Genomic DNA, 57,671 nt, shown 5'->3' on the forward strand with positions numbered 1-57,671 from the left:
CCCCAATAATTGCCGTGGAGATCCCTTGTTCTGAAAGGCGGTTATCATTTTCTACTTCAGCGGTCGTACTCAAAGATACTGCAAAACAGAGTGCGCTTAGCCATATTTGATACTGCTTCATAAACCATCCTTGGATGAAAAGTGCTCTTCTAACTTTATACTAGTTTTTCAGTGAATGTGCTTAACAAAAGTTTCTAATAGTTGAATGATTGTTGTAGCCAAGATCGCAACAGATGAAACGATTCAAGCTTTAGCTTGTGTGGCGGGCATACAAAGTAAAGCTGTTGATGAGGATTAATGACGGGTTCACCCAGCTCGATTAGCTGACCATATTTGATGTCATCCTTCACAAACAAGCGATGAGTGACCAATAACCCCAAACGACGAGTTGTGGCCTGGACGGCTTGTATCGACATGTTAAAAGTGATTGGTTTTTTATTTTTAGGTCGCTGGATACCCGTCGCGTCCAGCCACACGTTCCAGTCATTTTTTCTTCGTTCGTTAGTAACTTCAATGATGGGATACTGCTTTAAGAGTTGAGTGATGTTTGAGTCCTTGGTCTTCGCTATCAATTCAGGACTGCACACCAAAACCAGTTCATCTTCACTGAGCTTTTCGCAGTAGTAATCCTGCCATTCTTCGGGATTTCCATGCACCAAAGCCGCGTCGATACCTTCTTGTTCTAAATTGAATCTGCCAGACAGGTTTGATAAACGAACGTCTAATTGAGGAGCAAACCCTTGTAAATCTGACATTCGAGGAATCCACCAGTGAAGAGCCAATGAATTCACCATATTGAGCGTAACACGTTGCAAATTCTGATCTTGGATGAGTGCTTCCGTTGCATCGACAATTTGCTCTAAAGCGGGTGCCACCTTTCTGTAATACTTTTTACCGTCCGCATTGAGTTGAACTTGTCTGCCTATGCGATCAAACAGAGGCTTGTTGACTTGACTCTCCAGCGATTTAATTGCCTGACTTACGGCTGAGTGGCTCACACTTAATATCTGTGCTGCTTCTGTCATGCTGCCAGACTCAGCTACTGCAACAAATGCGTAGATGGACTTTAAGGGGACTAGTTTCCGCATAATTTAAAAACCGTAGCTGGTGATAGATAAGTTAAACTGTAAGTTTTTCTTACATCAATGGTTAATATTACTCGCTATTTACGATAAGTGATGTCTTTTAAAATGCTCCATATATTAAGGAGTATTGAATGAATGCTGTAAATAAATCTATCCTTTTCATGTTGATGTCTACGTTAAGCTTATCTGTTACTGGACTGTTAGCAAAGCAGTTGTCAGGCGAACTTTCCGTCACACTATTTAGCTTCTTACGTTTTTTGGTGCCTGCGCTTATCTTACTTATCTTACTTCGTGTGAAAAACCTTACCTTTCCTAAAGCGGGCACGCTAAAGCCTATTTTATTGCGTGCTCTTTGTATCGGTTTGTCACAACTTTGCTTTATCGCGTCATTACAAACGTTAACGCTCGTTGAAGGGGTTGTGTTGTTTGCTACTGGCCCATTATTTATTCCCTTGGTTGAAAAGCTGTTCATGAGGGGGCGCATTCGTGTTTCAACTTTGGCGGCTTTAGCAATGGCGTTCACTGGTGTGGTTATGTTGGCGGGCGGTGGAAGTGAGATTACATGGCGAGCGGATTTATTGCTCGGCTTGGCTGGTGGACTCTTCAATTCTGGTTCTCAGCTTACGTTATATAAAGTGAGTAAAACAAATATGTCGCCGCTAGAAATCAACTTTTGGGCGTTTGGTTTTGCTGCCGTATTTCTGTTGCCGCTAACTTTGTTTAATGACTTCGACGCGTTACTTAATATGAGTGTTATGGCGCCTGAGATTTCTTCAAATACGCTGTGGATCGGTATGATGTCTCTGATGATCATTAACACCCAAGTTTTTCGCTCCAAAGCATATAAACTGGCAAGCAGTGGCTCTCAACTTGCGCCACTCATTTTTACTAACTTATTGTTCACTGCGGTTTGGCAGAGCCTGTTTTTTGAAGACCGAATGAGTCAAAGTCAAATTGTTGGGATGAGTTTAATAGTGCTCGCAATCATACTGAACACATGTTGGGTTCGTTTTACGGCGCATCGCAGTGGCGGTTTACAAGCGAGAACTTCTTAGTCTGTCGGAAAATGAAGGGGGCAGGTAGATAAATTGGTCGTGTGGTTTGATTTTTCCTGAGTATGGGCTAGCGTCAAGAAAGGTTCAGGGAGAGAAATCATGCTTACGCTAAATTATTACGTCGAAATTTCGGCGACACCGCAACGAGTGTGGGAAGTGCTAACCGATGTTGAGTTGTATAAACGTTGGGCGCAAGCCTTTTCACCGCAGTCTCAATTTGAAGGAGCTTGGGAAGAAGGAGGTGGCATCACTTTTTTTGATCCAGATATGGGCGGGACAAGGGCGATCATAGATACGGTGCTACCCCTTCAAAAACTTGAATTTCATCATGTTGCCATTTTTAATCCGGATAATCGTCAACAACTCGATGCTGACCTAGCATCTAGGTGGATCGGATCGCGAGAGATCTACCAGATCGATACCAACAACGATCGTTTACTACTCAATGTTACCATTCATACTCACAATGACTTTGTTTCCATGTTTAATCACGGATGGGAAAAAGCCTTACCCTTGATAAAAGCCATTTGTGAAGAGCAAGCTTAGGGTTCTTGCTTATCTTGGGCTGACGATGCGTTGCCTGAAGGTATACAATAGCACGCAAGATAGCGCACCTAAGAGAGTGGATGATGGAATTTAAAGTTGATACCCATACACATACGTACGCCAGTGGTCACGCGTACAGTACCTTGATTGAAAATGCAAAGTTGGCAAAAGAGAACGGGCTGGATATGTTCTGCACGACCGATCACGCAGAATCAATGCCGGGTGCGCCTCATTACTGGTTCTTCTCGAACCAGAAAATTCTGCCTCGCTTTCTTGAAGGCGTTGCGATTATTCGTGGCGTTGAATCTAACATTATGAATACCGAAGGCGACATTGATATTCCACTGAGTGTGGACCGCAACTTAGATTGGGTGATCGCGAGTTTTCATGAACCCGTTTTTCGTCCTGCAAACAAGCAAACTCACACGGAAGCACTTGTTAATGTCATTCAGAGTGGTCGTATTGATGCGCTCGGTCATCTTGGTAATCCAAATTTCGACTTTGATTTTCAGACCGTTTTAGCGTGCGCGAAAGAGCACAATGTCGCGATTGAAATTAATAACACCACGCTGAAAGGCAACAGCCGAGTAGGCAGCGTAGACCGTTGCCACGAGATTGCACAAATCGGGAAAGATCTCGGTGTTTTCTTCACCACGGGCAGTGACGCGCATTTCTGTCACGATGTTGGTAATCTGGATTTGGTTGGAGAGTTAATGGACAAAGTGGGTATTGATAGCAAGAAAGTGATTACTCACACCGCTCAGCAGTTTTTGTCTTTCTTAGCTTTGAGAGGCCGTAAACCAATTGCAGAATATGACAGCATTCTCAACGCATAAACTTGATTACATTTAAGGTATGCACCCGACGCCAGATTGCTTTACACTGCGACCCGGAAATACTCAACTAAGCTAGTTTTTCGCCTCTTATGGCGTAGGTTATTTGGGTGAATAAAGCCGACACAGAATTCGGCACTATAAATGGAGAAGTGAAAAATGTTACGTCCTTTAGTCCTAGGGTGTGCGATTGCGTTTGGCTCAACATACGCAATGGCAGAAGCGGTTGATTTAAAACAAAACATGAAACAGATGAAGATGGAATTCAAACAGGCGGCAGAAGCATCTGATGTCGAAACCATGAAATCTGCGATTGATAGCTTGCAAGCGATTGTTGAACAATCTAAGCGTGGTAATTACCCACCAGAGAAGTTTGATACTTACTTAGAAGGCTTTAACAAGCTGACGGTAACGCTAGATAAGATTGAAGCGGATCTTGATGCGGGCAAGCTACAAGAAGCGAAAGACCAACTGCGTGAAATCGATAGCCTTCGTGAAGAGTACCACGACAAACGCAACCCAAGTATCTGGAGCAAACTGTTTAGCTAACCGTTTATCCAACTTGAAGAAATGACCATCAGCCTGCCACTTCGGCGGGCTTTTTTGTGCCTGTCAATCGAGGTATTCAAGAAAACCTGTGAGGTAGCAGCCACTTATTGATACTGTTTTTTGAGCTATCACTCAAAATTGGTTACGCTGTGTGAAATTTGTTAAGTCACCGTTATGCGTAGATTAATTCCTTTTTACCGCTCGATGTTATTTGCTAGTGCTCTCAGTTGGGTGCTAGTGACGCTGATGCCTGTTATCAATGCTCATGGTAACAGCATGGGCGTGTGGGCGACGCTATGTACGCTTAACGGATTTGAGTTGGTCCAAATAGAAGAGGGCGACAATTCGGTCAGCCACAAAGGCAAGCCTTGTCCGTTTAGCCACTTCTCGACTTTTCATCACGATACACTTCCAACGACACCGATACTTTCAAGACTGAGCTTGGTGATTTCTGACAGCTACGCTTATTTGGCTCTAAGTGTGCGATTTGAAACACCAGTTCCTCGAGCGCCGCCAGTTTCCCTTTTCTCATAACAAAAACAATTACACGATACCCAAGTAACCTCGAGATGCTTGGTTCAGCGAGAATGACTTGGTTTGTAGACGCGGCGGCGATTTAAAGGTCTAGTGGGTCTAAATCAAGATATCGACAACAAAGTATACAAGCCAAGGCAACTCGCCCTTCGGGAGCGTGTCATTGCTCCGATTGTTGCTTCAAACAACTTGGAAAGAGTTGTCTATTACACAGCGTTGTTTTCTTTGCACTCGAATCAATGACAACGCTCTGAATCCAGCATCTTGAAGTCACTTGGGTATATAGTCAGCAACACCGCCACTTCGAGCAGTGGTACTCCCAAATCTAAGTCAATTAGCGCCGCATACGAATACGTATGTACAGGATGCGTTTGGCTGAATTTGGGTGTTCAACAATGAAAAAAGGAAAATACACATGTTGAGAAACTCGGCAAAGCCTCAACTCAAGGAAGCCTCACGCGCAAAATCCATCTACTTTATGACGTGGCGATGGCACTTCTACGCAGGTTTGTTCGTCATTCCATTTATGCTCATGCTTTCCCTCACGGGATTGGTGATGTTGTTTGATGACGAAATCGAACTGGCTCGATACGAAGCGACATTACAAGTTTCACCACAAGAGCAAATGGTTCCTGTCTCTGCACAATTAGAAACCGTAAAGCAGGCGTATCCCGATTTTAATGTCACTCAATTTGTACCTGCTAAAACGGCCGATATTGCCAACCGATTCTCGATTCAAAACCAAGAAGGCAGCTTACTGATTGTTGCAGTAAATCCTTATACAGGAGACGTACAAGGCACCATTGACCGTGGTGATAGCATCTATGAACTGATGAACAGCATTCACGGCACCTTGCTCATCGGCGATCTAGGCGATCGTTTAATTGAAATCGCCGCAAGTTTGGGGATTTTGCTGTTGGTGTCTGGTTTGTACCTTTGGTTACCGAGAGACAACGCCAGCCGCGCCGGTTTTTTGAAAATCCGCTTTAACAATGGCCCTCGAATTTTGATGCGTGACCTGCATGCGAATTTAGGTGGCGTGCTGTCGATTGTTCTGTTGTTCTTTTTGATTTCAGGTTTGTCGTGGGCAGGGATCTGGGGGGCGAAAATGGTGCAAGCTTGGAATACCTTCCCAACCTATTACACATGGGGTGAGAAACCGGAATCCACACTGACACATAAAGATCTTAACCATGGTGCATCAGAAGAGATGCCATGGAACTTAGAGCTTGCTGCTGTGCCAGAGTCGAAAGATAAGCCCGCTCATGATCATGCCAATATGAAGGAAGAGACGGCATACGCAGGCAGTCATGATGCGCTCTCCATTGATGATATCATCCTCAAGGCTGAAATGATGGGCTTCACTGGCTATAAGCTGTTTTTGCCACGCTCTGAGACGGGCGTTTACACCGTTGCAGCTAACTCTATGGGCGGCGACATTTCCGACCCAAGACAAGATCGCACCAGCCACTTTGACCAATATTCCGGTCGCTTGTTGGTGGATGTAACGTGGCAAGATTACAGCGTATTTGCCAAGTTCATGGCGGCAGGTGTGTCATTGCATCAAGGTGATGTGAGTATATTGAACAAAGTGCTCAACGTAGTGTTCTGTTTGGCGTTCATCTTAATCTCAATCACAGGTGTGGTGATGTGGTGGATTCGTAGACCAAGTCGCAGTGCCACATTGGGCGCGCCACCTAAGTTTCAGCAAGACGGTATTTGGAAGCTTGGCTTAGTAACGTTGGTGATATTGTGTCTGGCGTTTCCGATGGGCGGTTTGGCAATTGTTACGGTTCTCGCACTGGATTGGCTGTTGTTCAACCGCGTTGAGAAACTGAAAACGGCGTTGAATTAGTAACAGACAAAGAATGGAATAATAAAAGAGCCTGCGAAGTCGAAGTGCTGGCTCTTTTTATTTCTGGTAAATCTCCAGTGGCAAGCCATCTGGGTCTTGGAAGAAGGTAAAGGCTTTGCCTGTAAATTCGTCAATACGAATTGGCTCAACTTCAACGTCATTCGATTCTAGGTAGGCTTTGACTTGCTCAACATCATCAACCAAAAAAGCGAGATGTCGCAGGCCTTGCGCTTCGGGAAAGCTCGGTCTCTCAGGGGCGCCCGGAAAGCTAAACAGTTCAACTTGACTGCCGTCAGGTAAAGCGAGGTCAAGCTTGTAGGAGTCTCTGGCTTCACGATAGTTTTCGGCAATGACTTTCAGTCCTAACACTTCAGTGTAAAAGCGTTTTGACTTTGGGTAATCGCTGCAAATGATCGCGACGTGATGAATGGCATTAAACATGGTTAGCCTCTTCAAGCATGGTTAGTATCCTCGGAGACTAAATGCTCCTTAACGAAGTCGATAAACACACGCAGACGAGCGGGCATGTATTTGGTTTGCGCATACTGCATCGCGATAGCGCCATGGTAGTTACTCTTGATCATCCAATCCGGCAGAACCTCTACCACTTCTCCTTGCTCTAACGCGTCTTTGATCACGAAGTCATGGAAGATCCCAATTCCCAAGCCAGACTTAACCCCGTTCAAGCGCATTTGAGAATGGTTGACGGCGTAGCGTCCACTCACGGCAATGGAGTGGAACGCTTCTTCTTTAAAGAATGACCAGATGTTGTCTTTGTCGTTCTCGGCAAGATAAATGCAGTCGTGTTGCTCAAGCTCGGTTGGGTGCTCAGGCATACCGTGTTTGGTGAGGTAATCTGGAGAAGCACACAAAACAAGATTGGTCTTGCTGATCTCTTTGAGGACCAGATTCTCATCGGGTTTGTCGGTGAGCTTAAAGGCGACATCAATACCTTGGCGGAAAAGATCGATCTCACCATCTGCTGCACGCAGCTTAAGCTGTATGTTTGGATAACGTTCTAGGAATGGCAACACAAACGGTTGAAGCACCGAATTAAGAAATGCTTCAGGGGCTGCTACTGTGAGTGCGCCTGTTGGCTCAGCATGATCTTCCGCAGATAGCTCAACGGCTTGCTGCGCGGCATTCACCATTGCGATGCTTTGGTCGTAAACCTTTTGCCCAGCTTGAGTGATGATCAACTTACGAGTCGTGCGCTCAAACAGTTTGACCGAGAGGGCTTGTTCCAACCGTGTGATCAACTTACTTAAAGCCGATGGCGTTACGCCGAGTTGTTTAGCAGCAGCGGTAAAACTGCCTTCGTTTACCACCAAGATAAACGAAGCAAGATCAGGAAGTAGGGCAATGAGTTTTGGATTAACCATAATTGTTCAGTTCTGCGCAGCGGAATAACGATATTGTCTGGTACGGTTTCACGAGGTTCAAGTGTCACCGTCTCGCTTTAACGATATTTTGCCAAAAATGCATTGAGTGCAGGCAAGCCAGATTCACCAGTATGGTATTGCTGCCAACAGTGATAAATGGCCGTTTCGTGGTCTGCAATTAACTCGATAGCTTCTCGCTCAGCGATTGAATACTGCTGTGAAGCGTTCACTTCTTCATGCCACTCTCGATACTTGACCTCATAAGGTTCTACCCATTTCAGAAGAGTCGCCACCAACTCTTGCCATGGTAAACCAATCCACTTAGTTGCATCTGCCAAGCCTTTATCCAGCATCTCTTGGTGTCGACTTTCGATATCCATGCCATTTGTTAGCAGTACAGGTTTGAGCTTTTCTGCGGTTAGCTCTTCCACTTCAATCAAGGTTTGCCACAGTGTTTGTTGTTCACTTTGGGTGTAATGGCTCAAGTAGTGGTTGAAAAAAGCGATGCCGTAGATTTCGCCATAGTAGGCAGACAGAACGTTATGAATCATGGTGAGAATCGTGATTTAAACAGAGAATACCGCATTGTAGGAGGGGAAAGCGCGAAGTGTAAATATCTGAATATACTCAAGTGACTTCAAGATACATGGTTCAGAGCGTTGTCACTGATTCAAGTTCAAGGAAAACAACGAAGCGGAATAGCGAGCTCTTTCCAAGTTGTTTGACGAAGAAATTGCTTCAGTGGCACGCTCCCGAAGGGCGAGTTGCCTTGGTTCGCATGCTTCGTTAACAATTTTCGATTTAGAACCACTAGATTTTCAAATTGTTGCCTCGCCTTCAAACCAAGTCATCCTCGCTGAACCAAGCATCTCGAGGTTACTTGAGTATAAATAAAAAAGTGCTGCTGACAGAATTCGAACAGAACTTGTGAGAATTTTATGAGAATTCGATGAAGTTGCTGATAGATTTGCTCGTCATTCTTAGAGGCAAGAACGCAAAACGTTCGAAACGTAATGCTTAACCTACTCAAGTCACGAACAAAGAAGTAAAGCCGTACAGATGGGCTTGGGTAGTTCAACCCTCATTTAAGGATGGAATCACAATGAAAAAACGTACCCAACTCGGACTCGTCATGACTTCAGTCGCTATGGCACTAGGCTCTGCATCAGTGAATGCGGCGGAATTGGAAATCACCGTGACAAACGCAACCAAAGGCATCTACTTTACGCCTCTTATTGTTGCCGCACATGGTTCTGATCTTCAAATGTTCAGAACGGGTCAAGCAGCAACGCCAGAACTAGAAGCAATGGCAGAAGGCGGTGATATCTCTGGTCTTGCTAGTGTGATTGGTAACGCTGGTGGTGCGGTGGTTGAGAACCCTGCTGGTGGCATTTTGAATCCAGGTGTTGCAACCACCTTCACCTTGGATAGTGGCGACCACGGTTATCTTTCTCTGAGCGCGATGTTGCTGCCAACCAATGATGGTTTCGTCGGTCTAGATAGCTGGAAGATTCCAACGGAAGCGGGTACATACCGAGCAACGCTAAGAAGTTACGATGCCGGTACAGAAGCGAACGATGAACTTGCGTCTAGCATGCCAAACCCACCTTTCATTACCTTTGGTACTGGCGGCACAGGCGTTGAAGCAACGGTAACTAACGACAAAGTTCACGTGCATCCGGGTAACCTTGGTGATAGCGATCCAGCCGGCGGCATCAGTGACCTAGACAGCAGCAGCCATCGTTGGTTAAACCCAGTTGCAACCATCACAATCGTTGTGAAGTAAGGGGGATGTATGAAATACAGAATCTTACTAGTTGCAGCTTCAGTCGGCTTGCTCGCCGGTTGTCCAAGCGATGATGATAACGATGTAGTGAAATCGTACCGCTACACCGTCAACGTGGCGAACTTGACTGCGAATCAACCTATGTCTCCGCTCGCGGTACTCACTCACAATGGTGACTACCAACTGTTTGAAATTGGACAAGCCGCATCTGTTGAACTTGAGCATCTTGCCGAAGGCGGGAGTAACGCTGAGCTGATTGAGTTGATGAACAGCAATGACAGTGTTTACCAAGGCATTTCGGGCAATGGATTGGTGTTGCCGGGTGCATCGGACGAAGTCACCATCACGGTTGACCCTAGTCGTTACGGTTACTTGTCTGTGGCGTCTATGTTTGTGAATACCAATGATGCCTTTGTTGGTGAAACGGGGCTATCGCTCAAATCGCTCGCAGTGGGTGAAAGCTATGAAATGAGCATGAACGTTTGGGATTCCGGCACGGAACTGAATGATGAGCTTGCCGCAACCATTCCGGGCCCAGCAGGTGGCGGTGAGGGTTTCAATGCCGCTCGTAATGACAGCAGTGACGTTGTTGCATTCCATGCGGGTGTTGTTAGCCAAGATGATGGATTAGCAAACTCAGCACTCTCTGCGAACCATCGTTTCTTGAACCCAGGTGCGAAAGTCACCATCACTCGAGTCGAGTAACACAGGCTCCGATGACGTCTCCTTTCCAAAGCGCTTGTAGCCGAGCGCTTTATCCCTCATGGCGTCATCGGAACCTTTTTTGAAAGAATTTCTAATTTGTTCCGGTCATGTGCAAAGTGAGGATACTCGAAGGCAAGGAAAGGACCATGGAACAACAGGCAATCAATTTAGTCGCGAACATCTTGTTGGTGGAAGATGACGATGATTTGGCAGAGCTGGTTCAGATGCATCTCAAGTTTCAAGGACACCAAGTGTCGCGAGCCACAAATGTCGCCGATGCTAAAACGCAATACCAGCAACAACCCTTTGATTTATTGATCCTTGACCGAGGTTTACCAGATGGTGATGGTCTAGACATTTGCCATTATTTGCGTCAGCAACAAGATTGGAGCCCAGTGCTCATGCTGACAGCCAGAGACGGTGAAATGGACAAGGTTGACGGTTTAGAAGCGGGCGTTGATGACTACATCACTAAGCCATTTAGCGTATTAGAATTCCAAGCACGAGTGCGAAACGTGTTACGCAGAGTCAGCCAAACCGCAGAAGCAAAGGTGGCAAATGAAGTCCTCGACGATGCGATGGATTTTGGTCCGCTAAGAATCATTCCGGAGTTGCACCAAGTATCCCTAAACGACAAAGACGTCACTCTTACCGCGACAGAGTTTACTTTGCTGCAGTTTCTCGCGACTCGTCCGGGCAGAGTTTACAGTAAAGATGAATTGCTCGATCACGTTTGGAACACTAGTCATTCTGGTTATCACCACACGGTGTGTAGCACCATTAACCGTTTACGCAGCAAATTGTCGTTGTCTGATTCTGATCATCACTTCATTCAAACTGTTTGGGGTGTTGGGTATAAGTTTCAACCAAGACACTAATGCAAGAAAGTAAGTCAAAACATCAAGCCAAGACAGTAAGTCTGCAGTTGTTTTCACCGTCATTTTTCAATCATCACGGGTGTTTCGGAAACACCGCTGTTTAAGGAGGCGATAGGATGAGCTTCAAATCTCGCTTGGTAGTATTTACTAGCTTGTGGTTCTGCCTCGCGGCGGTGGTGATTGCACTGACTTACAATTGGCAAAAAGAAACCATCGAGTTACGCACTAAACAAAGCCTGCATAAAGAGCTAGCTAGCCACATGCGTGATGATAACCCGCTGATGATCGGGACGGATTACAATCCGAAAGCGCTCAAGTCGATTTTTCACACGCTCATGCTGATCGGCCCTGATTTTGAAATCTACTTCCTCGATAGCCAAGGTAACATCACCACCCATGCAGCACCGGAAGGGGCGGAGATCATGGGGAAGGTGGATCTCAATCCCATTAAGCAATTCTTAAATGACCAACCTTTTCCTATTTTGGGTGAAGACCCACGTAATCGTGGTGAGCACAAAGTCTTTTCTGTCGCCGCGATAGAAGAATTAGGCTCTACGATCGGTTATCTCTACGTGGTGATTGGCAGTACCCGACATGACGCCATTGCCAATGCTCAAGTCGATACTCCTTACATCGCGCTGGCAGGATTGGTCTTAGTGTCCATTTTAGGCTTTGCTCTTGGGGCTTATGTGCTGGTCAAACGTAGCCTATTGAATCCGATTGAACGTGTGACCAAGCAACTTCAACAACAAGCTGAACATGATTTCCGCCTGCAACCTGATTTTACTCACCAAGTGCCGGAGCTCGTGCCGATTGCGCACTCTTATCAGATGATGGCGAAGCACATTCAGCAGCAGTTTTTACAGTTGGAGTATCAATCGTCTCATCGTCGTCAAAGCTTGTTGCAGCTTAGCCATGATTTAAAAACGCCGTTATCGAGCGTGCTTGGCTATTTGGAAACGTGGCGTTTGCAACATCCGGAATCCGATCCTTTGATTGACGTCGCTTTCCGAAATTGTGAGAAGCTCTCAACTCAATTGCATTCTTTGTTAGACGCCGCGCGCAAAGAAGCTCCAATGCCAAACTACGAGTACCGCCCCGTAGATCTTGGCGCGTTGATGGCAGAATGTGCCGAAACGATGCAGAGCCAGTTTTCTCGTAAAGAAGTGGTGTTGAAAGTGGATATCGATAGCGAAATCCAAACCGTGGGTGACAAGGGGCTATTGGAGCGGTTGGTATTGAACCTGCTTGAAAATGCATTGCGCCACAGCCCAATCGGCTCGGAAGTGCATTGCCAAGCACATTTGAGTGAGGATAAGTCGCGTATCCACTTTACCTTCGTCAATCACATCGAGGAAGAAGCGGAGGGCGGTTCTTTGGGGATCGGGACGAAGATTGTTCAATCGATCTTAATGCTTCACCACAGCTACCTTGAGACCAATGCAACATCCTCTCAATATCAACAGAAGTTCACACTTCTCGCAATCTAAAGAGAAGTGTGAGACATAAGTTAATGTTTATTCAATAACACCACATACGACGCGAGCGCCGCCACCACCTAGCTTACTTGGGTGATCGGAGTGATTGTCACCACCTGCATGGATCATTAACGCTCGACCTTTTAAATCTGATAATTTTAGGCGAGGCGCGACAACGGGCTGATTGGCATTGCCGTCCATGTCCACATAGAGTGGAGGCAAGTCGCCTAAATGATTGTCATCGGTCCAAGGATAGCCATGCTTCCCTGTGTTGTTAGGATCATAATGGCCACCTGCTGCGCCGCCTAATACGGTTTTGTCATCCTTTTCTATGCTATCGCAAGATGGATTAGTGTGAACATGGAAACCGTGCACACCTGCTGACAAACCTGATAATTGAGGCGTAAAAACAACGCCATAATCACTTTGTGAAATCTCAATGGTACCCGCACTCTCATTGGTGTTGAGAGCAGTCATTTCTACCGTTTTCGCTAGCACGTTAGGGGCGGCGACAAGAGCGGATGCAACTGAAATGCATAGCAATCCTTTTAACATGGGACCTCCTTCTTTTAGGGTGTACGCTCAAGCACATATTAGTGAAAACCTGTTGTACTTATGTCTGTTGAGCGGTGAGTTTATGTCATAGAGTGATGTGTATCACTTTATGGTCTTAAACTGATATCTCGATCCGAAATCAGCTTTCTTTTATTTAGTCTTAACATGTTGAGATCGTTAAGATATAAAAAGAATAGACGCCAATCTTAAAATAGCCTGAATATTTTTAAATTAACGCAAAGTTAAATTTTTAATGACTTTATAACAAAGCTCATAATTGTTTTATAAAGAATTTGGTGGAATTGTCCGCAATAAAGAATAATCAAATTAACGAATATATTAATGTGAACATTGTTGTTTATAGATTTGTGGTCAAACTGTTGCTTATATCATCAAATAAGATAAAAAATTGGAACTAAAGTCACTTAATGGCAGAGGAAAAAATTAAACTCTGATTGTAATGGGTAATAATGTTTTAGTAACAGATAGTTACGCACTTAAAATTAATAATATGGCTAATTTCCGACAAGGATTGAAAAAGATGAAAGACAAGGAATCTATTCAGACTAATAGCAGCCGCCGTAATTTTCTGAAAGGCGCAACAGGAGCTGTTGTTGCTGGTGTGAGTGCTTCCGCTTTCTCAGGCGTAGCTCAAGCACGAGAACAGAAAATTGATTGGAGCAGCCGCGGGCTAGGTAGAAAACACGATAAGCGCTTCTGGCGTAAAGTGCGAAGACAGTTCGTTTTGGATAAACGAACCACTTACATGAACATTGGTACAACAGGTTCAATGCCAAAACATGTTCTTGAAGATTACGAGCATAACAACAAGCTGGTGGCTAAATACCCTTGGGATATGAAAGGCAAATTTGGCTCTTGGCCGTATGTTTCTGAGATGGTTAAAGACGTCGCACCAGGTTTTGGTGCTAACCCAGAAGAGATCATTCTCAGCCGCAACACTACTGATGGCTTATGCTCGATCATTAATGGCTTACACTTTGAACCAGGTGATGTGATTCTAACGACACACCATGAACATATTGCTGCAACATCACCTATGAACGTAGCGAAACATCGTTTTGGTGTGGATGTGGTAGAAATTCAACTACCAGTATTTACTGGTACCGAAAACGTTTCTGAGCAAGATTACATTCAAGCGTTCCGAGACGCGCTTGATGCGAATCAAAACGTTCGCCTAATTGTTTTCTCTCATATCACATACAAAACAGGAACCGCGCTACCAGCAAAAGCCATTTGTGCTTTAGCAAAAGAGTATGGTGTACCTACTCTTGTTGATGGCGCGCATACGGTCGGTATGTTTGACCTTGATTTCCACGATATGGATTGTGATTTCTATGCAGGATCTGGTCATAAGTGGCAGTGTGGTCCGGGCGCGACAGGTATTCTGTATGTTCGTGATAACGGTAACCGTTTGAATGAGTATTGGAGTGACCGAGAGAACCCGTTATGGTTGATCAACTCCTCACTTTCTCATGCTGATTACCTAGGTAAACAGCTGCAAATGCAATACATTGGTAACGATAACTATCCTGCGAAACAAGCACTAGTTGATAGTTGCAAAATGTGGGATGAGATTGGTCGAGACCGTATCGAAGAGCGAGTTGTAAGCCTTGGTAGTTTATGTAAAACCTTGCTTCAAGAGTACTTACCACAAGCCAAAATGTATTCACCAAACGTGGAAGGCTTAACCAGTGGCTTAACGACGGTTAACCCGTTCCCCGATGTAACTAATGAAGAGATACTGACGGAATTCCGAGATCGTTTACGTGAAGAGTATGGTTACATCATCCGTACGACTAGCTTTAAGCTGCATAAGGATGATGACTTTGATACTTACGCGCTGCGTATCTCTACGCATTTGTTCCATGACGAACAAGATGTGGAAGGGCTCGTAGTGGCGATGACGAATTTGTATTACTCGTCGTTCTAACATCGTTGTTTATCACTCAAGCGCCCATTATTGGGCGCTTTGTGAAAGGTAAGGATATTATTATGTCAGTCATAACATTCAAAAGAACTTTAGCGACGGTGGCGCTCATGGTTACCTCTGTTGCGTCGTCTGCCGCTTGGTCAGACGATTTACAACAAATCCGTGAACGCGGTGTACTGCGTCACATTGGTGTCCCGTACGCTAACTTTGTCTCCTATATTGAACAAGGTGAAGTGGAAACTTTGACTGGCTTGGATGTAGAGATAATAAAAGGTTTTGCCAAGTCGTTAGGTGTTCAGTACCAGTATGTTCCAGCACAGTGGAGCGACGTGGTTGGTAAGTTGACAGGGCAAAATGTGCAATATCACAACAAGCAGGCTGTTGTCGGAGAAAGTGTTCCAATTGAAGGCGATTTGATCGCAAATGGCGTTACTATTCTTGATTGGCGCTCTGAGGTTGTCGATTTTTCACAAGATTATTTTCCTTCAGGTGTATGGTTGGTTTCCAGATCCGACTCTAGTCTGAGCCCGATTAAACCAAGTGGGTCGGTCGATGAAGATGTTAAAAACGTCAAGCAGCTGATCGATGGTCGCGAAGTGTTAGCTTTAGAACATTCTTGCTTGGATCCTAACCTTTATGACTTATATGACACAGGTGCAAAAGTTATATTACCTGATGGGGCGCGTCTCCTTAATGAGATGGTTCCAGCGATAATGAAAAATGATGCGGAAAGCACATTATTAGATGTTGCGGATACGCTAATTGCCCTCGAAAAATGGCCGGGTGAAATAAAAGTCATTGGCCCTATATCTGAAAATCAAAAAATGGCTGTTGCATTCCGTAAAAATTCCCCTGAATTACGCAAAGCATTTGATCGTTATTTAGACTCGATAAAAAAAGACGGTTCATACGAAAAACTAGTAAAAAAATACTATCCATCTATTTACTACTTTTATAACGATTACTTTATAGAAGATAAAAAGAAAGTCCGATGAATAAGGCCGTTAAAAAATTTTCCAGTAAAAGATTTATTACAATAAGCGCAATATTAGTTTCAATTTACTTAGCTATGCTTATTACTGTGACTAGCGTAGGTCAAAATAAGTTAAAAGAATCTCAATACAGAGAACTAGATTTAAAAGTAAAAAGTTATGCAAGCACACTCGATAATTTATTTACCATAGCGAGTGAAGATGTTGATAATCTAGCTACAGATAAAACAATACAAACATTCTTTGGTAATTTAGCTTCTGGCATGTCAATGGAGTATGGGTTAGGTGCAAGTTTAATTAATTTAAAGCGTCGCTTCGATGAGAAGATAGACAGTAAGCTAATTAATAGCAGCCAAATCTATAAGAAGCTCACGCTGGTAGGCAGTGATGGAGTCACCATTGTCACCACTGGATCTGAAAACCTTGCCGAGCACAAAATGGACATACAGACCTTAATGACTCAACACGGGCATCCCGAAGAGGTTTGTGCGACGCGATACAATGATGACGTTCGCATTCAAGTCATTAAGCAAGTTAAGTTCTCCGGAAAGCCTGTTGCCTTTTTAATTGCCGATCTTAATAAGAATATTGTTATTGACCAACTTACTAACCAAGAACACGAAGATAGTTATAGCCGAATGGTGCTAAAAATAAAAGACGTGGAAATGGTTGTATGGGATACCATAAATAAAACACCTTCTCACAATAAGGATGAGAATTATTTCGTTTCTGAGGCTGTAGACGGAAAAATTTACTTTGAAGTTCCTGTGGATAAACATCACTTCAAATTGATGGCGTGGTTCGAGCCTTTGAGTGAAAGAGATATATTTACATCACGGCTCTTTATTATTGGTTTGAGTATTCTGGCCGTTATGATCGTCATTGCTTTATGTTATGCATTCATCACGAACAATAATAGGATTGAATTGAAAATTAAGCTTGAGGAAGAAAAAAAGCGTAAAGATATTCTTTCTCAACAGAATAAAAAATTAACGAACGAAATTGAACGTCGAAAAGCGTCTGAAAAAGAACTCGCCTTCCAAGCTAAATATGACACATTAACCAATTTACCTAATCGTAGTTATGGTTCCGAGCGATTGGCTTTGGAGTTAATTAGGGCATCGCGTAGTGGGTCTAAAGTTTTGGTGATGTTCATCGACTTAGACCACTTTAAGCAGATTAACGATTCAATGGGACACTTTGTTGGGGATGAAATCCTTAAACTCAGTGCTCAGCGACTGTATCAAGTCGCGAGAAAAACAGACTTATTGGCGAGAATTGGTGGGGATGAGTTTTTACTCGTCATCCCTGATTTGCCTGATAATGATACTGCAAAGCGAGTTGCTTCAAGTGTACTTTCGGCGTTTAACGATCCGTTTGTTTGGAACAACCATGAATTCTTCTTGAGTAGCAGCGTCGGAATGTCTGTGTTCCCGGATGATGGAGACAACGCTGAGCAGCTTCTTGCATGTGCAGATATGGCAATGTATCGGGCGAAACAAGATGGGCGTGATGGCTTTTGTTTTTATAACCATAATATGAACCAAGACTTGCAACGCTACTTAGATCTGGAAAATCGTCTGAGAAGTGCGATCTCCAATCAGTTGTTAGAGCTGTATTATCAGCCAATTATTGAGCTGAGTAGTGGTAAAATCGTAGGGGCAGAAGCGCTAATGCGTTGGAATGATGACAAGTACGGATTCGTAAACCCTGAAGAGTTTATCTCTATTGCAGAGAAAAATGGTTTAATTCATCAAATTGGTGAGTTTGCTATTCAACAAGCGTGTCGACAAGCGGCACAATGGCAGAGTCTGACTCCGTTGTTTGTTTCTGTAAACTTTTCTAGTGTTCAATTTAGGTACTGCGAGCGCTTACTTACGTTTATTAAACACAGCCTTGAGGAGTCTGGTCTTCCGTCAGATAAGTTCGATATTGAAGTGACAGAAAGTCTCCTCTTCAATCACGATTCTGAGCTATTAGACATGCTTAATAACTTACGAGCGTTAGGCACCAAACTTACTATTGATGATTTTGGTACTGGTTATTCTGCGCTGAGTTACTTGCAGAAGTTTCCGTTCGACCGCTTAAAAATTGATCGTAGCTTTATGCAAAATATGTTCGAGAACGACTCAGACCGCGAGCTTGTGAACGTAATCATAGCAATGGCAAAAGCGCTGGATCTTAAGATCGTCGCAGAAGGCATCGAAGAACAGCGTCATGTGGATTACCTGAAAAACCTAAACTGTGAGTTCGGACAAGGTTTCCACTATAGCCGACCATTACCTGCTAAGGACTTTGAAGCACTTTTGGCTAAGCCTACCTGGCTATAATTCCTTTTATAACAAACTCATAGAAAAGCATTAATCGAATTTGTGCCTAGGATTCATTAATGCTTTTCCACCTTAAGGTATAATCCTTCCTCCTTCCTTGAATTACACTACAATTAATTGATGAGTGATAGCCCGTGACGCCCGTCACATAAAGGCTAAGCCTAATTCTAAACGAGTAAATACTCGCCAAAATAACTAGGAAGGAATTTCAAATGTCTTCTGCATTCTACCAACAGATTCAGCAGCAAATCGAAGAAGTAAAGGCGGAAGGCCTTTACAAATCAGAGCGTGTCATCACGTCTCAACAGCAAGCGGCTGTTAAAATCTCTACTGGTGAAGAAGTACTAAACTTCTGTGCGAACAACTACCTTGGTCTTGCTAACCACCCGGCACTTATCGAAGCGGGTAAAGCAGGCATGGACGAGCACGGCTTTGGTATGGCTTCAGTACGTTTTATCTGTGGTACGCAAGACATCCACAAAGAGCTTGAGCAGAAGCTTTCTAAGTTCCTAGGTAAAGAAGATACGATTCTTTACACATCATGTTTCGACGCAAACGCGGGCCTATTTGAAACTATTCTAGGCAAAGAAGACGCAATCATCTCTGACGCTTTAAACCACGCGTCAATCATCGACGGTGTTCGTCTATGTAAAGCAATGCGTTTCCGCTACTCAAACAACAACATGGAAGAGCTAGAGCAACAACTGATCGCTGCGAAAGAAGCAGGTGCTCGCCACATTCTTATCGTAACGGACGGTGTGTTCTCAATGGACGGCGTAGTAGCAAACCTTCCGGCTATCTGTGACCTGGCAGAGAAGTACGGCGCGTTGACTATGGTTGATGACTCTCACGCTGTTGGCTTCATGGGCAAAACAGGTGCAGGTACGCACGAGCACCACAACGTGGTTGACCGTATAGACATCATCACTGGTACGCTAGGCAAAGCAATGGGCGGCGCTTCAGGCGGTTACACATCTGGTAAAGCGGAAGTGATTGACTGGCTACGTCAGCGTTCTCGTCCATACCTATTCTCTAACTCTGTTGCACCAGCAATCGTAAGCGCTTCTATCCGCGTTCTAGATCTACTAGAAGAGAGCGGTGACCTACGTGATCGTCTATGGGAAAACGCAGCACACTTCCGTACTCGTATGGAAGACGCTGGTTTCACAATGGGTGGTGCTGACCACGCAATCATCCCAATCATGCTTGGCGACGCAAAAGTAGCAGCAGAATTTGCAGAGCGTGCGCTGGAGAAAGGCATCTACGTAATCGGCTTCTCATTCCCTGTAGTACCAAAAGGTCAAGCACGTATCCGTACTCAAATGTCTGCGGCGCACTCTCGCGAGCAACTAGACCGTGCAATCGACGCGTTCATCCAAGTTGGTAAGGACATGGGTCTTATTTAAGATTCTAGGCCTTAGACAATAGGGCCTTTAATTAAGGTTACATTATGAAAATTAAAGCATTATCAAAGCTAAAGCCTGAAGAAGGCATCTGGATGACTGAGGTTGATAAACCTGAAGTTGGCCATAACGACATTCTGATCAAAATTAAGAAAACCGCTATCTGTGGTACAGACGTACACATCTACAATTGGGACGAATGGTCACAAAAGACAATTCCAGTGCCTATGGTTGTCGGTCACGAATACGTGGGTGAAGTGGTTGCGATTGGTCAGGAAGTTCGTGGCTTTGAAATCGGTGACCGCGTATCTGGCGAAGGTCACATCACGTGTGGTCATTGTCGTAACTGTCGTGGCGGCCGTACTCACCTATGTCGTAACACGATTGGTGTGGGCGTTAACCGCGAAGGCGCATTTGCAGAATACCTGGTTATCCCAGCGTTCAACGCGTTCAAGATCCCAGACGAGATCTCTGACGACCTAGCGTCTATCTTTGACCCGTTTGGTAACGCAGTACACACAGCACTTTCTTTCGACCTAGTAGGCGAAGACGTGCTTATCACAGGTGCTGGCCCAATCGGTATCATGGCAGCGGCAGTAGCAAAGCACGTTGGTGCTCGCCACGTAGTGATCACAGACGTGAACGAATACCGTCTAGAACTTGCTCGTAAGATGGGTGTAACACGCGCAGTAAACGTGGCTGAAGAGAAGCTAGAAGACGTAATGGCTGAGCTAGGCATGACAGAAGGCTTCGACGTTGGTCTAGAAATGTCTGGTAACCCAGCAGCATTCAACTCAATGCTAACCACAATGAACCACGGTGGTCGCATTGCACTACTCGGTATTCCACCATCAGACATGGGTATCGACTGGAACCAAGTTATCTTCAAAGGCTTGGTGATCAAAGGTATCTACGGTCGCGAAATGTTCGAAACTTGGTACAAGATGGCTTCACTGATCCAATCTGGTCTGGATCTATCGCCAATCATCACGCACCACTACAAGATTGATGATTTCCAAGAAGGCTTTGACGTCATGCGCAGCGGCATGTCAGGCAAGGTTATTCTTGATTGGGAATAACTTATTCAAGTAAGAAATGCGCTCCTTTTTGGGGCGCATTTTTGTTTCATGAAGATTTTTGTTTCGGGAAGAAATGGTCGCCAATCTTTTCTAAACATCTCGTATCGTTCTGCTACTTTTTTTAGATTTTTTCCACTCAACTTCGCCCTACCTTCTAACTCATTGTCGATTCTGTATTTGGAATAAGATAATAACCATTTGTTTTTAGTGGTTATTATTTAGAGTTACATGCTTAAAAATCGTCATTTTTAAGTTTAATGTTTTTATTTGCTGTTCGTCTTTATCCTTATCCTGCTTCTTTTTATTGTTTTACATTTTATATGCATTTGGTTTGTCATAATTGAGCTATAACTAATAAAAAGGTTACCGATATACAGTGGAATGTAAAAATGGAGCTTTATATGAAAAGATTTTATCTGATGATGCCTCTGCTCTTAACCTCATTTAGTTGGCAAGCGAGTGGAGCGTCAGTGAGCGGTACGATTGATGTTTCAATTAACCTTGTACAAGGTTGTGTGATTAATGGAAATAATGCGGTAGATGCAGCTTCTGGCGTTGGCTTTGGCTCACTCGCCTTTGGAGACGTGCCTGCAATCTTCAGTGAACAAGATGGTGTGGTAAATGGTGGTAGTGCGACGGGTATTGAAGTGCTTTGTAGTAATGGTGTGACACCGACGTTTACATTGGGCACCGGATTGTATGATGCAAGTGCGACCGTTGGTACCTACGCGATGTCAAATGGCGCGCAATTTATTGATTATACGTTGTTTACCGACTCAGACCGAAGCACACAAATTATACAAGGTGGGACGGTAGCTCTGTCTGAATTTACTAGTGCAACATCGCAAACTATTGAGCTTTTTGCGAAAGCTTACGGTACGAGCAGCATTGCCGGCACATACTCCGATACCATCAGTGTGACGCTAAGCTGGTAAAACGTGACGCTGGTTGTTAGGGGCTTTTCATTTGTCGCGATGAGTTTGTGCTCTTTAACTGTGCTGGCTGATGCGACACAAACTTTTCAGGTGTCTGCCACCGTAGATACAGGTTGTTTGATTAACGGCGCAGTACAAGAAGAAAGCGCAACCCAAGCCGGGCAAATAGGCACGTTAGATTTTGGTGAGCATTCTTCAGTTTACGCTACGGAAGTACAAGGCAGCATCACTTACAGTTCATCACTCACATTAAGTTGTACTCCGGGTATTACGATGAATGTTTCCGTAAATGGCGGGATGAATGAATCGGATGGTGTACGTAAGCTAAAGCACAGTGAAGAAGCGACAACGGTAGATTACTTTTTGTTTCAGGATCTAAATTATACGCAGGTGCTTGATATTGACACGCAATATTCCGTCGATACCGACCAAGACCCAGATAATATTCAGTTTCCTATCTGGGCAAAGGCGACAATAAATGGGAATGAAATGGCTGGAATTTATATGGATACGCTTACGCTGACATTAGAGTGGTAAGTGAACTTTGGAGGGGTGAAATGGAATTCATACTCAAAAAACTATTATTAATAACCTTCCTTTTTGTTTTTTTCTCAAATGCCAACGCTAACTCATTATTAATTTGGCCGATTTACCCCAAAATATCAGAGGAGAGTAATGCAACATCACTTTGGATGGTAAATAAAGGCAGTGTTGAGTCTTATTTACAGGTGAGAATTTTTAAGTGGGAACAAAACGAAGGAGAAGATAGCTATTCAAGTCAAAGCCAGTTAATTGCAACCCCTCCGTTTGTCAAAATTGAACCAGGTGAAAAGCAGTTAATCCGCATCATCAACCAAGATGAGGCCTCTGCGGGTAAGGAGTATGCATACCGAGTGATCATAGATGAATTACCGCCAACTCAAAACCCTCAAACAGAATTGACGGAAAATGAACTCGCTGTCAAAGTCCGAATGCGTTACTCGATACCTTTGTTTATTTACGGGAAAGGGCTGACTGATACTCAAAAACCAAACCGTGACAGTGAATTATGGGGTGATTTACAGGCACAGTTTATTAAGAAAAATAATCAGCGTTTTGTTCACATTAAAAATTCAGGAAAACACCATGTTCGCTTAGTGAATTTACAGTTGAATCTACCAAATAAAGATCCTGTCGTTATTTCCGATGGACTAGCTGGCTATATTCTTCCTGAACAGTATAAGGTTTGGTCTATTCCCCATAGTAATGTCAGACCCTTGAGTTTGAGCGCGAATATTGGAGGTAAACGTTACCAAATACCATTGAAGCAATAATGAATAGATTTAATACAATGAATGCTTTCTTGTGGTTGGTATTACTTAGCGTAACGTGGAGCAGTATTGGTCTTTGTGCAAATTCAGCAAACCACTTCTCTGAGCTACCGAGTCCTGAAAATTTCTCATTAGAAAAGTTTGAGAATATTAGCCTCAATCTGGAGTTGGTGATCAATCAAAGAGCAACAGGGCTTGTTGCGAAAGTTGAGCGAGTTGGCGATCAGTTCTTTTTGCTCCGGGAGGACCTCATTTCAGTTGGGGTTACCGCCAAGTCGTTGCCTGGAACTGAAGAGAGACTTGAGGTTACGTCTATCCCAGGAGTTAACGTGCGTTACTTGCAATCGTCATTGCAACTTACAATTGACGTACCGCCTAATTGGTTACCGATGCAGAGCTTATCAGCGCAGGATATGGGGCGATTTTCCCCGGCTCAGTTTGGGCGTGGTGGCCTGCTTAACTACAACGTATTTGGTGTGTACGAGAACGAAAGCCGACAAAAGGAGGTTTCTATAAATCATGAAGTCAGAGCCTTTTCTGAGTTTGGCGTTTTTTCTACTACCGGGATATTTAAATCTAACTTTCATCGCGATGTTCAGTCCCAGCAAAGCAGCCAGTACACTCGTTTTGATACGAGTTACGAGTACGTCAATCAAGAGAAGCGAATTCGTATGGAGGTAGGGGACTATATTGTTCGCCCTTTATCTTGGAGCCAACCAGTAAGACTGGCGGGTATTCAGTTATCACATGATTTCTCTATGCGTCCGGATGTCGTGACGACGCCGTTACCTGCATTTTACGGTGAAGTCACAGCGCCCACTACGTTAGATTTGTTTATCAATGGCTTTAAAACTGACTCAATGAATGTTGGGCCCGGTCCTTTCATTATTAACGATATTCCAATGCTCTCTGGTGCTGGGGAAGCAACGGTAATTGCAACGGATGCTCAGGGTAAGCAAACGGTCATGACCAGCCCATTTTTTCTCTCTTCCGATCTACTCAAGACCGGATTTACATCTTACAGTGCGAGTATTGGTGCGATCAGAGAAAATTTCGGTAATGCATCTAACGACTATGGAGACGGTGGCGTGGTTACCGCTCTGCGTCATGGCATGACTGATTGGTTAACATTAGAAGCTCAAGCTCAAGCTGAAGCAAAAGATGACCTGATCGTTGCGGGGCTGGGCTTTGTCACCAATGCTTTCAACTTGGGTACGGTGGATGCCTCGTTTCGTGTGAGTAATTTTCAGGATCAATCTACCTCATATGCGCTAGGTTATAGTTATCAGTCTCGGCTGTTTAGCTTCGCTGCTCGAACTCAAGTAGAACAAGCCGACTTTTATACCTTATCTCATTTACCAAATTATGAAATGCTCGATGAAGGCAAGGACGCTTCACTCGCGTCGCGTCATCTATCACAAATCAATATGGGAGTCCGTTTGGGAGATTGGGGCTCACTTTCTGGTGGGTACTTTGATATTCAACAATCCGACTCAGATTCACGTACCCTAAATCTTACTTATAGCTACGCTCTGCCTTTTAATATCAATATGTCCCTTTCTTACAACCATAGTATTGGTGGTCAGAGTGTTACGCTGGCGCAATTCTCTCTACCTTTCAGTTCTTTGGGGGGAAGTTCGGGGCTAACGCTGAAAAGAGAGGACGATGGCGATGTGCGAGGGCGAGTGGGTTATAGCCGCCTTGCGCCAATACGAGGTGGGTGGGGCGTCAATTTAGCGCATGATATTAACGAACACCCAGAAAACCGTAAACAGGCTGATTTGACCTACCGTGCGTCATGGGCGCAGTTCAGAGCGGGGTTAAATGGCACCAGTGGCGACTATGATTATTTTGCGGAAATGGCAGGTTCGGTCTCTACGTTGGATGGAGAAATATTCCCGGCGAATGAAGTGTATGACAGCTTCGCTGTGGTGAGCACCAGTGGTTTTGAAGGTATTCCGGTTAAATATGAAAATCAAATTGTCGGAGTGACAGACGATGAAGGTTACTTACTTGTTCCTTGGGCTACGGCGTATTACACCGCCAAATATGAAATCGATCCACTTAATTTACCTGCCAATGCTGCGTTTTCTGCAACAGAGCAGTTTGCTTCGATACATTCGGGCTACGGCTACCTGTTAGAGTTCCCAATAGAGCTACAAATTGCACTGAGCATGACGGTGGTAGACGAAAATCATTTGTTCCTTCCGATTGGTACATATGGCCGCTCAGAAACGGGCTTAACAAGCCAAATTGGTTGGGATGGTTTTACGTACTTTGAAGGCGTTGACCCAGGCCGCTATATTCAGTTTTATCCTCAAGGACAGTCGCCATGTAAAGTGTTTATTGAGGGGTTGTATCAGCGTGAGAGTCAAAAAATACAAACATTGCCTGAGCAGGTTTGTATCAAAGCCGAAGAAGAGACCGCACTATGATTTTGCGCAGCTGGTTTGCTAGCCTACTTCTCTTTTTCTCGTTCTCGACAATGGCTTGTCAGCTCACGGCGGCAACACCTTTAATCTTGTTTGGCAATGTTTCTTCGTTTACTGTTTCAAGCTCTCAGCAGCAAAGCTCAGCTCAGCCTCATGCGGGGATTACGTGTGACTTTTCTACACTTGTGTCTTTGTTAAGTGGCGACTACGTATCAGCAACGTTTAACAGTATAAATAATGGTTTGCTATTAAATGAGGATGATCCGAGTTCGGAGCTCAGCTATCAGATTTTTGGCGATCCAGGTCTTTCACAAGAGTATGTATTCGGCCAAACTTACAATTTTTTTGAAATCGGGTTACTCGATTTACTCGGGTTGTTTGGCACTCAAGCTGAGTTTCCGCTTTATGCTCGGACGGGAGCGGGTAGTAATCTTTCCGCTGGGACTTATAAAGACCAAATCACCGTATCCTGGATTTGGGATTACTGTAAGGGTATCGGGGTTCTAGGGGTATGCATTGGCCGCGCCAATGGCAGCGCTCAAAGCGTGATTACGGTTGAGTTGGAAGTGACCCCTGATTGTATGATCACAGCGCCAGATATTGATTTTGGTTCATCCCCATTAGTGGCCGGTTTTGAACCAGTCAGTCAGGTTATATCGTTAACTTGTACCAAGAATAGTTCCTTCTCCATTGGCTTGAATGACGGCCTAAATGCGTCCGGCGGTCAGCGACGAATGATTTCTAGTGGTCACTATTTGGAGTATGAAATCTATAAGTCATCATCGATGGATCGCTGGGGAGGAACCAGTTCTGAACGTCGTGAACACAGTGACGTCGATACTGGCGGCTCTATTCCTGATGGTATCACTCCACAGAATTATAATTATCGCGCGCAGATACTAACCAGCCAAACGACCCCTCCTGCAGGTACTTACACCGACTCAATAATCGTTGACGTTCAATTTTGAGCATCATGTCAATTACATCATTAGAGGCTTCTATTCCAAAAATCTTTTGTAATCATAGTTTTCACTCTGTCACTGCTTAATTTTGTGAGATTAGTATGGCTTTATTCTCACGGAATTTAACTTTCAGAAATAAGGAAAATGATGAAGAAGTCACTAACAACATTAGGTTTGGCACTGGTATTTACAGGAACAGCTTATGCAGCAAGCTGGGGCTACGAGGGAAACCATGGACCTGCTCATTGGGGTGAGTTTGCATCTGAGTGCGCAAAAGGTCAAAACCAGAGCCCAATCAACATTGAATCGGCGACCGAAGCGAAGCTAGAAAAATTGAATTTCGACTACGAAGGTAAGGCAATTTCACTGCTGAACAACGGTCACACTTTACAGACTGGTTTAGAAGGTAAAAACACACTCACCATTGATGGTAAAGAGTTTACGTTGAAACAGTTCCACTTCCATACGCCATCTGAAAACCATGTGGACGGTAAAGAATACCCTCTAGAAGCACACTTTGTGCATGCCGACAAAGTAGGTCATCTAGCTGTTGTCGCGGTGTTCTTTAAACTGGGTGACGCGAACCCAGATCTAGCTAAGATGCTAGCTAACATTCCAACTAAAGATCAAGATGTTACCATCAAGGTTCCATTTGATGCTGATGCCCTTATCCCAAGTGATAAAGACTACTACCGCTTTAACGGCTCACTAACGACACCGCCATGCTCTGAAGGTGTGCGTTGGTTGGTGATGAAAGAAGCACAAACTATTTCTCCTGAGCAGATAAAATCTTTTTCGGAAGTAATGGGGAAAAACAATCGCCCAATCCAACCGCTGAATGCACGTATGGTGTTAACGCAACAATAACCACTTCATGCGAAGAAAAATAAAAAGCCCGCTTAAACACAGCGGGCTTGATTATTTGGGTATTGGTGAGAACTAGAAGCCGTGATCTTCTTGCTCTTCCGCTTTTACCATTTGTATAGGATCAAGCTTAAGCGTCTGAGTAGGGAACGCGATATCTGCATCGTGTTCTTTAATGATGTTGATTACCTTAAGCAGTATGTCCTGCTTAACCTCATGGTATCTCACCCAATTCACGGTTTTAGTAAAGGTATAGATAAAGAAGTGCAATGATGATGGACCGAATGTATCGAAGTTGACGATAAGTGTTTGGCGTGCATCAATGTCTTTGTGATTTTTCAGCATTTCTTTTACCGCGGTGATAATTTGCGGCATTTTTTCAGCATCGTCGTAACGAAGTCCAATTTTTTCGTAGATACGTCGGTTCAGCATGCGAGATGGGTTTTCTACGACAATGCTGCTAAACACTGAGTTTGGCACATACAGTGGACGCTTATCGAAAGTTCGGATAATGGTCATACGCCAGCCAATGCGTTCTACCGTCCCCTCTATTTGTCGGTCTGGAGAACGGATCCAATCGCCAACTTTAAATGGACGATCGAAGTAGATCATAAGACCTCCAAAAAAGTTAGACAGCAAATCCTTCGCCGCTAAACCGACGATCAAACCACCAACACCACCGAAGGTAAGTAGGCCCGATAGTGACAGACCAAATGCCTGCATTACGGTTAGAATTCCGACGGTAATAAAGAACAGGCGCGCGACCTTAGCTATCGCTTGTACTGTTGTTTCATCTCGGTTCTTTTGTTCGAGTACATGCTCTTCAACATTGGTAATGAGCCGCATAACGGTCCATACGAAGATGCTGATGATTAAAATCAGTTTCAGCGTACTTAACCAGTTTATTTTATCGTTGAGCTCGCTCTCTAATATGATGCCGATAGAGACGGTTGCAGGCCAACACCAAATGAGTGTACTGACTGGCGCTTTTAGCGCATCAAGCAACATGTCATCCCAGTGGAAGGGCGTTTTCTCTACGAGCGCAGCGAGGCGAGAGCGAATCAGCCGCCAAGCTATCCAAGCTATAAAGCTAGCGAGCGTAATGAAAAGGACGCTTCCACTCCAATTTTGATGAGACGTTTCAATGTAGCTTTGTAATTCGGTAAACCACTGTGGCATATGTAACTTATTTCTAGTGAACCATGGAAGGAAAGGTAGCAGATATTACTCCTTCACCCCAGTGATTTCCTTTAAATCATTTACTTATGTCTAAACCGCCGAGATGGACTTTTCCTTCCAATGACAAGAGAGTTACCTTTACGTTTTGCTGAGCGACCGCCTCATGCATGTTCAGAGGTACGCTACCAATGATTGAGGGTTGATATTTGGACGATCAATTATAACTTCTCTGACTTATCGCTAACATTTATCTTAAGTAAGTGTGAGAGTGTATTGGCTCTTGAATTAGCGGAGGCAGATATGGAATTTACAGAGCTGGATCGAAACGCGCTCTACGACATCTGGATGTCACAAAAAGCCAAAATGCACATCACTCAAATGGAAATGGCGAAGCGCCTTGGTTTGAGTCTACACGAGTTTTCTGGCTTGTTACGTGGTAATTCTCCACTGACGCTAGGTTTTGTAAAACAGCTATGCGAGCAGCTACATGTACGTCCTGGTCAGGTGATTCCGTCTTTGACGGAGCGTGATCTATCTGCATCTGGTACCGTTTATTTACAAAATCGTGTGACGGTGGATGGCGATATCAGTAACGTGTTTATCGACGGAAACCAAGTCGTGATCGAGTACGTTCACCAAGTTAGCTAGCTTGCTCGTCAAATTATCGGGTTGAAGAGCAATAAAAAACGAGCCACTGTTGGCTCGTTTTTTCGTTTCTGTTTTGCTCGATTGCAAAGATTATGGGATTTTCACTAGCGAATCGCGTGAAAGATCCGCGATAGACTTAGCACCAGTCAGCGTCATTGCTACACGCATTTCTTTATCGTACAGATCCAGTAGGTTTTCAACGCCTGCTCCGCCTTGTGCTGCCAATGCGTACACAAATGAACGGCCAAGAAGCGTACAGTCTGCACCAAGTGCGAGCATACGAACGACATCAAGACCAGTACGAATACCAGAGTCTACGAAGATCTTAAGATCACCTTTTACCGCATCCGCAATGCTTGGTAGTGCTTTAGCACTTGAAAGTACGCCATCTAACTGACGGCCACCATGGTTAGATACCACAATGCCATCTGCGCCGAAACGTACCGCATCTTTCGCGTCTTCTTCATCCAGAATGCCTTTGATAACCATTGGACCATCCCAAAAATCACGAATCCACTCAAGATCTTTCCAGGAGATAGAAGGGTCGAAGTTTGCGCCTAACCAGCCGATGTAATCTTCTAGCTTTGTTGGTTCGCCACGATAAGTTGAGATGTTACCTAAGTCGTGCGGTTTACCAAGTAGACCCACATCCAGCGCCCAGCTTGGGTGGCGCATCGCCTGGAATACACGACGCATGGCTGCGTTAGGACCACTCATACCTGAGTGCATGTCACGGTAACGTGCGCCAGGAACTGGCATATCAACGGTAAACACCAGCGTTGTTACACCTGCTGCTTTTGCACGCTCAAGTACGTTTTTCATAAAGCCACGGTCTTTAAGCACGTAAAGCTGGAACCACATTGGTCGTTCAATTGCAGGTGCGACTTCTTCAATCGGACAAACCGAAACAGTCGACATAGTAAATGGGATGCCTTTTTTCTCGGCTGCTTTTGCTGCTTGCACCTCGCCTCGGCGCGCGTACATACCAGTTAGACCAACAGGAGCTAGCGCGATTGGCATTGCCAGTTTCTCACCGAAGATCTCGGTTTCGAGGCTCAAATCTGTCATATCGCGTAGGACGCGTTGGCGAAGAGCGACATCACCTAAATCGTCAGTATTACGCTTCAGCGTGCGTTCGTCGTAAGAGCCGCCATCAATATAATGGAATAGAAACGGGGGAAGCTTGGCTTTCGCGGCAGCGCGGTAGTCAGTAGAAGCTGAGATAATCATAATGGTGTCCTAGCGGTTATTCTAAGCAAAGTTGTGGAGCAATTTGCTCTTTCGTTGAGCCTTCATCGCAAAGCAGTGAAGACATCAAAATGAGTATAGTTACCTATGGTTCACTTACGTTTGAACCGGTGATGTTGGTAACCCATTTACATAATTGGTTGAAAAATTTTTTAAATCACTCAATCAGTTATGCAAACTGGAAAGAGTGACACAGCTGTCGGGGGAATTGATGTAGCAAGCTAAATCAACATGTCGGGGTAGTAGTGCAGACAGCTGTGTCAAATTAGGCAGGGCTGCAAACCCTGCGTTTCGCGTTACTTCATTAAGACATCTGTCATTTGGAAGCCATAAATCAGCACCAATCCAATAATGCCTGTCATTACAATGTAGTAGAACGTAGGGATAATCGTCTTACGCAATGTTGCGCCTTCTCGACCAAGCAAACCTACCGTGGCTGATGCGGCAACAACGTTGTGAATCGCAATCATGTTACCTGCGGCAGCACCGACGGCCTGGAGTGATACAACAATCACACTCGAAATAGACAACGTTTGTGCCACTTCGAATTGGAACTGGCTGAACATCATATTTGATACCGTGTTTGAGCCAGCGATGAACGCACCCAGTGCACCAACGGTGGCACTCAGCGCTGGGAACGCAGAACCAACAAGGTCAGAGGCGAAGTTTGCGGTTGTGACGGGCATACTTGCTAGGTCAGCACCGTTGATGCCTGAGTTGATAAAGATACGAACCATCGGAATGGTAAATACCAAGACAAAACCCGCCCCAATCAGTGTTTTGCTTGACTCGCCAAACGCTTCACGCAATGGCTTTACACTACCGCTTTGTAACATTGCAGCAAGTAGTGCGACAAACACCAGAATGCCTCCAGGAAGGTATAACGGCTGAATCGCAGCGCTAACGCCAGTCTCACCAAGAATGTTGCTGAACGACAAACTTACGCTTTGTACAAAGCCTTTCAGCTCAGGGCTTACGCGGCTTGCGACGAGAATAACTGCCAGCATTACATATGGAACCCAAGCTTTTACGATGCTCATTGGCTTGCCCGGATTGTCGTTTAGATCGACTTTTAGCGAGCCTAACCACTCTGCAGGCCACTTGTCTTCGCTTTCGAAATCCCACTTAGTCTTTGGTACTAAGAAGCCTTTTTTCGCTGCGGTAACAACGATAGACAGACCAACCAAACCACCGATAAGTGAAGGGAACTCTGCACCTAAGAAAACACCGGTTAACGCGTATGGAACGGTGAAAGAGACACCAGCGAATAGTGCAAATGGTAGAATATCCAGACCTTCACTCCAGCTTCTGTTCTTGCCGAAGAAACGTGTTAACATCATCGCCATTAATACCGGGATCATCGTACCTACGACTGCGTGAATGACAGCAACGTGCGCTGTGATATCTTGCAGGTACATTTCCCACGTTGCACCTTGTGCGGCCAACGACTCACTGATGTTATGGGTGTCTAAACCTTTGTTTACACCTACGATGATAGGCGTGCCTACCGCGCCGAATGAAACAGGCGTTGACTGAATCATCATGCCCATAAGGACAGCGGCTAGCGCAGGGAAGCCGATTGCAACCAGTAGTGGTGCAGCGATTGCTGCAGGGGTACCGAACCCAGATGCGCCCTCAATGAACGAGCCAAAGCACCAAGCAATGATGATGGCTTGTACACGGCGGTCAGCCGAAATATCGGTAAATCCATTACGGATTGTGGTGATCGCTCCAGTGTGTTTTAAAGTGTTGAGCAAGAAGATGGCACCAAACACGATCCATAGAACAGAGACAGTAATGCCCAGTCCTTGGAATACGGAAGCCAGTACGCGATTGGCTGACATATCCCAAAACATAAGTGCGATAGCGACGGTTAGACCGAACGCAACAGGCATGGCTTTTTTAGCAGGCCAGTTGAGACCAACCAATAAGATGGCGGCAACAACAATTGGCGAAAATGCCACTAGGGCAAGTAGGGTTTCACTCATTTGTACATCCTTCGTACGCTGACTTCTCGAACGGTGTCAATCCGCTGTAGAGGTGACTTTTTGTTGTAATGGTTTTGTTAATTTGGCGTGAATTTACTCCTTTATTTTTTGTTGATATAGGGAAATAATGAAAATAATTAATTCCAAAAGTGACATAATGGTATGAGAGCAGACGACTTAATTCTATTTTCTCAAGTAATCGAACTTGGCAGCTTTAGCAAGGTTGCAGAGGCAAATAACCTTACAAATTCGGTAGTTAGCAAAAGAATGGCGAGGTTGGAGGAAGAAATAGGGGCTCAGCTATTATATCGAACAACGCGCAAATTAACCTTGACTGAGGCAGGTAAGGTGTTACTCCACAGTGCTAAAAATGTGAAGCAGGCCACTCAGGAGGCTATGGATGCTGTTGCAGGCTTTGGAGAGAATGTGAGCGGTCATATAAAAATGTCCGTGCCGTGTATCTCTGGAGATTTGATACTTGCTGATGCTGTTGCCGAGTTTTGTAACCTTCATCCGGGTCTGACTGTGGACATGTCATTGGATAACCGCTTTGTCGATTTAGTGGCTGATGGTTACGATTTAGTCATTCGAACTGGCTACCTAGCCGACTCCAGTTTGATCGCACGACATATTCTCGATTCCCAATGGGTGGTATGCGCGTCCCCTTCATATATCGCTAAAAATGGGAAACCGATCGAGCCGATTGATCTCACCACGCACAATTGTCTGCAATACGCTTACCAAACCACAGGTGCAACGGATTGGGAGTTTAAAGGAGAAGATGGCAATTACATCGTCAAAGTATCGGGCTGCTTTTCTACTGATAACGCGACCGCATTACGTAAAGCCGCTCTGGGCGGCCATGGTATAGCTTACGTCCCGCGATGCTTGGTGTATCATGATATTCGCAATGGCCAACTGGTGGATATTTTTCCTGAACTAGTAGGTAAAAAGTTGGGTATCTACGCGGTGTATCCGTTTACTCGTCAACCACCGAACAAAGTGAAGCTGCTTATTGAGCACATTCGTGACCGGTACTTAACGATATCTCATTATTTCTAGGTTCTTCATAGATTTAAAACAATGTCGTTGAAATCAAAATTGGGTGCTCTAAGGTAATCACCGCAATAAAACGATTGAAGATAAACAACTTAATAAAAACAACGGAGTAACACGGACGTTATGCATTACCCAAAAACACGTAAAGATTCTGTCGTGGACACTTATTTTGGTCACGACATTGCCGACCCTTATCGCTGGTTAGAAGATGATCGCAGTGAAGAAACCGCACAATGGGTTTCGGGTCAAAATTCGGTCACCTTCGATTTCCTTGGTCAGATACCGTACCGCCAACAAATCCGTGACTTAGTGGCGAACAGTCAAAACTACGAAAAATATTCCCAGCCATTTGTACGTGGTGACTACACCTACTTCTACAAAAACGACGGTTTGCAAAACCAAAGTGTATTGTATCGACGTAAAGGCGAGGGAGAAGCCGAGGTTTTCCTTGATCCAAATACTTTCTCCGAAGAGGGCACGACCTCTCTTGGCGAAGTCAGCTTCTCTAAAGACTACCGTTTGGTCGCGTATTCCATCTCAGAAGGGGGCAGTGATTGGCGTAAGATCTTTGTCATTGATACGGAAACCAAAGAACAGCTAGAGCCTGAGATTGTTGATGCGAAGTTTACGTCGATTTCTTGGCTGGGCAGCAAAGGCTTCTATTACTCAAGCTACGATAAGCCGCAAGGCAGCGAGTTGTCTGCTCGAACTGAGCATCACAAGCTTTATTATCATGAACTTGGTACACCTCAATCTGAAGATAAAGTGATTTTCGGTGAGTTGGATACGCAAGTTCATCGTTATGTGTCTGGTACGACGACGACAGATGATCGCTTCCTCATTATCTCTGGCGCAGAATCTACATCGGGTAATCGTCTGTTTTATATTGATTTACAGTCTGAGTTACAGGCAATTGTGACGCTGCGCGAGACAACGCAAGGAGACACCTACTTAATTGATAGCCAAGACGCAACCTTGCTGCTTTACACCAACCTAGACGCGCCGAATGGCAAAGTTGTCAGCTACAACACTCAGACAGAACAATGGGCTGACGTGATTGCTGAACAAGAACAGCCGTTAGAAATCAGCAAAGGTGGCGGTTATCTGTTTGCGACTTATATGGTAGATGTGCTTTCTAAAGTGCAGCAGTTTAACTACCAAGGTGAGTGGATTCGAGATGTACAATTGCCGGGAGAAGGCACGGCTTATGGTCTGGCGGGTAAAAAAGAAGAAACCACACTTTATTACACATTCACTAACTACGTGACGCCTCCGACGATCTTCTCATTTGATGTCGAATCTGGTGAATCGACACTGTTTCAGGAATCAAAGGCACCGTTCGATCGTAATGAGTATGAATCAAAACAGGTGTTTTATACCTCAAAAGACGGCACGCAAGTTCCGATGATCATTTCATACAAGAAGGGAATTGCACTTGATGGTAGAGCACCAACCATGTTGTATGGTTACGGCGGTTTTAACATCAGCCTCACTCCAATGTTTTCTGGCAATGTGTCCAACTGGCTAGAACTGGGTGGTATTTACGCTGTCGCCAACATGCGAGGCGGCGGTGAATACGGTAAAGCTTGGCACAACGCAGGCACTCAGCAGCAAAAGCAAAACGTGTTTGATGACTTTATTGCGGCGGCGGAATACCTGATTGAAAACGACTACACGAGCTCGGATCGCCTAGCGATTCGCGGTGGTTCTAATGGTGGTTTGTTAGTTGGAGCGTGTATGACGCAACGCCCTGAACTATTCAAAGTCGCGCTGCCTGCGGTTGGCGTGCTTGATATGCTGCGTTACCACACGTTTACGTCTGGAGAAGGCTGGAAGTATGACTATGGCACGTCTTCGCAAAGCGAAGCGATGTTCCAATACTTGCTTGGCTACTCTCCTGTTCACAATGTAAAAGAAAACGTGCAATATCCTGCGACATTGGTGACAACCGCCGATCACGACGATCGTGTGGTTCCAGCACATTCGTACAAGTTTATTGCGGAGCTGCAAGACAAGCAGCAAGGCGCTAATCCAGTATTGATACGCATTGATGTTAATGCCGGTCATGGTGCAGGAATGCCGCTGAGTAAGCAAATTGACCTCACCACAGACGTGTATGCATTTACGTTACATAATATGGGTATTGAGTCGATTTAATGCCCTAGTTGTTCGAAGCTTCTGAGAATAAAAAAATGCCGCGACAGTGTCGCGGCATTTTTCATGGTTGGGGGAACTCAATTCATACTGTTTGCCAGTATTTGAGCCAGGTTGACTAAGTCTGACTCTTGAACCAACCAGTCTCGGCGGCCAAACCGAAAGGCAGCTACGCCATTCTTAAGGCAAGATGAATTTATCACCTTTTCTTAATCCTAGTTTATGAATATGAAACTGTGATGAACCTAAGCCGCATTGTGCTGATTTTCACTGTTTTCAAGATCAAATGAGGCATCTATCAGTTTTTTCGTGTAGTCATTTTTAGGGTTTTGGAAAATCTTTTCGGCCGTACCTTGTTCCATGACCTCGCCCTTTTGCATGACTAGAACACGATCAGAGAGTGCTTTAACTACTGATAGATCGTGGCTAATAAACAAGTAGCCAATATTGTGTTTTTTCTGCAAATCTTTCAGGAGATCAATCACAGTCAGTTGAACCGAGCGGTCCAATGCAGAGGTTGGCTCATCAAGCAAAATAAACGAAGGCTCAAGAATTAGTGCTCGCGCGATAGCAATACGCTGACGCTGGCCTCCCGAAAACTCGTGTGGATAACGGTTGATGGACGCGGGATCTAAGCGAACCTCTCGAAGCACGTCGCGTGCTTTCTGCATACGTTCTTTTTTACTCAACATTGGCTGGTGGACAGTTAATCCTTCAGTGATGATCTCGCCGATAGTCATACGAGGAGAAAGCGAACCATAAGGGTCTTGGAATACCATCTGAACGTCTTTTTTCAGCTCAAAACGTTCTTTGTTTGTCAGCAAGGCCATATCTTGGCCTTTATATTCTATTTTGCCAGTTGAGGGCAGTAGACCTATCAAAGCTCGGCCGAGTGTAGACTTACCTGAACCGGACTCCCCAACGATCCCGAGGGTCTCTCCTTGTTTAAGCTCAAGAGAAATGCCTTTTACCGCTTCGAAGTACTCATTCTTGCTCGCAATAAAATGCGACTTTACCAAGAATTTGACTCGTATATCGTCAGCCTTTAACAGCTGCGTAGCACTTTCGCTAATAGGCTCCTTACTGCCTTTAGGAATCGAATTGATTAGCATACGTGTGTATTCGTGCTTTGGGTCCTTGAAGAGTGTTTGTGTTTCGCCTTCTTCGACGACTTCTCCTTTACACATCACAATGACACGGTCTGCAAAGTGTTTTACGACGCCTAAGTCATGAGTAATAAATAGGATTGCCATGCCCATCTGAGCCTGAATTTCTTTAATCAGGTGCAACACTTCTGCTTGAACCGTGACATCCAACGCCGTTGTTGGTTCGTCGGCGATCAAAATATCGGGCTCGTTAATCAGTGCCATCGCAATCATGATACGTTGCAATTGACCACCAGAAAATTCGTGTGGGTACTTGTTGTACGCTTTTTCTGGGTTTGGCATATGAACCAATTCAAACAGCTCTAACACCTTTGCTTTTGCTGTTCGTTTGTCGACCGGGCGGTGACACATGATGGCCTCAGCGACTTGGATACCCACCCGCATGTACGGGTTTAGTGAGGTCATCGGCTCTTGAAAAATCATGCCAATGCGATCACCGCGAATACTTTGCATTTCACGCTCTGTTTTATCCAAGATGGAGCTACCCTCAAACATGATGGATGAGCTTTCATGCAAAATAGCGTTGTCTGGCAGTAGTTTCATCAGTGCATTGGTTGATACTGACTTGCCAGAGCCAGATTCGCCAACGATGGACAGCGTCTCGCCTGCTTTTAAATCGAAGCTAACATTCTTTACTGCATCGACGATACCATCGTTTGTCGTAAAGCTGACTGATAGGTTGTTCACCGAAAGAATGGTTTTAGAAGACATCACAGATCCTTGTGGTTGATAAAGCAAATGATACTCAAGTAATGGACAGCACAAACCTAGTTGTCCTCAATGCTTGAGCTTTAGATTAATTATACAGGTGAGAAGGCGAAGATTTTGCCGAACTCATTGCTTGCAAATGTAAGAACTGCTCATGTGCGCGCGTTACGTGCTCGAGTTCTATCATCCATTGAGCATTACGTTGGGCAGAGCAAAATGCCGCCATGTGAGCTAACAAGTCTTCGCTCTGTTGACCAAGTAGGTGACCTACGCGCTCAATCAGTTCATGGCTCTCTAGCTGCAAAAATTGAAATAGCGCGTAAGTTTGATTGAGTATTGAGAACGCATCATGCTGTAAGCCGAGTTTGTTGAGAATCTCTGATTGCGTCACGCTGGCATCTCTAAGCCCCGTAATGAGACATACAAACTGGCAAGGTTTAGTTTGTGCATTTTCTAGCGCTAGATGAATGTGGTTGGGTAGATTGTTGAGCACGTCGTCATATAAACGATGAGCTTCTGGCCAATGGCCTTGTTCCATCAGTTGCTCCGCTTTTAAGTAGCGCATCCAGCATTGCTCAATATTCATACCCATCTCCACAACATTTGATTTGTTTAGATATTAAATGAAATTGATTATCAATTGCAAGTGCGTGTTAATATCACTTATGTGTTCATAAAATGTCCAATCAATCTAGGGTGGAAGGTAAATCACTTAAAATTAAGCAAATAATCTCTACACTCAAATAACGAAAATAAGAAAAAAGGAAGTGGATATGGCAATACTAAGATTGGAAGCTAAGCAGCTATATTCTGTAGCAGATCTAGAGAATATGCCATGTAAGTCGACCAAGGAGTTACCTCCAATTGATGAAATCGTGGGCCAAGAGCGCGCGCAAAAAGCGGTCGAGTTTGCGATGTCCATCAAAGAGAAAGGGTATAACATCTACGCCATTGGTCAGAATGGGCTAGGTAAACGCACCATGATCTTGCGCTATCTGAATCGTCACCAGCACGATGCAGCAGCCCTGTTTGATTGGTGTTACGTTGCGAACTTTGAGGATACCCGTACACCAAAGGTATTAAAGTTGCCTTGTGGTATCGGAAATAAGCTACGTGTTGATATTGAAGCTTTAATGGGCAAATTATTGAATGCTTTACCCCTAGCATTCGACAATGAAATGTACTTTAGCCGCGCTGAGCGATTAAAAAATCAATTGGCAGCTAAGCAACAAAACGAGCTGGATCGTATTAGTCGAGAGGCAAAAGAAAAGGGCATCAGCCTAACACTGACTACGCAGGGGGATTATCAGTTTGTCGCCATGAACGGTGATGAGCTTCATACGGAAGAGTCTTTTGATGTACTAAGCAAAAAAGAACAAGAGCAATTCAGCGATGCTATTGATGAACTCGAAGTGCGATTGCGCTCGATGGTTCGTGAGCTTACGGAGTGGGAAGAGACATACAGCGATAAAATCAAAAAGCTCAATGATGAAGTGACACTTGATGTGATTACTCACTTCATCAAAAAACTCAAAGTGGATTACGCGCAATATTCCGAAATCAAAACCTACTTAACTGAGCTGCAAAAAGATATTGTTGAAAACGCAGATATCTTCCTTGACCAAAGTGGCGAGCAAGGCGAAATTGCGACGGCATCCTTGGATAAAAAATTGCCACGTCGTTATAAAGTGAACGTCTTGGTAAGCCGTAAAAGCAGCGAATTTCCTATCGTTGTTGAAGAAAACCCCAACTATCATTCACTCTTCGGGTCGATTGAGACTGCCACTTTCAAGGGAACGGTGTTTACCGACTTCTCGCTGATTCGCGCAGGGAGCTTGCATAAGGCGAATGGCGGCGTTCTATTAATGGATGCTCAGAAAGTACTTGAACAGCCTTACGTTTGGGATGGTTTGAAGCGCGCATTGCGTGCTCGTCAATTGAGTTTTACGTCTCTAGAAAAAGAAGTCACATTGACGGGGGCGGTATCACTCGATCCTGAACCGATTCCGCTTGATATCAAAATCATCTTATTTGGTGATTACCGAACTTACCAATTACTCCAACATTACGATCCAGAGTTCAGCGAGTTGTTCCGCGTGACGGCAGATTTCGAAGACGAAATGAAACGTACGCCGGAGTCTGAGCTGCATTACGCGCGCTTTATCTCTAGCGTGGTGCATGACAACAATATGCTGCATTGCGATCGCAAAGCCATTGCTCGAATCATCGAATACAGCTCACGTTTGTCTGGCGACCAATCCAAGCTATCTCTACATTCGGCTAATATCGCCAACTTGCTTCGAGAGTCGAACTACGTAGCTCGTCAAGCCAACTCCAACATGATTCGTATTGGGCATGTTGAAGAGGCGCTCAATAACCAAGAAATGCGAGTAAGCCGATTACGCGATAACGTAATGGAAACCTTTATTAACGGCACAACGCTGATTCGCACCGAAGGAGAAGCCGTAGGCCAAGTCAACGCACTTTCGGTATTGAGCACTAGTGACTACATGTTTGGTGCACCGAATCGCATCACAGCGACGACGTGTTACGGTGATGGGGATGTTATCGATATCGAGCGCAGCGTGGATTTGGGTGGCAGTATTCACTCTAAGGGCGTGATGATTTTGTCTGCCTACTTATCTTCCGTATTTGGTAAAACGGCACGAGTGCCATTAACGACCACCATCACCTTTGAGCAATCTTATGGTGGTGTTGATGGTGATAGTGCCAGCATGGCTGAGTTATGTGCGGTTGTGTCTGCTTTTTCAAAGCAACCAAACCGACAAGACATTGCGATAACAGGGTCGATGAATCAATTTGGTCAAGCTCAGCCTATTGGTGGCGTAAACGAAAAGATCGAAGGCTTTTATGATGTGTGTGTAATTAAAGGTCGTCATGACGGGCAGGGGGTCATTATTCCGCGCTCTAATGTTCACAATCTAATGCTTCGTTCCGACATCGTGAAAGCAGTCGAAAAAGGTGAGTTTAATATTTGGGCGATTGGCCATGTTACTGAAGCTATCGAATTGTTTACGGGGAAAGTTGCTGGTGAGCCAACTGATGAAGGTTCTTATCCAATCGATACCATTTTTGGCCTTGCTCAAGCTAAGCTCAATTCGTTGAGAAAATAGGCTGAAACCGTCCTAAATGTGAATGTATCTCATCATAAGTGATCATAATTTATCATAACGACAATATCCCGACGCTACTGTCGGGATATTGTCAATAACAGATTGAAAATGGAGAGTTTTTGTACTAGACAAAAGTGTGATCGACCTCTAATATTCGCCACTTGTTTATTCGTCTGGGATTTATCCCGTCGCAAGGAAGCATAGATATTCAAACTGCCGAAAAGTAACGTTGTTATAAGCACTGCTCGAGTTTGTTTGGATATAGACATCACGCATACAACTGAGGCCCTGTCATGCAGTTATCACTGAAAAATTTGTCAGTACGAACGCAAATTTTGGTTCCGGTATTATTTACCGCGATTGTTTTGTTTATTGCTCTTTGGATTACTAAAAACAACCTTCAAGCAGAGCAAGATGTTATTGCTTCCAACCAAGAATCTTTGGTTTTTCACAAAGACACATTGGCGAGTATTGACGACCAAATTTACCCTCTGCGCATAAGCGCGGTTTACGCTATTTACGATGCTTCTCGTCGTGAGAATTTTCTAACCGAATTGAAAGAAGGCTTAAAGCAAGTTGATGCCGATTTAAGCGCAATTGAAGCCCGAAACCTATTCCGTGACGATGCCGTTAAAGTTCGCCAAGCAATTGAATCCTATGTGCGATATTCAGAGCGCTCAGTTGCTTTCTTCAACCAATACGATCAAGGTTTGAAATCGGATAGCGAGTACCGTGCATTTGTCAAAGAGTATCGCAATGTTGGCCGAGAAATGGTCCAACAAATTAACACGCTATCAAAGCATGTAAACGAGCAAGCTGAACAATCTACTATCAGAAGTCATCAGCAAAATGAACGTGTGCAAAATAACGCTATGTTGACGGTTTTAGCGGTATTTGCTTTCTCATTGATAGGCGCTTGGTTCCTATCTGGCATGATTGTTACACCAATCCAAAAGCTGCAAGAAGTGATGCGTCAGTTAGCAATGGGTAATCTATCAGTACGTGCAGATGTCGATGGGGACAATGAGATCTCTAAGCTGAGCAAAGATGTAAACCAAACCGCAGAGCAGTTATACAACACTGTGGACCAGTTAACCCGTATTAGTGAGGAAGTTGCATCTGCATCGACCGAATTAGCTGCGGTAATGACGCAAGCGGAAGCGAACGCTCAACAAGAGTTGGCGGAGATCGAGCAAGTTGCATCTGCGGTTAACGAGCTTGCAAGCACTGCGAATAATGTGAGTGATAACGCGACCTCTGCTGACGCAACCGCGCGTGAAGCTGATGGACTTGCTCAATCAGGTTTGGCTATCTTCCAAGAAAGTGCGGAAGCAAGTGCGCAAATGTCTCAAGCATTGAACGATGCAGCGCAAGTTGTTTTGCGTCTAAAAGAGCAATCTGTACAGATCAACGATGTTATTGAAGTGATTCGCGGCGTATCTGAGCAGACCAACTTGCTAGCATTGAATGCTGCGATTGAAGCGGCGCGAGCTGGTGAGTCTGGTCGTGGTTTTGCGGTAGTAGCTGATGAAGTACGCATGCTAGCAGCGCGTACTCAAGACTCGACACAAGAGATCCAAACGATCATTGAAGAGCTTCAAGCGCAGTCTGGGCTGGCGAATGACAGTATGCAAGTCAGCCTTGATATGCTTAGCCGCAACAACGAGCTGACGCAACAAGCGAATGAGGCGTTGGTTGGAATTACCGAGTCGGTCGCCAACATCAACGATTCAAACACGCAAGTCGCAACCGCAGCCGAAGAGCAGTCTCAAGTTACTCAAGATATCAATCGCAACGTGGTTAACATGTCGGAGCTTGTAAACCAAAACGTAGCGGGCATCAGCCAAAGTGCAAGTGCGAGTACTGAGCTTTCATTACTTGCAGAGAAGCAGAAAGAGCAATTAAGTTTCTTTAAGCTTTAATTTACCATCTACTTATCAAATCTCTAAATCCCTGAGTGAATGCTCAGGGATTTTTTTGTTTGTAATAATCGGATTTATTATCAATAAGTCTATCTAAAACAGTCAGTTAACAAGATTTTTTGCGGGAAATATCACGTTTTGTGATATTGTTTTTACATTTTTTTCGTCAATTTTTTTTTGACGCGAACATTTTTTTTAACTCAACCGATAACTTGATGGTTGAGAGGTATTCATATCGTCATTTTAAGTGGTGTTTTCTTCTATAAGTGCTGTTTATTCAACACGTTGCGTGAAAAATAACAGCTGCTACTATGCCGCCAGTTTTCTCGTTGGTACAGAAAAGTCCTGTTTTTCTGGTGAGAAAACACATATAAAACAATGATATGGAAAATAACAATGAAATTAAAAACTTTAGCTGTAGCAGTGGCGCTAATGGCATCAGGATCTCAAGTTGTCGCTTCAGAACTATACAACCAAGATGGCACTTCTCTTGAGATGGGCGGCCGCGCTGAAGCGCGTCTTTCTATGATGGATGGTAAGGCAGAAGACCGTACTCGCATCCGTCTTAACTTCCTTGGCAAACAGGAAATCAATGAAAACCTATACGGTGTTGGTTTTTGGGAAGGTGAGTTCAAAACAAAAGAAGAAGGTGCTGTAGATAACGATAGTGATCTTGAAACTCGTTACGCTTATGCAGGTCTGGGTGGCAAATACGGTGAAGTAACTTACGGTAAAAACGACGGCGCACTAGTGGTTCTTACTGACTTTACTGACATTATGGCTTACCACGGTAACACAGCAGCACTTAAACTGCCTGTTTCTGACCGTACAGATAACATGCTGTCTTACAAAGGCCAATTCGAGCAACTAGCTGTACGCGCAAGCTACCGTTTTGCTGATCGCACAACAGATGCACAAGGCTTTACAGACAACGAGGAAGATGGCTTCTCTCTATCTGGTGTTTACGCGTTTGCTAACACTGGTTTTGAACTAGGTGCTGGTTACGCAGATCAAAACGACAGCGATGAGTTCATGCTGGTAGCTGCATACTCTGTAGGTGACTTCTACTTCGCTGGTAACTACACTGGCGCGGATATGGATGTTGCAGGTAAGACTTTTGATTACAAAGGCTACGAACTAGCCGCTGCTTACACTATGGGTCAAACTGTATTCACTTCTACGTTCAACAAAGGTGAACTAGAAGACGCAGATACTGTAGAAAACCTAGCTGTTGATGTAACTTACTACTTCAAGCCTAACTTCCGTGGCTACGCATCATACAACTTCGATCTAATGGATAACGAAGGCGCGGCTGAAAAAGATGAGCTAGCGCTAGGTCTACGTTACGACTTCTAAGTCATGACTCTTATCTAAGATACTGCCTTATTCTTAGTAAATAAAACCCCTTACTGAAAAGTAAGGGGTTTCTTGTTTTCTAGCACTTCAAAGCTTCTTGATAAGCGATAGGGGTTATCAAATCTATCTTTTTAGTGTGAGCTTAGTACCATCAAATTTGAGGTGACTGAGGAGGTTTTTAGCGTTGTTTTTACCAACCTCATCAAACTCCATTCCGTAGCGAGCATAGTGCGTTGATTTTTGTAAATTACAAATACGACCTCGCAACGGCGCTAGCATACGACTTTCTCCGGGCATCGTTAGATCCAATGAAACGTGGTCACCAACCTGAAGTGGTCGGCTCATCGGTGATGTTACAAAACGACAGCCACTACGAGATAAATCTCTTATTTCGCATTCAGTTCGATAGGCTTCTAAACAAACACGCGCTCTCAAATTTACTTCGTAACGCACTTCTTTGCGAAGCTGAAAGACCTGCATAGTGTTGGGTAGGTCTAGCACCAAAATTGGGTACGGATCGCCTAGTCGATGCTGTAATTGGGCCCGAAATGGGATAACGGCCCCTTCACCTCGATGAGAGTAGGCTTTTACATTGATCCAAAAGCCTTCCTGAAAATAGAACTTCAAGTCTTCATCAGAGATGTTCGGAACCTCTATCAATGCAGTATTATTTGAGTGACAGCCAACAAATGTGCTGGTTGTAATAAACTTTGTACCAACGGGGGTGGTGACGTTTAAGCTCACTTCACTGCCGTGTTCGACCATTGCCATTGCATCGGTGCTATTTAATGTACTTGCCTGACGTTCTGGTGCCTTCTTGCTTTGCAGAGGTAGCTTGCCGTCTCTGGCAATTGGGCTCATATTTCTCATTATAATTGTCGTACCTGATGTAAGAAGGTAATCGCGTGAGGCGAAGCAGCACTCTCGCATGGTATCGATTTTATTCAGTGATATAGTTTGATTCAATCAATCTGTAACAAAAATTAGAGAGCAAGATATGCATAAAGTAACTCATGAAGCCACGAATAGTACATTCTGGGTTGATTTAGAGCAGGGCTATAAAGCCAAGTTAATTTATCAGCTTAAGGGTAATGTCATGCACATTACATCAACGGTTGTTCCTGAAGCACTGCGAGGTAAGGGGTACGGAAAAGTGATGATGGAAGCGGTGTTGCCAGAAATTGAGTCACTCGGTTATCAAATCAAACCAGTTTGCCCATATGTTATTCACTACATGGAGAAGAACCAAACGTGGTCACATCTGCTCGCATGATGAGTAACAACCACCAACGCTACCAAAATATTGGCCAGGAACTCAATCTAGGTAATTACCGCTCTGTAGAAGTCATACAATCGCTATGGGGAGGCTATGGAGAGTTAGTCCGAGTTACTTATTCAACTCGTTCGGTGATCATTAAGCATGTAAAACTCCCTAAGCCTTCAGAGCATCCTAGAGGCTGGAATACGGACCGTTCTCATCAAAGAAAGCTGCACTCTTATCAGGTGGAAGTGAATTGGTATGAGCATTTTTCCGGAGGGGTGGATACTCGCTGCCGAGTACCACAAGGTCTAAAAACGTTCCAATCGGAGAATGAATGGCTCATTGTGATGGAAGATCTCGCCGAGGTGGGCTTTCCAAAAGTCATCACAGATGCACAGCTAGAGCATCTACAAGCCTGCCTCACTTGGTTGGCGAACTTTCATGCGCGATACATCGATGTTCGTTCGGATAAGTTGTGGCATACCGGAACATACTGGCACTTAGCAACCAGACCCGACGAGCTTGAAGCATTGCAAGACACTGAGCTACAAAATGCGGCTCAATTGATTGATCAAACGCTTTCGCAAGCTAAGTTTAAAACACTAGTACATGGTGATGCCAAATTGGCGAACTTCTGTTTTGATGAAGAAGAATCAAGCGTTGCTGCGGTTGACTTTCAATACGTTGGATGTGGGTGTGCAATGAAAGATGTGGCACTGTTTATGAGTAGCGCCGTTAAGCCAGAACGTTGTGCAGAGATGGAAGTTTGGGTTTTGGATACGTATTTTGCTCAGTTGCAACACGCGCTAATGGTCTATCAACCGAATCTTGACCCTAATGAAGTCGAGCGTGAATGGCGTCCTTTGTTTGCTGTGGCTTGGGCAGACTTTCAGCGCTTTGTGAAAGGTTGGAGTTCCGACCACTGGAAGATCAATCCCTACACAGAAGCATTGACTCGCAGAGCGTTGGCTTACTTACGAAAGTGAGTCGAAGTTTAAAAAGAAAAGCCTCCAATTAGTAGGAGGCTTTGTTTTATCTTTGGCCTGGTCTGATGCGCGCCATGTAATAGGTATTGATGAATTCACCATCACGGAAGGAACCGTCAATCGCTTCACCTTCAATTTGAAATCCATGCTTTTTATAAAGCCCAATGGCGGCGTCGTTATCGGCATTGACCTCTATCTGAATTCTTCTCACATTTAACCAGTTATCTGCTAGTTCAGTGACTGTTTCTATCAATTTGCTACCAATACCGAGTCCATGGAAACTATCATGTACTCCGATGCCAAACGATGCCGTGTGCATCGTTCTTGGACGTAGAGAGTGGTGAAAGCCAATATTTCCGACGACTTTACCATCAATTTCAGCGACATAGCTATAAACACCATCAGGTATGTTTGACAACCTTTCCACCCACATCGCGAGCGAAGGCTTTGGGAGTTGCAGGGTTTCACGTTGTGCTTTTGGTTGTGAATAGATTTCTACGAGTGCCGCTGCGTCTTCGACGGTCGTTGGACGTACGATAATTTCCATGCCTCTCTCCTTCGCTTTTTAGTTTTAATTTTTAATCTAACCACAGTTTTCTTATTTGGATAGTGTTTTTTTATGTTTAATGGATAAATGCCTTTTAAATTAGCTTGTTATGATGTGTTTTTTTGAATTTTTAGTAGTGATTTGTCATCGAATTGAACGAGTAGATTGCAAAGGTGTTGAATTATTGTACTGAGAATGGCGCGTACTGCAGAGTATCGTGGTGAATTTCATGTCGCAGTAAATAAACGCATTTAGTCAAACTGTGACGACGGCACTGTGCGTCAGTTGACTTGAATCAATAGAGGATGGAGTTACCTCCTATGAGGTATAGGGAAACGACACGTTTAGGGCTATTTATGCTTAACTTGATAAGGGAGTTTTGTTGAGGAAATAGCATGAAATCCTCTCAGTCTAAAATATCGCAAAGTCGGCGCCGATTTTTGCGTGATACAGCTCGGACTGCGGCTGGTGTTGGCGCAGCTGCGTGTGTATTGGGCTTACAATCGCTACAAAGCCAAGCTCGAGAAACCAAAGGTGTGCCTATTCGTCCGCCTGGTGCACTGCCGGAAGGCGATTTCGAATCAGCTTGTATTCGATGTGGCTTGTGTGTTCAGGCATGTCCTTACGATACCTTGAAACTTGCGACATTACTTTCACCTGTCGCGACTGGCTCACCTTACTTTACTGCACGCGATATTCCCTGCGAAATGTGCGAAGACATTCCTTGTGTTGTCGCTTGTCCGAGTGGGGCGCTAGATCCGAAATTAACCGATATTGATGATGCTCGAATGGGTACAGCGGTTCTTATAGACCATGAAACTTGCCTTAACTGGCAAGGGTTACGATGCGATGTTTGTTATCGCGTTTGTCCGCTGATTGATGAAGCCATCACGTTAGAGATGGTTCACAACGATCGAACTGGCTATCACGCCAAACTTATCCCTACAGTGAATTCCGAAGTGTGTACCGGATGCGGTAAGTGTGAACAAGCGTGCGTGTTGGATGTCGCTGCTATTAAAGTTGTCCCGACGGATTTGGCGAAAGGCAAAGTGGGCAGCCACTACAATTTTGGTTGGAAAGAGATCGACAAACCACTCGAAAATATCCTCCCTAGTGAGACGCCTGTACCGGAAGGTGCGCTTGAATCGCTAAAAGGAGGTAAGTAATGGCAAAGAACTTAGCTCAAAATGCTGGCAAAGAAGCGCTTGAAAAGCTTGGTTGGTGGCGCGCGCATCGGTTTTTGATTTTACGTCGGCTATGTCAGTTCACCATCATTGCGCTGTTTATGGCTGGGCCGACGCTGGGAATTCTAACTGGTAATCTGTCATCAAGTATGTTGCTCGATACCGTGCCGTTAAGTGACCCGTTAATTGTGCTTCAAGCTTTGGCGACAGGGCATGTTCCGGAGTTTAATGCGTTGTTAGGCGTAGTGATTGTCGTGGTGTTTTACGCGATTTTGGCGCCGCGCGCATTTTGTGCTTGGGTGTGCCCGTTGAACATCGTTACAGACTTGGCGGCGTGGCTGCGTCGAAAGCTCAACATTAAAGCGAGCTATCGTTGGTCTCCCGTGATTCGTTATTGGCTGATCCCTATTTTGATGTTGGGCAGTGCGCTATCTGGCGCGATTCTTTGGACATGGTTAGATCCAGTTGCGGCACTTCATCGCGGGTTGGTGTTTGGTATGGGCGCAGGTTGGGTGCTAATCGCCCTAGTGTTTGTGTTGGATTTACTCTTGGTTGAGCATGGGTGGTGTGGGCACTTATGTCCACTGGGGGCTACCTATGGCGTGATAGGCCGAAAAAGCCTGTTGCGCGTTACTGCTGTTCGGCGCGAAGATTGCACCAAATGCATGGATTGCTTTTACGTTTGCCCAGAACCAGAAGTGCTTCGGCAGCCTTTGAAAGAGGGAGATCGTCGAGTTATGGATCAAAACTGCATTAGCTGTGGTCGTTGTTTGGATGTATGTCCAGAACATGTGTTTGAATTTAAAAATCGCCTATCAGTAAAAGTCATTGATTAAGCCACTGAGCACATTTACTCATGCTTTAGTTCTCTTGATACTTGAACATCGCGCTTAGCCAAGGAATTGAGTGCGATGTTTATCTTCATAACAATATTCCTCAGCCATATCAGCTTGCTCTGGGTTGAAAATAATAATGATATTGCGAATTTGTTACATTTAAAGCTATGATGATGCCTTCATATTTAAAGGAAACATCATGACTACCTCATCGCACGGCTGGAGAACGCCGCAAAATTTCCTCCTGTTAATTTCCATTATCGTGCCCATTGCTTTTTCTACCTGGATGGCGTTGTTGAACAACTTTGTTATAGAGAAAGCAAACTTTGATGGTGCCGACATAGGCCTATTGCAAAGTGTGCGCGAAATTCCGGGTTTTTTGGCCTTTACCGCCGTGTTTGTATTGCTGTTTATCCGAGAGCAACGCTTTATGCTCGTATCTTTGGCGATGCTTACGCTTGGTACGGCATTAACAGGTTATTTTCCCACTTTGTACGGTCTACTTTTTACAACCTTGTTAATGTCCACCGGCTTCCATTACTTTGAAACACTCAAGCAGTCTTTGTCTTTACAATGGCTATCTAAAGAAGAAGCGCCAGAAATGCTGGGTAAGTTTATTTCTGTTGGAGCTTTGGCTTCTCTGTTTACCTACGGCGCCATTTGGGTTTCGCTCGAACAGCTCAAACTTGATTTTAAAACGGTCTATTTAATGGCTGGTGGTTTAGGTTTTGTGCTCATTTTGGTGATGGCATTTGCCTTCCCACAATTTAAGACAAAAGTGCCTCAGAACAAGAAGCTCATCCTGCGTAAACGTTACTGGTTATACTATGCGCTTACGTTTATGAGTGGAGCACGCCGTCAAATTTTTACGGTGTTCGCTGGTTTCTTGATGGTAGAGAAGTTTGGTTACTCCGCCGCAGATATTACGTTGTTGTTCCTGATTAACTATGTCTTTAACTTCTTGTTTGCGAAGCGAATAGGCCGTTTTATCGGCGTTGTAGGTGAGCGCAAAGCGTTGATGTTTGAATACGTCGGTTTGATCTTCGTGTTTGTCGGGTACGGTTTGGTGCAAACGGCTGAGTGGGCGGCAGCATTGTATGTTGTCGATCATCTATTTTTCGCGTTAGCGCTTGCGATTAAAACCTACTTCCAGAAAATTGCCGATCCTGCCGATATGGCGTCGACCGCGGGCGTTGCGTTTACGATTAACCATATTGCGGCGGTTGTAATACCTGTTACGTTTGGTGTGATTTGGCTGGTTTCACCTGCTAGCGTATTTTACATCGGCGCTGGTATGGCAGCAGTGAGCTTGCTGTTGTCACTCAATATTCCAGCGAAGCCGGAAGAAGGCAACGAAACTCGCTTGTTGAAGTGGAGTTAAGTTGGTACTCACTATCTAATCATTAAAGCGAATACCTGTAATTAGACTCGCTAAAAAGGGTGCTTATGCGCCCTTTTCTTTTTATTGCAAATAGATAATCCCTCCAATGGTTGTCAATGCATGCCACGTCCGTTAGGGTTTAGAACTAAGTATTTCGAAATAACTTGGGCATAACTGACGCGAAACAATAAGAGGGGAGCTATACAGTGCAGATACATGGCAGAGAGTTGGATTTAGATCTAGGAAGCCGTCACATCGTTATTCAGCGCCGCTATGAGGCGTTAGGTGCTGCAAACGACCTACTCATTGCTATTTGGTTTTTAATTGGTAGCTTTTTCTTTTTGAATGATTCGTTGATTGAAAGTGGTACTTGGCTTTTCATTGTAGGCAGTGCGCAGTTGATCATTAAGCCCCTGATAAAACTGATGAGTTTAGTTCATGTTGGTCGTTTGAATAAGCAACTTTCTGGCACATCAGCGAGCCGCTGAAATTACCGCTTCTTTTGAATACTTGCAAGCAAGAAGCCAACAGGCGAGTTATCGAGGGGAAAGACGGAAGATAACGTGGTCACAACACTAACCACGTTATGTTCAGTTTGAAGCTTCAGAATTTAAAACGGATACCAGAACAGTTGTGTGTCCATCACACGCTTGCTGATCGCAGCAATCACTATCACCGCAATCCCAGCCATGCAGATCATATCGGCTTTGGTCAGTGGTTTTAAGCTGTACCAAGTGCGAGAGGAGTGGCGGCCAAAACCACGTAGCGTCATCGCGTTTGAGATTTGATCGGCTCTGTCTAAACTAGAGAAAATCAGAGGTCCAAGAATCTTCGCGACGTTCTTCATACGATTGAACAACGGAGCCTTCTTGCTCAGTTCTACTCCGCGTGCTTGTTGCGCGTGCATGATGTTAACAAAGTCCTTTTTCACTTCCGGCAAGTAGCGCAGCGTTAAGCTTACGGCATAGGCGATTTTGTAAGGTACACCCAAGCGGTTCAAGCTGGCTGAAAACTCTGTCGGATGAGTGGTAAATACAAACACCAACGCGATTGGGAACATGCTGAAGTACTTCAACGTCACTGTTACTAGGTAAAACAATGTCTCTTGAGTGAGCGAGTAATTACCGGGTAACGAGAGTAAAACCGTTGATGAGCTCATGAACTCAGTACCTTGTTGCGGTGCTAACGCGAACATAAACAGGGCATTGATCAGTAATACCGTGCCAGTACCGAATAACAGCGGTTTGTAGACATGAAAGGGCACTTTGGTCATTTTCAGTAAGCCTAAACCAAGCACGATCAACAGCGCGATGATTCGCAAGTCAAATGTGGTCAACACCACCGTTACCCAAGCAATGAAAAGCAAGAACTTAGTAATGCCATTCAACTTATGAAGTGGTGATTGGGTATCGATGTAGTTGATACCAAACTTCATCTTATTGTCTTTCATGCCACCGCTTTCTCTAGTTGGTTTACGTCGTCGCTTTTTTGTTGGCGGTGCGCTTTTTCTACATTGATAAAGTGCTGCATAAAGCCATTGGTGTCTTCGATGCCAACTTTTGTAGCCAACTCAAACAGACTTGTTGTGGTGAGGTTTGCTTGGTCTAGTAGCTCTGGACTGCTGAATACCTGCGTCATTGGTGCATCCGCGACTAATTTACTGTCTGCAATCACGATAGAGCGCGTGGTGTATTCCAGCACTAAATGCATGTCATGAGAGATGATCATCACGGTTACGCCCAACTCGCGATTGAGCTTTTCGATGAAACTCAGCATAGACGTGTAGTTTCGATAGTCCTGACCTGCCGTCGGTTCATCAAGGATCAGAAGCTCTGGTTCCAATACCAAAATTGACGCAATGGTTACGCGCTTTTTCTGGCCGTAGCTCAATGCTTCGATTGGCCAGTGACGGTATTTGCTCAAACCGCACAGCTCAAGGACTTCAAGTACTTTAGCTTCGATTTGTTTCTCTTCAACGCCACGATTACGGAGGCCGAAGGCCACTTCGTCGAAAATCATGTGATGGGAAATCATGTGATTCGGGTTTTGCATCACCACGCCCACTTTCTGGCTGCGCTCGAAGATGGTCAGTTCGTTAAGATCTTGACCATTCATACTCATTGAGCCGCTATCCGCTTCAATAACGCCCATAATCAGTTTGGTGATGGTCGATTTACCCGAGCCATTTTTACCAAGTACAGAGACAAACTCGCCACGCTTGATGTCAAAACTCACGTCTTCTAACGCGTTTTTCTCACCGTCGTAAGAATAGGTGAGGCCACGGACTTCAAACAAAGTCTCGGCTGGCGTTTTAGGTGGTTGCGCTGTTGAACCATCAAACCATGCTTGTACTGCCGGTTTATATTGCTCCAACGGTAAGGTAGTTAAGCTAGAAGGTTTTGCATCGTCCTCAATCGCGCAGCCTGCTTCTTTCAGTGCTGAAATATAAAGCGGTTCGCGGATGCCGTAATCTTCTAGCAGAGGCGACGCTAAAATTTCATCTGGCGTTGTATCGGCAATGATTTCGCCGCTTTCCATCAAGATAATACGGTCAACTGAGCGATGCAGAACGTCTTCAAGACGATGCTCAATGATTACGATGGTTTTGCCCGTTTCGCGGTGTAGATCATCGATGATCTCGATGGTTTTTTTTCCCGTTTTAGGGTCAAGCGCAGCTAGTGGTTCATCAAACAAAAGGATATCGACATCATCGACGAGAATGCCCGCCAAAGAAACACGCTGTTTCTGCCCGCCAGATAAATCGTGGGGTGAGCGTTCTAGCATCTGTTCCAAGTCGACCATTTTGGCCGTGGCTTTGACCAATGGGTACATGTCGATATTTGAAGTTAGCTGGTTCTCCAGCGCAAATGCAATGTCTTCGCCAATGCTCAAACCGACAAATTGGCTGTCCGTATCTTGCAGTACGGTGCCAACTTGCTCAGTGTATTGGTGCATGTCGAAAGGGGCGGTGTCTTGACCATTGATGGTCAATGTTCCACTGGTTTCCCCTTTGATTGCGTGTGGGATCAGTCCGTTAAGACATTGCCCAAGGGTAGATTTACCACTACCACTTGGACCGATAATGACGATTTTCTCTCCTTTCTCTATCCTTAGATTGATATTTTTTAGCGTCGGTTTGTCCAGCGACTCATATCTAAAAGAGAAGTTAGAAAATTCGATTGTCATTCGACATTAAGCCTCTGTTAAGTTACGGCTTTGCTTGTTACGTTTAGCGACAGATTTAAGAATGAAGAAGCCAACAATAGCAATAAGAATGGTGTTACCGATCGCGATAATAGAAAGCTGGGTAAACACTTTAGTGAACGGTTCTGCGTATAAAATCGTGTCGAGGAATGCAGAGCAACCGTAACCAAATACGTTGCCTAATAGCGCAAGTACTACGAATAACGCGAAGTCTTTCATATTGAAATCACCTTTCTCCAAACGGTAGCGCGTTAGAGAAGGGAATAGACCGATAATCAAACCAACAATACCTGAACCAAGTACCCAAGTGAGCCATACGCCCCAACCTGCAAATAGGTCAGTAACCCAGTGACCAATAAAACCAACCAAGAAGCCAACAAGTGGTCCAAATAGTACTGAGAACAATGCTAATACTGCCATTGCTGGTTTTAGCGTTGTGTTTGCAAACACAGGGATGCCAAACATAGGTAAGCCGCCGATACCGTAAAGAGCAGCACCGATTGCAATAACCACAACAGTTTTAGCGGAAAGATTCATAGATAACCTCAGTTCAATAGTCGATTTTAAAGAACGTTTAATTGTTTTGTCGGAAAGCGTTAGTTATTTGATTGTGTAACATATATTCAAAACAACCAAGCTGCTTATTGTTTGCTCTATTTTTCTTCAGGAAATGTGTGATTTGATTCACGTATCCCTTTGACTGGCTTTGGTTTTAGCAAGCATTAAAAATAAGGCGCGCATTATACAGAATATTAATAAAAGTGGGAATGCTATCTATCTGGATGGCTAGAATGAATCAGGGGCTGATCGTCAGCCCCTGATTACACTGTTTGATGTTATTTTTACCGATAAATGAATGCGCTATATGTTCATTAATGGTCGAGGTATAAATAGTTCTGCCAGCTCTTCATACGAATAAGAACTTTGCGCATCACTGATACGTGAGTAAAGCTGTCTGAATAAACTGCAACTTCAACCGCAGTACCCATTGGTAGGTGGTATCCACTCAAGTCGTCGGTAATTTTCAGCTTCGCAAAAACACGTCCGCTCGTGCGCAAGGCATCAGTCCCAAGCAGAGCGCCTCGCGCTTGAATTTGGCTTTCACCAATGGCTGGAATCACGTCAATGACTTCGCCACGGAACACTTTGCCCGGAATTGCGCGGAACATAAATTCTGCTTCAAAGCCTGGCTTCAAGCGTTGTAATGAGTTCTGTCTGAATGCCGCGGTGTACGTAATGTCTTCGGTATGTACGAAGGTCATTGCCGGGGCAAGTGGCAACGGCACAGCCATAACACCAGGACGCAAAGCCAATTGCGTAACGTAACCATCGGTTGGCGCACGAACGACGGTTTGCTCTAGGTTAAACTCTGCTTTACGCAGCTCGGCAAGAAGTTGCGCGACTTGGGTATTTTCGCCTCCGATTTCAGAGTCCAGAGCGATTTGCGCTTGTTCTTGTTGCAAAATCGCAACGTCTAACATGGCTTCTGCCGCTTTATACGCTTGGCGTCGAGTATCCAAATCTTGTTCAGTAAACGCGCCACGATCAAAGCCCCTTTGATATCGGCTGAATTCCCTTTGTGCTTTATCTCTGTCCGCTTGCGCTTTCAATACAGCAGCTTCTGCCTCTCTTAGATCCGACTCTAAGCCCAACGCACCTTGGCTTGCTTCTTTGACTTTCGCTTCCAGGCGAGCAACTTCTGCTTCAAAAGGCACAGGATCGATTTTGAAAAGAATATCGCCCGTTTTGAGCGGTTGGTTGGCCTGGACTGGCACTTCCACCACGCGGCCACGCACGCCAGAGACGATAGGCGTAGTCGGGAACACTTGGTTACCCAATTGAGTAAATGGGTGGTTGTAGTTCATAAGCAGCACGAGTGTGCCCACTAACACTACGCCGCCAAGTACGGCGGTTGGAACGGTCCATTTGTTTAGAGGAATATTGAAAATTTTAAAAATGGCAATACAAAGAGCTGCGTAAGTCAGAATCAGCAATAAGTCCATTATTCGTCCTCTTTACTTTGTTCAGGCAAAGGCTTTTGCTGAATCTTTTGTTGTTTCAACATCGATACTTCGTTTTTGAGTTCGTTGACTTCATCGATGAGTTCTTCAAGGCGGTGATGAATGTCGTGTGTTTCTTGTTCTAGTTGTTTAAAACCCCAGCCGCGTTCCTTGCGCCATAATGTTGCCCAGATCCATAAAAATGGCCACAGCGCATGCAAAGTGAAAAGGCTGACCCAGCCAGCGTAGTGAATTGCGTCTTGGTGCGGGTGCTCTCTCTCTTTGGCGATTTCATATGGAATATCATGAATGACAATGATTCCGTAAAAGATCACTAAAGCAACGAAGATGAGTAACCCAAGTGCAAAATAGTCTAGAAACATCTTACCTACCTGTGCGTATTGCGAAATGGAAAATCTACGTAAATTAACAATTTAAGTATTTGTCTTAACTACAGATGAATCAAGCGGTTTTTATGTAGGAATTATGTTTATGCGATGTAAGTATCCACTGATGTTTATTGGCAGTTAAGGTGTTGCTGAGTACTTATTTAAACAAGCAGTGAAGTGATATAGGAAGGATAAATAAAAAGTATACTAAAGCCCCAGGTGTCAACCGGGGCATGGTTTAAAGTTCGGTACAGACTTGGTTTCTGCCATTGGCTTTGGCGCGATAAAGAGCTTTGTCTGCACGATAAAAAGTTCGCTGAGTATTCTCGCCTTCTCGATGCAAGGTAATCCCTATGGATACGGTCAGCCCCCGTTCACCAAGAATATCGTCCCAACCATATTGATAAATCCGTTCACGATAATTCTCGGCATGCATTTCTGCTCGTTCCAGTTGGGTATTCTCAAGGATCACGAGGAACTCTTCACCACCAAATCGAACGCATGATGCGCTTTTAAATTTGAAGTAGGACGCCAGTTCCTGTGACACACTTTTGATCGCTTTGTCGCCAACCAAGTGGCTTAGTTCGTCATTGATGGATTTGAAGTGATCGATATCGATGACCATCAATGCAAATGCAGTATCGTGCAGAAGTAGATCTTTTAGTTTAACTTCTAACCAGCGTCGGTTGTGTAAAGACGTAAGTGGATCGGTAAAGACGTCCTGCTGTAGCTGAGCAACAGTATTTTTATGCTGCTTGGTGGTTTCTTTTAGTTCTTTGTTTTCTAGCTCTGACAAAATGAGTTTGAGTTGTAACTCAAAGCGTGAAAGTCGGCGTAGTTGAGCAGACCCTAACTCACCGATCGGAATATGTTTTACAAGATCAGATTCGATTCTATGCGCTTTTTTTTCACAATTTAATGCTTCTTGATACAACCCTTGAGAGGCGTAAACTTGACTCATCGCGTTATAAAAATGCTGAGTAACGATAGGAGATAGCTGCTTTTGAATCCTTTTACTGATGGAGTCCAACGTTAAATTAGCTAAAGAAGTGTGCCCTACACCGTTTAGACAATACGCAGTCTCAATTTTGACCATCGTGGATAACCAGTATGTCGTGGCACTACCCGTTGTATACTGAACATTCGAAATAGCCAGCAACGCATTGGGGTAGTCTTCTTGCAGACGATGTAATTTGGCTCGGTAGAGGTGAATTTGTGCGGCGAGGTTTTTATCACTGACGAGAATGCTCAGTTCTTCACATTCACTCAATAGCTCTTTGGCGTCTGCGGTACGGTTCAAGCTGATATAACAGGCAAGCATGTACAGCTTGTAACGAAGGCGTAGGGATCGACTGCCAATAGCGTGATCGATAGCATCTATTTTTTGATAATAACGTAATGCACGTTGGTGATCCCCATAGGCATCGCACAAATTACCCATTCCAATAATGGCCAATACGTACTCATCAATATAGCCGTACTCGACGGCGATATTGGTTGAAGCAACATACTCGGTTAATGCCGCATTGTAGTCACCTACTTCAACTAAACGCTCACTCAAGCTTGCTTTCACAGAAAGAATATCTTCTACATCCTCTGGTAAAACAAGCAACTCAAGCGCTTGTTTCAATTCACTAATGCTGTCGTTGAGCTGTTTGATCTCTCTTCGATACTCGGCGCTAATGATATAGCAATGCGCTTTCTCTCGGTTTGTTGACGCAATATGTAACCCTATGTGTTCCCATAGCGTAATCGCTTCTTCACCTGAAACGGAAGAAGGATCGATACCTGCGTCAGTCACCTTGCTAAGCAGTTGTTCCAT

The 57,671-nt window shown here is 44.6% G+C and carries 53 protein-coding genes (2 of these 53 only partly in view); 33 read left to right on the forward strand and 20 right to left on the reverse strand.

The window, feature by feature from the left end; translation table 11 throughout:
* Together R8269_RS07750 and R8269_RS07755 are read right to left on the reverse strand one after the other, a co-directional pair.
* Positions 1–121, reverse strand: the 5' portion of a protein-coding gene (locus tag R8269_RS07750) for a S1 family peptidase (protein WP_054579359.1). It extends 938 nt beyond the left edge of the window; only the first 121 of its 1,059 coding nucleotides appear in the window; the start codon lies at positions 119–121; its stop codon lies off the left edge, out of view.
* 73 nt (positions 122–194) lie between these two features.
* On the reverse strand, positions 195–1,088 hold the full coding sequence (locus R8269_RS07755; RefSeq protein WP_033906699.1) for a LysR substrate-binding domain-containing protein: 894 nt from the start codon (positions 1,086–1,088) through the stop codon (positions 195–197).
* Between the two features lie 128 nt (positions 1,089–1,216).
* On the opposite strand from R8269_RS07755, the gene R8269_RS07760 reads away from it, so the two are divergent.
* The 6 genes from R8269_RS07760 (at position 1,217) to R8269_RS07785 (ending at position 6,457) form a co-directional block, all read left to right on the forward strand.
* Positions 1,217–2,140, forward strand: a complete 924-nt coding sequence (locus tag R8269_RS07760) for a DMT family transporter (RefSeq protein ID WP_053307934.1) — start codon at positions 1,217–1,219, stop codon at positions 2,138–2,140.
* A gap of 99 nt (positions 2,141–2,239) precedes the next feature.
* A complete protein-coding gene (locus R8269_RS07765; RefSeq protein ID WP_170889967.1) occupies positions 2,240–2,686 on the forward strand; it encodes an SRPBCC family protein in 447 nt (148 codons plus the stop codon).
* 83 nt (positions 2,687–2,769) lie between these two features.
* Positions 2,770–3,522, forward strand: a complete 753-nt coding sequence (locus R8269_RS07770) for a phosphatase (protein ID WP_005375066.1) — start codon at positions 2,770–2,772, stop codon at positions 3,520–3,522.
* A 156-nt stretch (positions 3,523–3,678) separates the two neighbouring features.
* Positions 3,679–4,068, forward strand: a complete 390-nt coding sequence (locus R8269_RS07775; protein ID WP_225491626.1) for a cytochrome b562 — start codon at positions 3,679–3,681, stop codon at positions 4,066–4,068.
* Positions 4,069–4,242: 174 nt separating this feature from the next.
* Entirely contained in the window at positions 4,243–4,602 is a 360-nt protein-coding gene (locus R8269_RS07780) for a hypothetical protein (RefSeq protein ID WP_063344780.1), read from the forward strand.
* Positions 4,603–5,017: 415 nt separating this feature from the next.
* Positions 5,018–6,457 (forward strand): PepSY domain-containing protein, encoded by a 1,440-nt coding sequence (locus R8269_RS07785; RefSeq protein WP_318222502.1) that lies wholly within the window; start codon positions 5,018–5,020, stop codon positions 6,455–6,457.
* Positions 6,458–6,514: 57 nt separating this feature from the next.
* Here R8269_RS07785 and R8269_RS07790 read toward each other — a convergent pair whose 3' ends face one another.
* The 3 genes from R8269_RS07790 to R8269_RS07800 all read right to left on the reverse strand — a co-directional run bounded on the left by R8269_RS07790 (position 6,515) and on the right by R8269_RS07800 (position 8,390).
* Complete coding sequence (locus R8269_RS07790; RefSeq protein WP_053303870.1) at positions 6,515–6,898, reverse strand: VOC family protein; 384 nt, start codon at positions 6,896–6,898, stop codon at positions 6,515–6,517.
* 11 nt (positions 6,899–6,909) lie between these two features.
* On the reverse strand, positions 6,910–7,839 hold the full coding sequence (locus R8269_RS07795; RefSeq protein ID WP_042601221.1) for a LysR family transcriptional regulator: 930 nt from the start codon (positions 7,837–7,839) through the stop codon (positions 6,910–6,912).
* Positions 7,840–7,916: 77 nt separating this feature from the next.
* Positions 7,917–8,390, reverse strand: coding sequence for a hypothetical protein (locus R8269_RS07800; RefSeq protein ID WP_033906704.1), 474 nt, complete (start codon positions 8,388–8,390; stop codon positions 7,917–7,919).
* Positions 8,391–8,941: 551 nt separating this feature from the next.
* On the opposite strand from R8269_RS07800, the gene R8269_RS07805 reads away from it, so the two are divergent.
* The 4 genes from R8269_RS07805 to R8269_RS07820 all read left to right on the forward strand — a co-directional run bounded on the left by R8269_RS07805 (position 8,942) and on the right by R8269_RS07820 (position 12,698).
* Complete coding sequence (locus R8269_RS07805) at positions 8,942–9,625, forward strand: spondin domain-containing protein (RefSeq protein WP_033906705.1); 684 nt, start codon at positions 8,942–8,944, stop codon at positions 9,623–9,625.
* 9 nt (positions 9,626–9,634) lie between these two features.
* Positions 9,635–10,330: a spondin domain-containing protein gene (locus R8269_RS07810; protein WP_005443001.1), complete on the forward strand. Its 696-nt coding sequence runs from the start codon at positions 9,635–9,637 to the stop codon at positions 10,328–10,330.
* Between the two features lie 146 nt (positions 10,331–10,476).
* Positions 10,477–11,208 (forward strand): response regulator transcription factor, encoded by a 732-nt coding sequence (locus R8269_RS07815; protein ID WP_041053947.1) that lies wholly within the window; start codon positions 10,477–10,479, stop codon positions 11,206–11,208.
* 116 nt (positions 11,209–11,324) lie between these two features.
* Positions 11,325–12,698, forward strand: a complete 1,374-nt coding sequence (locus R8269_RS07820; RefSeq protein WP_053303867.1) for a sensor histidine kinase — start codon at positions 11,325–11,327, stop codon at positions 12,696–12,698.
* 27 nt (positions 12,699–12,725) lie between these two features.
* Here R8269_RS07820 and R8269_RS07825 read toward each other — a convergent pair whose 3' ends face one another.
* Entirely contained in the window at positions 12,726–13,241 is a 516-nt protein-coding gene (locus tag R8269_RS07825; protein ID WP_104976434.1) for a superoxide dismutase family protein, read from the reverse strand.
* Between the two features lie 541 nt (positions 13,242–13,782).
* On the opposite strand from R8269_RS07825, the gene R8269_RS07830 reads away from it, so the two are divergent.
* The 11 genes from R8269_RS07830 (at position 13,783) to R8269_RS07880 (ending at position 27,502) form a co-directional block, all read left to right on the forward strand.
* Positions 13,783–15,192, forward strand: coding sequence for an aminotransferase class V-fold PLP-dependent enzyme (locus R8269_RS07830; protein ID WP_213910488.1), 1,410 nt, complete (start codon positions 13,783–13,785; stop codon positions 15,190–15,192).
* Positions 15,193–15,254: 62 nt separating this feature from the next.
* Positions 15,255–16,187: a transporter substrate-binding domain-containing protein gene (locus R8269_RS07835; RefSeq protein WP_005375093.1), complete on the forward strand. Its 933-nt coding sequence runs from the start codon at positions 15,255–15,257 to the stop codon at positions 16,185–16,187.
* Positions 16,184–18,514 (forward strand): putative bifunctional diguanylate cyclase/phosphodiesterase, encoded by a 2,331-nt coding sequence (locus tag R8269_RS07840; protein ID WP_005375094.1) that lies wholly within the window; start codon positions 16,184–16,186, stop codon positions 18,512–18,514. Before R8269_RS07835 ends, R8269_RS07840 begins: the two co-directional genes overlap by 4 nt.
* A 212-nt stretch (positions 18,515–18,726) precedes the next feature.
* Positions 18,727–19,920, forward strand: coding sequence for a glycine C-acetyltransferase (locus tag R8269_RS07845; protein ID WP_005375095.1), 1,194 nt, complete (start codon positions 18,727–18,729; stop codon positions 19,918–19,920).
* 44 nt (positions 19,921–19,964) lie between these two features.
* On the forward strand, positions 19,965–20,996 hold the full coding sequence (tdh, locus tag R8269_RS07850; RefSeq protein ID WP_005394871.1) for an L-threonine 3-dehydrogenase: 1,032 nt from the start codon (positions 19,965–19,967) through the stop codon (positions 20,994–20,996).
* Between the two features lie 389 nt (positions 20,997–21,385).
* Positions 21,386–21,931 carry a spore coat U domain-containing protein gene (locus tag R8269_RS07855; protein WP_005375099.1) on the forward strand — a complete coding sequence of 182 codons (546 nt, stop codon included), beginning with the start codon at positions 21,386–21,388 and terminating at the stop codon, positions 21,929–21,931.
* Between the two features lie 39 nt (positions 21,932–21,970).
* On the forward strand, positions 21,971–22,468 hold the full coding sequence (locus R8269_RS07860; RefSeq protein WP_198556883.1) for a spore coat U domain-containing protein: 498 nt from the start codon (positions 21,971–21,973) through the stop codon (positions 22,466–22,468).
* Positions 22,469–22,488: 20 nt separating this feature from the next.
* On the forward strand, positions 22,489–23,244 hold the full coding sequence (locus R8269_RS07865; protein ID WP_318222503.1) for a molecular chaperone: 756 nt from the start codon (positions 22,489–22,491) through the stop codon (positions 23,242–23,244).
* A 17-nt stretch (positions 23,245–23,261) separates the two neighbouring features.
* Complete coding sequence (locus R8269_RS07870) at positions 23,262–25,676, forward strand: fimbria/pilus outer membrane usher protein (protein WP_318222506.1); 2,415 nt, start codon at positions 23,262–23,264, stop codon at positions 25,674–25,676.
* Positions 25,673–26,641 carry a spore coat U domain-containing protein gene (locus tag R8269_RS07875; RefSeq protein ID WP_171342459.1) on the forward strand — a complete coding sequence of 323 codons (969 nt, stop codon included), beginning with the start codon at positions 25,673–25,675 and terminating at the stop codon, positions 26,639–26,641. Before R8269_RS07870 ends, R8269_RS07875 begins: the two co-directional genes overlap by 4 nt.
* Positions 26,642–26,782: 141 nt before the next feature.
* Positions 26,783–27,502, forward strand: a complete 720-nt coding sequence (locus tag R8269_RS07880) for a carbonic anhydrase (protein WP_005375106.1) — start codon at positions 26,783–26,785, stop codon at positions 27,500–27,502.
* A gap of 72 nt (positions 27,503–27,574) precedes the next feature.
* Here R8269_RS07880 and R8269_RS07885 read toward each other — a convergent pair whose 3' ends face one another.
* Positions 27,575–28,678 (reverse strand): mechanosensitive ion channel family protein, encoded by a 1,104-nt coding sequence (locus R8269_RS07885; RefSeq protein WP_005375107.1) that lies wholly within the window; start codon positions 28,676–28,678, stop codon positions 27,575–27,577.
* 300 nt (positions 28,679–28,978) lie between these two features.
* Between R8269_RS07885 and R8269_RS07890 the strand changes: the two genes are divergently transcribed.
* Positions 28,979–29,326 carry a helix-turn-helix domain-containing protein gene (locus R8269_RS07890; RefSeq protein ID WP_005375109.1) on the forward strand — a complete coding sequence of 116 codons (348 nt, stop codon included), beginning with the start codon at positions 28,979–28,981 and terminating at the stop codon, positions 29,324–29,326.
* A 90-nt stretch (positions 29,327–29,416) separates the two neighbouring features.
* On the opposite strand, the gene lldD is transcribed toward R8269_RS07890, so the two are convergent.
* Both lldD and R8269_RS07900 read right to left on the reverse strand, forming a co-directional pair.
* A complete protein-coding gene (gene lldD / locus R8269_RS07895) occupies positions 29,417–30,556 on the reverse strand; it encodes an FMN-dependent L-lactate dehydrogenase LldD (protein ID WP_005383962.1) in 1,140 nt (379 codons plus the stop codon).
* A gap of 314 nt (positions 30,557–30,870) precedes the next feature.
* Positions 30,871–32,562 carry an L-lactate permease gene (locus tag R8269_RS07900; protein ID WP_005375111.1) on the reverse strand — a complete coding sequence of 564 codons (1,692 nt, stop codon included), beginning with the start codon at positions 32,560–32,562 and terminating at the stop codon, positions 30,871–30,873.
* Positions 32,563–32,724: 162 nt separating this feature from the next.
* Here R8269_RS07900 and R8269_RS07905 point away from each other — a divergent pair, with 162 nt between their 5' ends.
* Positions 32,725–33,624 (forward strand): LysR family transcriptional regulator, encoded by a 900-nt coding sequence (locus R8269_RS07905; RefSeq protein WP_005375112.1) that lies wholly within the window; start codon positions 32,725–32,727, stop codon positions 33,622–33,624.
* A gap of 120 nt (positions 33,625–33,744) precedes the next feature.
* The gene (locus R8269_RS07910) at positions 33,745–35,778 is read left to right on the forward strand and encodes a prolyl oligopeptidase family serine peptidase (RefSeq protein ID WP_005375113.1); all 2,034 of its coding nucleotides are present in this window, start codon (positions 33,745–33,747) and stop codon (positions 35,776–35,778) included.
* 242 nt (positions 35,779–36,020) lie between these two features.
* Here the strand turns inward: R8269_RS07910 and R8269_RS07915 are convergent, their stop codons facing one another.
* A complete protein-coding gene (locus R8269_RS07915) occupies positions 36,021–37,652 on the reverse strand; it encodes an ABC transporter ATP-binding protein (protein ID WP_005375114.1) in 1,632 nt (543 codons plus the stop codon).
* An 85-nt stretch (positions 37,653–37,737) separates the two neighbouring features.
* Positions 37,738–38,235: a hypothetical protein gene (locus R8269_RS07920; protein WP_005375116.1), complete on the reverse strand. Its 498-nt coding sequence runs from the start codon at positions 38,233–38,235 to the stop codon at positions 37,738–37,740.
* 187 nt (positions 38,236–38,422) lie between these two features.
* Here R8269_RS07920 and R8269_RS07925 point away from each other — a divergent pair, with 187 nt between their 5' ends.
* From R8269_RS07925 to R8269_RS07935, 3 genes are all read left to right on the forward strand, one after another.
* Positions 38,423–40,783 carry a Lon protease family protein gene (locus R8269_RS07925; RefSeq protein ID WP_042521651.1) on the forward strand — a complete coding sequence of 787 codons (2,361 nt, stop codon included), beginning with the start codon at positions 38,423–38,425 and terminating at the stop codon, positions 40,781–40,783.
* A gap of 293 nt (positions 40,784–41,076) precedes the next feature.
* Positions 41,077–42,705, forward strand: a complete 1,629-nt coding sequence (locus R8269_RS07930; protein ID WP_005375120.1) for a methyl-accepting chemotaxis protein — start codon at positions 41,077–41,079, stop codon at positions 42,703–42,705.
* Positions 42,706–43,101: 396 nt separating this feature from the next.
* A complete protein-coding gene (locus tag R8269_RS07935) occupies positions 43,102–44,061 on the forward strand; it encodes a porin (protein WP_206949141.1) in 960 nt (319 codons plus the stop codon).
* Between the two features lie 123 nt (positions 44,062–44,184).
* Here the strand turns inward: R8269_RS07935 and R8269_RS07940 are convergent, their stop codons facing one another.
* Positions 44,185–44,931 carry a flagellar brake protein gene (locus tag R8269_RS07940; RefSeq protein WP_042521645.1) on the reverse strand — a complete coding sequence of 249 codons (747 nt, stop codon included), beginning with the start codon at positions 44,929–44,931 and terminating at the stop codon, positions 44,185–44,187.
* Positions 44,932–45,058: 127 nt separating this feature from the next.
* Between R8269_RS07940 and R8269_RS07945 the strand changes: the two genes are divergently transcribed.
* Positions 45,059–45,334 carry a GNAT family N-acetyltransferase gene (locus R8269_RS07945; protein WP_104976440.1) on the forward strand — a complete coding sequence of 92 codons (276 nt, stop codon included), beginning with the start codon at positions 45,059–45,061 and terminating at the stop codon, positions 45,332–45,334.
* Positions 45,331–46,308, forward strand: a complete 978-nt coding sequence (locus R8269_RS07950; RefSeq protein ID WP_225491646.1) for an ecdysteroid 22-kinase family protein — start codon at positions 45,331–45,333, stop codon at positions 46,306–46,308. The genes R8269_RS07945 and R8269_RS07950 overlap by 4 nt, the downstream gene beginning before the upstream one ends.
* Positions 46,309–46,354: 46 nt before the next feature.
* Here R8269_RS07950 and R8269_RS07955 read toward each other — a convergent pair whose 3' ends face one another.
* A complete protein-coding gene (locus tag R8269_RS07955) occupies positions 46,355–46,855 on the reverse strand; it encodes a GNAT family N-acetyltransferase (RefSeq protein ID WP_017820512.1) in 501 nt (166 codons plus the stop codon).
* Between the two features lie 395 nt (positions 46,856–47,250).
* Here R8269_RS07955 and napG point away from each other — a divergent pair, with 395 nt between their 5' ends.
* From napG to R8269_RS07975, 4 genes are all read left to right on the forward strand, one after another.
* Complete coding sequence (gene napG / locus R8269_RS07960; protein WP_005383947.1) at positions 47,251–48,021, forward strand: ferredoxin-type protein NapG; 771 nt, start codon at positions 47,251–47,253, stop codon at positions 48,019–48,021.
* Positions 48,021–48,875 carry a quinol dehydrogenase ferredoxin subunit NapH gene (napH, locus tag R8269_RS07965; protein ID WP_318222504.1) on the forward strand — a complete coding sequence of 285 codons (855 nt, stop codon included), beginning with the start codon at positions 48,021–48,023 and terminating at the stop codon, positions 48,873–48,875. Before napG ends, napH begins: the two co-directional genes overlap by 1 nt.
* A 199-nt stretch (positions 48,876–49,074) precedes the next feature.
* On the forward strand, positions 49,075–50,256 hold the full coding sequence (locus tag R8269_RS07970; RefSeq protein WP_005375129.1) for an MFS transporter: 1,182 nt from the start codon (positions 49,075–49,077) through the stop codon (positions 50,254–50,256).
* Between the two features lie 206 nt (positions 50,257–50,462).
* Positions 50,463–50,744: a YrhK family protein gene (locus R8269_RS07975; RefSeq protein WP_025768568.1), complete on the forward strand. Its 282-nt coding sequence runs from the start codon at positions 50,463–50,465 to the stop codon at positions 50,742–50,744.
* Between the two features lie 122 nt (positions 50,745–50,866).
* Here the strand turns inward: R8269_RS07975 and R8269_RS07980 are convergent, their stop codons facing one another.
* Positions 50,867–51,706 carry an energy-coupling factor transporter transmembrane component T family protein gene (locus R8269_RS07980; protein ID WP_149191633.1) on the reverse strand — a complete coding sequence of 280 codons (840 nt, stop codon included), beginning with the start codon at positions 51,704–51,706 and terminating at the stop codon, positions 50,867–50,869.
* Positions 51,703–53,442 (reverse strand): ABC transporter ATP-binding protein, encoded by a 1,740-nt coding sequence (locus tag R8269_RS07985; RefSeq protein ID WP_149191632.1) that lies wholly within the window; start codon positions 53,440–53,442, stop codon positions 51,703–51,705. Before R8269_RS07985 ends, R8269_RS07980 begins: the two co-directional genes overlap by 4 nt.
* A gap of 6 nt (positions 53,443–53,448) precedes the next feature.
* On the reverse strand, positions 53,449–53,997 hold the full coding sequence (locus R8269_RS07990; RefSeq protein WP_005375133.1) for an ECF-type riboflavin transporter substrate-binding protein: 549 nt from the start codon (positions 53,995–53,997) through the stop codon (positions 53,449–53,451).
* Positions 53,998–54,332: 335 nt separating this feature from the next.
* A complete protein-coding gene (locus tag R8269_RS07995; RefSeq protein WP_005375134.1) occupies positions 54,333–55,463 on the reverse strand; it encodes an HlyD family secretion protein in 1,131 nt (376 codons plus the stop codon).
* Complete coding sequence (locus tag R8269_RS08000; protein WP_005375135.1) at positions 55,463–55,843, reverse strand: DUF3302 domain-containing protein; 381 nt, start codon at positions 55,841–55,843, stop codon at positions 55,463–55,465. The genes R8269_RS07995 and R8269_RS08000 overlap by 1 nt, the downstream gene beginning before the upstream one ends.
* Positions 55,844–56,087: 244 nt before the next feature.
* Positions 56,088–57,671, reverse strand: a complete 1,584-nt coding sequence (locus R8269_RS08005; RefSeq protein ID WP_154204002.1) for a GGDEF domain-containing protein — start codon at positions 57,669–57,671, stop codon at positions 56,088–56,090.
* Positions 57,655–57,671, reverse strand: the end of a protein-coding gene (locus R8269_RS08010) for a hypothetical protein (protein ID WP_005375137.1). It continues 1,468 nt past the right edge of the window; only the last 17 of its 1,485 coding nucleotides appear in the window; its start codon lies beyond the right edge, outside the window; the stop codon is at positions 57,655–57,657. Before R8269_RS08010 ends, R8269_RS08005 begins: the two co-directional genes overlap by 17 nt.

The sequence above is a fragment of the Vibrio sp. Vb0667 genome (genome assembly GCF_033391095.1).

Excerpts from the sequence above, each read along its gene's own strand:
- R8269_RS07755 (WP_033906699.1), bottom strand. The coding sequence starts at position 1,088 with ATGCGGAAACTAGTCCCCTTAAAGTCCATCTACGCATTTGTTGCAGTA.
- R8269_RS07760 (WP_053307934.1), top strand. The coding sequence starts at position 1,217 with ATGAATGCTGTAAATAAATCTATCCTTTTCATGTTGATGTCTACGTTA.
- R8269_RS07765 (WP_170889967.1), top strand. The coding sequence starts at position 2,240 with ATGCTTACGCTAAATTATTACGTCGAAATTTCGGCGACACCGCAACGA.
- R8269_RS07770 (WP_005375066.1), top strand. The coding sequence starts at position 2,770 with ATGGAATTTAAAGTTGATACCCATACACATACGTACGCCAGTGGTCAC.
- R8269_RS07775 (WP_225491626.1), top strand. The coding sequence starts at position 3,679 with ATGTTACGTCCTTTAGTCCTAGGGTGTGCGATTGCGTTTGGCTCAACA.
- R8269_RS07780 (WP_063344780.1), top strand. The coding sequence starts at position 4,243 with ATGCGTAGATTAATTCCTTTTTACCGCTCGATGTTATTTGCTAGTGCT.
- R8269_RS07785 (WP_318222502.1), top strand. The coding sequence starts at position 5,018 with ATGTTGAGAAACTCGGCAAAGCCTCAACTCAAGGAAGCCTCACGCGCA.
- R8269_RS07790 (WP_053303870.1), bottom strand. The coding sequence starts at position 6,898 with ATGTTTAATGCCATTCATCACGTCGCGATCATTTGCAGCGATTACCCA.
- R8269_RS07795 (WP_042601221.1), bottom strand. The coding sequence starts at position 7,839 with ATGGTTAATCCAAAACTCATTGCCCTACTTCCTGATCTTGCTTCGTTT.
- R8269_RS07800 (WP_033906704.1), bottom strand. The coding sequence starts at position 8,390 with ATGATTCATAACGTTCTGTCTGCCTACTATGGCGAAATCTACGGCATC.
- R8269_RS07805 (WP_033906705.1), top strand. The coding sequence starts at position 8,942 with ATGAAAAAACGTACCCAACTCGGACTCGTCATGACTTCAGTCGCTATG.
- R8269_RS07810 (WP_005443001.1), top strand. The coding sequence starts at position 9,635 with ATGAAATACAGAATCTTACTAGTTGCAGCTTCAGTCGGCTTGCTCGCC.
- R8269_RS07815 (WP_041053947.1), top strand. The coding sequence starts at position 10,477 with ATGGAACAACAGGCAATCAATTTAGTCGCGAACATCTTGTTGGTGGAA.
- R8269_RS07820 (WP_053303867.1), top strand. The coding sequence starts at position 11,325 with ATGAGCTTCAAATCTCGCTTGGTAGTATTTACTAGCTTGTGGTTCTGC.
- R8269_RS07825 (WP_104976434.1), bottom strand. The coding sequence starts at position 13,241 with ATGTTAAAAGGATTGCTATGCATTTCAGTTGCATCCGCTCTTGTCGCC.
- R8269_RS07830 (WP_213910488.1), top strand. The coding sequence starts at position 13,783 with ATGAAAGACAAGGAATCTATTCAGACTAATAGCAGCCGCCGTAATTTT.
- R8269_RS07835 (WP_005375093.1), top strand. The coding sequence starts at position 15,255 with ATGTCAGTCATAACATTCAAAAGAACTTTAGCGACGGTGGCGCTCATG.
- R8269_RS07840 (WP_005375094.1), top strand. The coding sequence starts at position 16,184 with ATGAATAAGGCCGTTAAAAAATTTTCCAGTAAAAGATTTATTACAATA.
- R8269_RS07845 (WP_005375095.1), top strand. The coding sequence starts at position 18,727 with ATGTCTTCTGCATTCTACCAACAGATTCAGCAGCAAATCGAAGAAGTA.
- tdh (WP_005394871.1), top strand. The coding sequence starts at position 19,965 with ATGAAAATTAAAGCATTATCAAAGCTAAAGCCTGAAGAAGGCATCTGG.
- R8269_RS07855 (WP_005375099.1), top strand. The coding sequence starts at position 21,386 with ATGGAGCTTTATATGAAAAGATTTTATCTGATGATGCCTCTGCTCTTA.
- R8269_RS07860 (WP_198556883.1), top strand. The coding sequence starts at position 21,971 with ATGAGTTTGTGCTCTTTAACTGTGCTGGCTGATGCGACACAAACTTTT.
- R8269_RS07865 (WP_318222503.1), top strand. The coding sequence starts at position 22,489 with ATGGAATTCATACTCAAAAAACTATTATTAATAACCTTCCTTTTTGTT.
- R8269_RS07870 (WP_318222506.1), top strand. The coding sequence starts at position 23,262 with ATGAATGCTTTCTTGTGGTTGGTATTACTTAGCGTAACGTGGAGCAGT.
- R8269_RS07875 (WP_171342459.1), top strand. The coding sequence starts at position 25,673 with ATGATTTTGCGCAGCTGGTTTGCTAGCCTACTTCTCTTTTTCTCGTTC.
- R8269_RS07880 (WP_005375106.1), top strand. The coding sequence starts at position 26,783 with ATGAAGAAGTCACTAACAACATTAGGTTTGGCACTGGTATTTACAGGA.
- R8269_RS07885 (WP_005375107.1), bottom strand. The coding sequence starts at position 28,678 with ATGCCACAGTGGTTTACCGAATTACAAAGCTACATTGAAACGTCTCAT.
- R8269_RS07890 (WP_005375109.1), top strand. The coding sequence starts at position 28,979 with ATGGAATTTACAGAGCTGGATCGAAACGCGCTCTACGACATCTGGATG.
- lldD (WP_005383962.1), bottom strand. The coding sequence starts at position 30,556 with ATGATTATCTCAGCTTCTACTGACTACCGCGCTGCCGCGAAAGCCAAG.
- R8269_RS07900 (WP_005375111.1), bottom strand. The coding sequence starts at position 32,562 with ATGAGTGAAACCCTACTTGCCCTAGTGGCATTTTCGCCAATTGTTGTT.
- R8269_RS07905 (WP_005375112.1), top strand. The coding sequence starts at position 32,725 with ATGAGAGCAGACGACTTAATTCTATTTTCTCAAGTAATCGAACTTGGC.
- R8269_RS07910 (WP_005375113.1), top strand. The coding sequence starts at position 33,745 with ATGCATTACCCAAAAACACGTAAAGATTCTGTCGTGGACACTTATTTT.
- R8269_RS07915 (WP_005375114.1), bottom strand. The coding sequence starts at position 37,652 with ATGTCTTCTAAAACCATTCTTTCGGTGAACAACCTATCAGTCAGCTTT.
- R8269_RS07920 (WP_005375116.1), bottom strand. The coding sequence starts at position 38,235 with ATGAATATTGAGCAATGCTGGATGCGCTACTTAAAAGCGGAGCAACTG.
- R8269_RS07925 (WP_042521651.1), top strand. The coding sequence starts at position 38,423 with ATGGCAATACTAAGATTGGAAGCTAAGCAGCTATATTCTGTAGCAGAT.
- R8269_RS07930 (WP_005375120.1), top strand. The coding sequence starts at position 41,077 with ATGCAGTTATCACTGAAAAATTTGTCAGTACGAACGCAAATTTTGGTT.
- R8269_RS07935 (WP_206949141.1), top strand. The coding sequence starts at position 43,102 with ATGAAATTAAAAACTTTAGCTGTAGCAGTGGCGCTAATGGCATCAGGA.
- R8269_RS07940 (WP_042521645.1), bottom strand. The coding sequence starts at position 44,931 with ATGAGAAATATGAGCCCAATTGCCAGAGACGGCAAGCTACCTCTGCAA.
- R8269_RS07945 (WP_104976440.1), top strand. The coding sequence starts at position 45,059 with ATGCATAAAGTAACTCATGAAGCCACGAATAGTACATTCTGGGTTGAT.
- R8269_RS07950 (WP_225491646.1), top strand. The coding sequence starts at position 45,331 with ATGATGAGTAACAACCACCAACGCTACCAAAATATTGGCCAGGAACTC.
- R8269_RS07955 (WP_017820512.1), bottom strand. The coding sequence starts at position 46,855 with ATGGAAATTATCGTACGTCCAACGACCGTCGAAGACGCAGCGGCACTC.
- napG (WP_005383947.1), top strand. The coding sequence starts at position 47,251 with ATGAAATCCTCTCAGTCTAAAATATCGCAAAGTCGGCGCCGATTTTTG.
- napH (WP_318222504.1), top strand. The coding sequence starts at position 48,021 with ATGGCAAAGAACTTAGCTCAAAATGCTGGCAAAGAAGCGCTTGAAAAG.
- R8269_RS07970 (WP_005375129.1), top strand. The coding sequence starts at position 49,075 with ATGACTACCTCATCGCACGGCTGGAGAACGCCGCAAAATTTCCTCCTG.
- R8269_RS07980 (WP_149191633.1), bottom strand. The coding sequence starts at position 51,706 with ATGAAAGACAATAAGATGAAGTTTGGTATCAACTACATCGATACCCAA.
- R8269_RS07985 (WP_149191632.1), bottom strand. The coding sequence starts at position 53,442 with ATGACAATCGAATTTTCTAACTTCTCTTTTAGATATGAGTCGCTGGAC.
- R8269_RS07990 (WP_005375133.1), bottom strand. The coding sequence starts at position 53,997 with ATGAATCTTTCCGCTAAAACTGTTGTGGTTATTGCAATCGGTGCTGCT.
- R8269_RS07995 (WP_005375134.1), bottom strand. The coding sequence starts at position 55,463 with ATGGACTTATTGCTGATTCTGACTTACGCAGCTCTTTGTATTGCCATT.
- R8269_RS08000 (WP_005375135.1), bottom strand. The coding sequence starts at position 55,843 with ATGTTTCTAGACTATTTTGCACTTGGGTTACTCATCTTCGTTGCTTTA.
- R8269_RS08005 (WP_154204002.1), bottom strand. The coding sequence starts at position 57,671 with ATGGAACAACTGCTTAGCAAGGTGACTGACGCAGGTATCGATCCTTCT.